Source organism: Arsukibacterium sp. (genome assembly GCF_018402695.1).
In the GTDB taxonomy this organism is placed as follows: domain Bacteria; phylum Pseudomonadota; class Gammaproteobacteria; order Enterobacterales; family Alteromonadaceae; genus Alishewanella.
Window position 1 is genome coordinate 1 of sequence record NZ_JAGYIM010000013.1, and the last position, 57,506, is coordinate 57,506.

General features: G+C 47.5%; 56 protein-coding genes, 1 tRNA gene, 1 rRNA gene and 1 riboswitch (1 of these 59 running past the window's edge). Of the genes, 27 read left to right on the plus strand and 31 right to left on the minus strand.

Annotated features, from left to right (window positions below; genetic code table 11):
• The 5 genes from KG631_RS06590 to KG631_RS06610 all read right to left on the minus strand — a co-directional run.
• A 16S ribosomal RNA gene (locus KG631_RS06590) occupies positions 1–342 on the minus strand; the annotation flags it as partial.
• A gap of 332 nt (positions 343–674) precedes the next feature.
• Positions 675–2,657: an exodeoxyribonuclease V subunit alpha gene (gene recD, locus KG631_RS06595; RefSeq protein WP_301003659.1), complete on the minus strand. Its 1,983-nt coding sequence runs from the start codon at positions 2,655–2,657 to the stop codon at positions 675–677.
• Complete coding sequence (gene recB / locus KG631_RS06600; protein ID WP_213997026.1) at positions 2,647–6,354, minus strand: exodeoxyribonuclease V subunit beta; 3,708 nt, start codon at positions 6,352–6,354, stop codon at positions 2,647–2,649. Before recB ends, recD begins: the two co-directional genes overlap by 11 nt.
• Positions 6,351–9,842 (minus strand): exodeoxyribonuclease V subunit gamma, encoded by a 3,492-nt coding sequence (recC, locus tag KG631_RS06605; protein ID WP_213997031.1) that lies wholly within the window; start codon positions 9,840–9,842, stop codon positions 6,351–6,353. The genes recB and recC overlap by 4 nt, the downstream gene beginning before the upstream one ends.
• A 63-nt stretch (positions 9,843–9,905) precedes the next feature.
• Positions 9,906–10,631, minus strand: coding sequence for a DUF3581 family protein (locus KG631_RS06610; protein WP_365868327.1), 726 nt, complete (start codon positions 10,629–10,631; stop codon positions 9,906–9,908).
• 190 nt (positions 10,632–10,821) lie between these two features.
• Here KG631_RS06610 and KG631_RS06615 point away from each other — a divergent pair, with 190 nt between their 5' ends.
• Positions 10,822–11,295 (plus strand): SulA-like leucine-rich domain-containing protein, encoded by a 474-nt coding sequence (locus tag KG631_RS06615; protein ID WP_213997032.1) that lies wholly within the window; start codon positions 10,822–10,824, stop codon positions 11,293–11,295.
• Positions 11,296–11,459: 164 nt separating this feature from the next.
• Positions 11,460–11,867 carry a YchJ family metal-binding protein gene (locus tag KG631_RS06620; protein ID WP_301003661.1) on the plus strand — a complete coding sequence of 136 codons (408 nt, stop codon included), beginning with the start codon at positions 11,460–11,462 and terminating at the stop codon, positions 11,865–11,867.
• Positions 11,868–11,905: 38 nt separating this feature from the next.
• Here the strand turns inward: KG631_RS06620 and KG631_RS06625 are convergent, their stop codons facing one another.
• Positions 11,906–12,379: a VC2046/SO_2500 family protein gene (locus KG631_RS06625; RefSeq protein WP_213997034.1), complete on the minus strand. Its 474-nt coding sequence runs from the start codon at positions 12,377–12,379 to the stop codon at positions 11,906–11,908.
• A 105-nt stretch (positions 12,380–12,484) separates the two neighbouring features.
• Between KG631_RS06625 and KG631_RS06630 the strand changes: the two genes are divergently transcribed.
• Both KG631_RS06630 and KG631_RS06635 read left to right on the plus strand, forming a co-directional pair.
• Positions 12,485–12,569 (plus strand) — tRNA-Tyr (locus KG631_RS06630).
• A gap of 123 nt (positions 12,570–12,692) precedes the next feature.
• Positions 12,693–14,327: a response regulator gene (locus tag KG631_RS06635; protein WP_213997036.1), complete on the plus strand. Its 1,635-nt coding sequence runs from the start codon at positions 12,693–12,695 to the stop codon at positions 14,325–14,327.
• 22 nt (positions 14,328–14,349) lie between these two features.
• Here KG631_RS06635 and deoC read toward each other — a convergent pair whose 3' ends face one another.
• Entirely contained in the window at positions 14,350–15,090 is a 741-nt protein-coding gene (gene deoC / locus KG631_RS06640) for a deoxyribose-phosphate aldolase (RefSeq protein WP_213997039.1), read from the minus strand.
• Between the two features lie 263 nt (positions 15,091–15,353).
• Positions 15,354–16,064 carry a SprT family zinc-dependent metalloprotease gene (locus tag KG631_RS06645; RefSeq protein WP_213997041.1) on the minus strand — a complete coding sequence of 237 codons (711 nt, stop codon included), beginning with the start codon at positions 16,062–16,064 and terminating at the stop codon, positions 15,354–15,356.
• Positions 16,065–16,145: 81 nt separating this feature from the next.
• Here KG631_RS06645 and xthA point away from each other — a divergent pair, with 81 nt between their 5' ends.
• Complete coding sequence (gene xthA / locus KG631_RS06650; RefSeq protein WP_213997044.1) at positions 16,146–16,961, plus strand: exodeoxyribonuclease III; 816 nt, start codon at positions 16,146–16,148, stop codon at positions 16,959–16,961.
• A gap of 31 nt (positions 16,962–16,992) precedes the next feature.
• Here the strand turns inward: xthA and yfbV are convergent, their stop codons facing one another.
• Positions 16,993–17,433, minus strand: a complete 441-nt coding sequence (gene yfbV / locus KG631_RS06655) for a terminus macrodomain insulation protein YfbV (RefSeq protein WP_213997046.1) — start codon at positions 17,431–17,433, stop codon at positions 16,993–16,995.
• A 539-nt stretch (positions 17,434–17,972) separates the two neighbouring features.
• Between yfbV and KG631_RS06660 the strand changes: the two genes are divergently transcribed.
• From KG631_RS06660 to KG631_RS06675, 4 genes are read left to right on the plus strand one after another with little or no spacing between them, the layout of a single operon-like run.
• Positions 17,973–18,320, plus strand: a complete 348-nt coding sequence (locus tag KG631_RS06660; RefSeq protein ID WP_213997051.1) for an ArsC family reductase — start codon at positions 17,973–17,975, stop codon at positions 18,318–18,320.
• A gap of 1 nt (position 18,321) precedes the next feature.
• Complete coding sequence (gene dapE / locus KG631_RS06665) at positions 18,322–19,482, plus strand: succinyl-diaminopimelate desuccinylase (protein WP_213997057.1); 1,161 nt, start codon at positions 18,322–18,324, stop codon at positions 19,480–19,482.
• Positions 19,483–19,484: 2 nt separating this feature from the next.
• Positions 19,485–20,168 carry a M15 family metallopeptidase gene (locus KG631_RS06670; RefSeq protein ID WP_301003662.1) on the plus strand — a complete coding sequence of 228 codons (684 nt, stop codon included), beginning with the start codon at positions 19,485–19,487 and terminating at the stop codon, positions 20,166–20,168.
• A complete protein-coding gene (locus KG631_RS06675) occupies positions 20,168–20,365 on the plus strand; it encodes a DUF2897 family protein (protein ID WP_213997063.1) in 198 nt (65 codons plus the stop codon). The genes KG631_RS06670 and KG631_RS06675 overlap by 1 nt, the downstream gene beginning before the upstream one ends.
• Here the strand turns inward: KG631_RS06675 and yejK are convergent.
• Positions 20,319–21,362, minus strand: a complete 1,044-nt coding sequence (gene yejK, locus KG631_RS06680; RefSeq protein WP_213997066.1) for a nucleoid-associated protein YejK — start codon at positions 21,360–21,362, stop codon at positions 20,319–20,321. The two genes, KG631_RS06675 and yejK, sit on opposite strands and share 47 nt — an antisense overlap.
• 70 nt (positions 21,363–21,432) lie before the next feature.
• Here yejK and KG631_RS06685 point away from each other — a divergent pair, with 70 nt between their 5' ends.
• Both KG631_RS06685 and KG631_RS06690 read left to right on the plus strand, forming a co-directional pair.
• Entirely contained in the window at positions 21,433–21,657 is a 225-nt protein-coding gene (locus KG631_RS06685; protein ID WP_213997067.1) for a DUF1414 domain-containing protein, read from the plus strand.
• A 5-nt stretch (positions 21,658–21,662) separates the two neighbouring features.
• On the plus strand, positions 21,663–23,186 hold the full coding sequence (locus KG631_RS06690; RefSeq protein ID WP_213997072.1) for a DUF3413 domain-containing protein: 1,524 nt from the start codon (positions 21,663–21,665) through the stop codon (positions 23,184–23,186).
• Between the two features lie 6 nt (positions 23,187–23,192).
• On the opposite strand, the gene KG631_RS06695 is transcribed toward KG631_RS06690, so the two are convergent.
• Positions 23,193–23,528 (minus strand): hypothetical protein, encoded by a 336-nt coding sequence (locus KG631_RS06695; RefSeq protein WP_301003663.1) that lies wholly within the window; start codon positions 23,526–23,528, stop codon positions 23,193–23,195.
• Between the two features lie 103 nt (positions 23,529–23,631).
• On the opposite strand from KG631_RS06695, the gene KG631_RS06700 reads away from it, so the two are divergent.
• The 3 genes from KG631_RS06700 to KG631_RS06710 all read left to right on the plus strand — a co-directional run bounded on the left by KG631_RS06700 (position 23,632) and on the right by KG631_RS06710 (position 25,847).
• Complete coding sequence (locus tag KG631_RS06700; protein WP_213997075.1) at positions 23,632–23,850, plus strand: DUF2061 domain-containing protein; 219 nt, start codon at positions 23,632–23,634, stop codon at positions 23,848–23,850.
• 100 nt (positions 23,851–23,950) lie between these two features.
• The gene (locus KG631_RS06705; protein WP_213997076.1) at positions 23,951–24,784 is read left to right on the plus strand and encodes a S1-like domain-containing RNA-binding protein; all 834 of its coding nucleotides are present in this window, start codon (positions 23,951–23,953) and stop codon (positions 24,782–24,784) included.
• 19 nt (positions 24,785–24,803) lie between these two features.
• Positions 24,804–25,847 (plus strand): DUF5924 family protein, encoded by a 1,044-nt coding sequence (locus tag KG631_RS06710; RefSeq protein WP_213997087.1) that lies wholly within the window; start codon positions 24,804–24,806, stop codon positions 25,845–25,847.
• 53 nt (positions 25,848–25,900) lie between these two features.
• Here the strand turns inward: KG631_RS06710 and KG631_RS06715 are convergent, their stop codons facing one another.
• The 15 genes from KG631_RS06715 to dapA form a co-directional block, all read right to left on the minus strand.
• Positions 25,901–26,092 (minus strand): CsbD family protein, encoded by a 192-nt coding sequence (locus tag KG631_RS06715; RefSeq protein ID WP_213997088.1) that lies wholly within the window; start codon positions 26,090–26,092, stop codon positions 25,901–25,903.
• A 254-nt stretch (positions 26,093–26,346) separates the two neighbouring features.
• Positions 26,347–27,591, minus strand: coding sequence for a cyclopropane-fatty-acyl-phospholipid synthase family protein (locus KG631_RS06720; RefSeq protein ID WP_213997093.1), 1,245 nt, complete (start codon positions 27,589–27,591; stop codon positions 26,347–26,349).
• Between the two features lie 2 nt (positions 27,592–27,593).
• Positions 27,594–28,346, minus strand: a complete 753-nt coding sequence (locus tag KG631_RS06725; RefSeq protein ID WP_213997094.1) for a DUF1365 domain-containing protein — start codon at positions 28,344–28,346, stop codon at positions 27,594–27,596.
• On the minus strand, positions 28,346–29,602 hold the full coding sequence (locus KG631_RS06730; RefSeq protein ID WP_213997096.1) for an FAD-dependent oxidoreductase: 1,257 nt from the start codon (positions 29,600–29,602) through the stop codon (positions 28,346–28,348). Before KG631_RS06730 ends, KG631_RS06725 begins: the two co-directional genes overlap by 1 nt.
• A 14-nt stretch (positions 29,603–29,616) precedes the next feature.
• Entirely contained in the window at positions 29,617–30,057 is a 441-nt protein-coding gene (locus KG631_RS06735) for a nuclear transport factor 2 family protein (RefSeq protein ID WP_213997098.1), read from the minus strand.
• Entirely contained in the window at positions 30,050–31,498 is a 1,449-nt protein-coding gene (gene phrB / locus KG631_RS06740; protein ID WP_213997099.1) for a deoxyribodipyrimidine photo-lyase, read from the minus strand. The genes KG631_RS06735 and phrB overlap by 8 nt, the downstream gene beginning before the upstream one ends.
• A gap of 1 nt (position 31,499) precedes the next feature.
• Entirely contained in the window at positions 31,500–32,441 is a 942-nt protein-coding gene (locus KG631_RS06745) for a DUF523 and DUF1722 domain-containing protein (protein ID WP_213997101.1), read from the minus strand.
• Between the two features lie 282 nt (positions 32,442–32,723).
• A complete protein-coding gene (gene ihfA, locus KG631_RS06750; RefSeq protein WP_213997103.1) occupies positions 32,724–33,020 on the minus strand; it encodes an integration host factor subunit alpha in 297 nt (98 codons plus the stop codon).
• A 2-nt stretch (positions 33,021–33,022) separates the two neighbouring features.
• Positions 33,023–35,410: a phenylalanine--tRNA ligase subunit beta gene (gene pheT, locus KG631_RS06755; protein ID WP_213997107.1), complete on the minus strand. Its 2,388-nt coding sequence runs from the start codon at positions 35,408–35,410 to the stop codon at positions 33,023–33,025.
• A gap of 16 nt (positions 35,411–35,426) precedes the next feature.
• A complete protein-coding gene (pheS, locus tag KG631_RS06760) occupies positions 35,427–36,407 on the minus strand; it encodes a phenylalanine--tRNA ligase subunit alpha (RefSeq protein ID WP_213997110.1) in 981 nt (326 codons plus the stop codon).
• A gap of 119 nt (positions 36,408–36,526) precedes the next feature.
• Positions 36,527–37,222: a DnaA regulatory inactivator Hda gene (gene hda, locus KG631_RS06765; protein WP_213997114.1), complete on the minus strand. Its 696-nt coding sequence runs from the start codon at positions 37,220–37,222 to the stop codon at positions 36,527–36,529.
• A complete protein-coding gene (locus tag KG631_RS06770) occupies positions 37,223–38,332 on the minus strand; it encodes a DUF2066 domain-containing protein (protein WP_301003668.1) in 1,110 nt (369 codons plus the stop codon). It abuts the gene before it with no gap.
• A gap of 97 nt (positions 38,333–38,429) precedes the next feature.
• Positions 38,430–39,146: a phosphoribosylaminoimidazolesuccinocarboxamide synthase gene (purC, locus tag KG631_RS06775; protein ID WP_301003664.1), complete on the minus strand. Its 717-nt coding sequence runs from the start codon at positions 39,144–39,146 to the stop codon at positions 38,430–38,432.
• Positions 39,147–39,232: 86 nt separating this feature from the next.
• The gene (gene bamC, locus KG631_RS06780; protein WP_365868347.1) at positions 39,233–40,297 is read right to left on the minus strand and encodes an outer membrane protein assembly factor BamC; all 1,065 of its coding nucleotides are present in this window, start codon (positions 40,295–40,297) and stop codon (positions 39,233–39,235) included.
• Positions 40,298–40,376: 79 nt separating this feature from the next.
• Positions 40,377–41,258 carry a 4-hydroxy-tetrahydrodipicolinate synthase gene (gene dapA, locus KG631_RS06785; protein ID WP_213997257.1) on the minus strand — a complete coding sequence of 294 codons (882 nt, stop codon included), beginning with the start codon at positions 41,256–41,258 and terminating at the stop codon, positions 40,377–40,379.
• Positions 41,259–41,442: 184 nt separating this feature from the next.
• On the opposite strand from dapA, the gene KG631_RS06790 reads away from it, so the two are divergent.
• The 4 genes from KG631_RS06790 (at position 41,443) to KG631_RS06805 (ending at position 45,747) form a co-directional block, all read left to right on the plus strand.
• Positions 41,443–41,964, plus strand: coding sequence for an ACT domain-containing protein (locus KG631_RS06790; RefSeq protein ID WP_213997119.1), 522 nt, complete (start codon positions 41,443–41,445; stop codon positions 41,962–41,964).
• Positions 41,965–42,009: 45 nt separating this feature from the next.
• Entirely contained in the window at positions 42,010–42,480 is a 471-nt protein-coding gene (gene bcp, locus KG631_RS06795) for a thioredoxin-dependent thiol peroxidase (RefSeq protein ID WP_213997122.1), read from the plus strand.
• Between the two features lie 106 nt (positions 42,481–42,586).
• Positions 42,587–43,711, plus strand: coding sequence for a PQQ-dependent sugar dehydrogenase (locus KG631_RS06800; RefSeq protein WP_213997124.1), 1,125 nt, complete (start codon positions 42,587–42,589; stop codon positions 43,709–43,711).
• Positions 43,712–43,725: 14 nt separating this feature from the next.
• Complete coding sequence (locus tag KG631_RS06805) at positions 43,726–45,747, plus strand: TonB-dependent receptor (protein WP_213997126.1); 2,022 nt, start codon at positions 43,726–43,728, stop codon at positions 45,745–45,747.
• A gap of 84 nt (positions 45,748–45,831) precedes the next feature.
• Here KG631_RS06805 and KG631_RS06810 read toward each other — a convergent pair whose 3' ends face one another.
• Positions 45,832–46,923, minus strand: coding sequence for an AI-2E family transporter (locus KG631_RS06810; protein WP_213997133.1), 1,092 nt, complete (start codon positions 46,921–46,923; stop codon positions 45,832–45,834).
• A gap of 255 nt (positions 46,924–47,178) precedes the next feature.
• On the opposite strand from KG631_RS06810, the gene KG631_RS06815 reads away from it, so the two are divergent.
• The 4 genes from KG631_RS06815 to KG631_RS06830 are packed head-to-tail and all read left to right on the plus strand — an operon-like array spanning position 47,179 to position 50,059.
• The gene (locus tag KG631_RS06815; RefSeq protein ID WP_213997135.1) at positions 47,179–48,627 is read left to right on the plus strand and encodes a M48 family metalloprotease; all 1,449 of its coding nucleotides are present in this window, start codon (positions 47,179–47,181) and stop codon (positions 48,625–48,627) included.
• Positions 48,628–48,687: 60 nt separating this feature from the next.
• Positions 48,688–49,035: an arsenate reductase (glutaredoxin) gene (arsC, locus tag KG631_RS06820; RefSeq protein ID WP_213997136.1), complete on the plus strand. Its 348-nt coding sequence runs from the start codon at positions 48,688–48,690 to the stop codon at positions 49,033–49,035.
• A complete protein-coding gene (gene wrbA / locus KG631_RS06825; protein WP_213997137.1) occupies positions 49,035–49,622 on the plus strand; it encodes an NAD(P)H:quinone oxidoreductase in 588 nt (195 codons plus the stop codon). Before arsC ends, wrbA begins: the two co-directional genes overlap by 1 nt.
• Positions 49,619–50,059, plus strand: a complete 441-nt coding sequence (locus tag KG631_RS06830; RefSeq protein ID WP_213997138.1) for a DUF2069 domain-containing protein — start codon at positions 49,619–49,621, stop codon at positions 50,057–50,059. The genes wrbA and KG631_RS06830 overlap by 4 nt, the downstream gene beginning before the upstream one ends.
• Before the next feature lie 17 nt (positions 50,060–50,076).
• Here the strand turns inward: KG631_RS06830 and KG631_RS06835 are convergent, their stop codons facing one another.
• The gene (locus KG631_RS06835; RefSeq protein ID WP_213997139.1) at positions 50,077–50,844 is read right to left on the minus strand and encodes a transporter substrate-binding domain-containing protein; all 768 of its coding nucleotides are present in this window, start codon (positions 50,842–50,844) and stop codon (positions 50,077–50,079) included.
• 170 nt (positions 50,845–51,014) lie between these two features.
• On the opposite strand from KG631_RS06835, the gene KG631_RS06840 reads away from it, so the two are divergent.
• A complete protein-coding gene (locus KG631_RS06840; RefSeq protein ID WP_213997141.1) occupies positions 51,015–51,596 on the plus strand; it encodes an LON peptidase substrate-binding domain-containing protein in 582 nt (193 codons plus the stop codon).
• Between the two features lie 36 nt (positions 51,597–51,632).
• Here the strand turns inward: KG631_RS06840 and queE are convergent, their stop codons facing one another.
• Entirely contained in the window at positions 51,633–52,301 is a 669-nt protein-coding gene (gene queE / locus KG631_RS06845) for a 7-carboxy-7-deazaguanine synthase QueE (RefSeq protein WP_213997145.1), read from the minus strand.
• Positions 52,302–52,397: 96 nt separating this feature from the next.
• On the opposite strand from queE, the gene queC reads away from it, so the two are divergent.
• Positions 52,398–53,054: a 7-cyano-7-deazaguanine synthase QueC gene (queC, locus tag KG631_RS06850; RefSeq protein WP_213997151.1), complete on the plus strand. Its 657-nt coding sequence runs from the start codon at positions 52,398–52,400 to the stop codon at positions 53,052–53,054.
• A 144-nt stretch (positions 53,055–53,198) separates the two neighbouring features.
• Positions 53,199–54,449, plus strand: a complete 1,251-nt coding sequence (locus KG631_RS06855; RefSeq protein ID WP_213997153.1) for a dicarboxylate/amino acid:cation symporter — start codon at positions 53,199–53,201, stop codon at positions 54,447–54,449.
• A 68-nt stretch (positions 54,450–54,517) separates the two neighbouring features.
• Here KG631_RS06855 and lysC read toward each other — a convergent pair whose 3' ends face one another.
• Positions 54,518–55,867, minus strand: a complete 1,350-nt coding sequence (gene lysC / locus KG631_RS06860; protein ID WP_213997155.1) for a lysine-sensitive aspartokinase 3 — start codon at positions 55,865–55,867, stop codon at positions 54,518–54,520.
• A gap of 94 nt (positions 55,868–55,961) precedes the next feature.
• A riboswitch (Lysine riboswitch) is annotated at positions 55,962–56,135 on the minus strand.
• A gap of 163 nt (positions 56,136–56,298) precedes the next feature.
• Positions 56,299–56,571: a DUF3081 family protein gene (locus KG631_RS06865; protein WP_213997157.1), complete on the minus strand. Its 273-nt coding sequence runs from the start codon at positions 56,569–56,571 to the stop codon at positions 56,299–56,301.
• Positions 56,572–56,690: 119 nt separating this feature from the next.
• Between KG631_RS06865 and KG631_RS06870 the strand changes: the two genes are divergently transcribed.
• Together KG631_RS06870 and KG631_RS06875 are read left to right on the plus strand one after the other, a co-directional pair.
• Positions 56,691–57,287: a hypothetical protein gene (locus KG631_RS06870; protein ID WP_213997158.1), complete on the plus strand. Its 597-nt coding sequence runs from the start codon at positions 56,691–56,693 to the stop codon at positions 57,285–57,287.
• Positions 57,288–57,340: 53 nt separating this feature from the next.
• Positions 57,341–57,506 carry the 5' portion of a M28 family metallopeptidase gene (locus KG631_RS06875; RefSeq protein ID WP_213997160.1) on the plus strand. The gene runs 1,532 nt beyond the window's last position, so the window shows 166 of its 1,698 coding nt (coding positions 1–166); it begins with the start codon at positions 57,341–57,343; the stop codon falls past the right edge of the window.

Sequence of the window (57,506 nt, forward strand, 5' to 3'; positions counted from 1 at the left end):
CTCCCGTAGGAGTCTGGGCCGTGTCTCAGTCCCAGTGTGGCTGATCATCCTCTCAAACCAGCTAGGGATCGTCGCCTTGGTGCGCCATTACCACACCAACTAGCTAATCCCATATAGGCGCATCCGATAGCATATGGCCCGAAGGTCCCATACTTTGGTCCGTAGACATTATGCGGTATTAGCCACCGTTTCCAGTGGTTATCCCCCTCTATCGGGCAGCTTCCTATACTTTACTCACCCGTCCGCCGCTCGTCATCACCCGAAGGCATGTTACCGCTCGACTTGCATGTGTTAGGCCTGCCGCCAGCGTTCAATCTGAGCCATGATCAAACTCTTCAATTAAAGTTTTTTCGAGACTTTCGTCTCAGCTCAGCATTACTGACTAAATCTTTATAACTTGGTCACTCATACTGATTTGTTTCGTTTAAACGAACATCATTATAAGTGCCCACACAGATAATTGATTGCTAATTGTTAAAGAGCGTGCTTCAAACCAATCTCTTGGTAATGAAGCGAGAACCGCTTGCGCCATTCTCAGAAGTCTTTCTCAGTCGTTTGCTGCGTTACCGCTGCCCCGTCTGTGGATGCGCATTATAGGGAGTTTAAAATAGTCTGCAAGCGCTATTTAACGAAAATAAACCGTTTGCCTAAAAAACAATCAAGTCTCTCAGGAACTAATCTGCCAGTGCTAATGACAATCCACCGGCCCGCAATGTTTGGCGTTGCACTGCCTTCTCTAATTGCCTCGGCTCGGCACAGATAAGACTAAAACGAGCCGAAGCCCGGGTAATGGCGGTGTAAAATAACTCCCGGTTCAACATGCCTGTATCATGACCAGATACTGCCAGTACAGTATGACTGAATTCTGAACCCTGTGATTTATGCACTGTCATGGCAAACACGGTTTCCACCGCATTTAAGCGGGCCGGGATTACCCATTTGATACCATCAGAAACAACGAATGCTACTCTAAGGGTACTGACCACACTACCATCTGCCTGAACTATCAATTTTGGCAGACAAATACCAATATCGCCATTCATCAGCCCAAGCTGATAATCATTGCGGGTAATCATCACCGGCCGTCCAGCGTACCACTGATGCTCTGGTACGATTAAACCAGCCTTTGCCAGAATATGCTGAATTTGCAAATTTAGCTGCTCCACACCCAACTCACCTTTGCGGGTAGCAGCCAACACCTGAAAGCTGCTATAAGCACTGAGGATTTGTTGGGCCCAGAGATCCTGTTGGTCGGGTTGCAACGGAGCATCGCTAATTAAAGATAAGTAATGCTGATAGCCATAGCCATTTGCTAAATTGCTACCGTTTAACACTAATTGTTGAAAACCAGCACTGGACGTACCAGCTTCTTTTAATAACAACAATTCGGCGGGATACTCCTGCCAGATAGCAGAGTTAAGTTGCCCCTTATTGACCATTGCCGCCAACTGGCCAATGCCACTATCCTGGCCAAAACGATGGCTATGACGCAGCATTACAATATGCTGTGACAATAAACTGCCATCTTTACTAATAAGCTCATCAGGAATGTGCTGGCCGGTTTGCTCGGCTAACCAAGCCACTGTTGCCGGAAGATAATCCCCTGCGCTGGCCTTTTTACAAAGCTCCGCTAATAAAGCCCCTGCCTCGACTGAGGACAGCTGGTCTTTGTCGCCCAATAAAATAATCCGGGCTGTTACCGGTAAAGCCTGTAATAACGCCGCCATCATTTCTACATCAACCATCGACGCTTCATCCAGCACCAGAATATCCAATGGTAGGGGCTGGTAACGATTAAATTGCAGTTTTTTGCTGCCAGGGCGCACGCCGAGCAGGCGGTGAAGTGTACTGACCGTTGTGGGAATAGCCTGCTCAATCTGCTTAAAGCCATTGATATCAAGCGCGGCCAGCCGGTTAACGGCACCACTAATACTGTCTTTTAAGCGGGCAGCTGCTTTGCCGGTAGGCGCTGCCAAACGGATCTCCAGCAACGGCGCCTGCTGACGCAGCTGCAATAACTGCAGTAATGCCAGTAACCGCACTACTGTGGTGGTTTTACCTGTACCCGGCCCACCGGTAATCACTGTAAAAGCCGTGCGGCATGCCAGCGCACAGGCAAGTTGCTGCCAGTCTGGCTGTACACTGGTTTGTGACGTTGCATTCTGTTGAAATAACTGACCAATTAATGGCAACAATACCCCGTCAGGCAGCTGTGCTGTAAGCAATTCATGTTGAAGCAGCCGCTGATTAATCTGGCTGGCAATATCCTGCTCATATTGCCAGTAACGACGCAAGTATAAGCGTTTACCTGACAGCACCAGCGGATTATGTCCGATGCCTATATCCACTACTTCTGACTGGCTGAGCGCGTGCAGCCACTGGTTTAAACTGACAGCAATAAGTTGTTGCTGCACCTCGGCATGCTGACTGGCGGCAAGTTCGCCACCAAGCCCCAGAGTTAGCAGCGGATCAGAGTGTAATTTCGTCAGATCCAGACAAACATGGCCCTGTTTCAACTGATAGCTACAAAGTGCCGCCGCCAACCAGACCAAGGGTTGTGCCGGCTCATAGCGGGCGATAAAGCTGGCAAAAGCCAGATCCAGCGGCCGTAGCCAGCCCTGCGTTTGCCATTGTTCCAGCATTTGCTCAGCTTGCATCAATGGCCTCCCCGCGAAACAGCTGATCGAGCGCATTAATTAATTCAAGTGATGGTTTCAGCCAGACCATGCCGGAGTGTGGCGCAGCTATACCTCTGATAAACCAATGCATAGCACCACCGATATCCCGCATATAATCATAATCAGCAACCCGGCTACGCAATAACCGATGCAAAGCCAGACAATATAAAACCGCCTGCAGGTCATAGCGCTTTTGCAACATGAGCTGTTGCAAGGCGTTGTCGTTGTAAGCACTGGCACATTGTCCAGCAAGGTTAGATTTGTAATCACACACGACATAGCGCTGCTGCTGACAAAAAACTAAATCGATAAAACCTTTGAGCATACCATTGAGCTGGCCCGCTAATAACGCTGGCCGGGCTTCGCCAGGCCAGATATGCTGTTGCAACAGCATATCTAAACGTTCGATATCAATCTGTTGGCAAGGTAACCAAAACTCCAACTCAACCTGGTAGCTGCTGAGACTGGCCAGGGTTGTCGGCTGTGCTGTAGCAATATCTGGCAGCACAAAACGTTGGTGCAGTAGCTGCAATAGCCACTGCTGTAATTCGATGCAGTCTGTCTGCCAACCTCGCAACTGGCATCGCCGGGTTAACTCCGCTGTCAGAAGTTCAGGTTGCTGGCTGACAACAGCAAAACCCTGTTGTCCCATCCACTCCAGCATGCCGTGTAAAAAAGTACCGGCTTGCGGGCCAGCAACAAACTGGTATTGGATGGCAGGATCCTGCTTATGCTCTGCTGCTGGATCTGTGCTTAGCTCATAATAAAGTTCGTCAACAAGCTCCGGCAATAATTTATCACTGGCCCGCTCTGGCCCGCTTTGTGACAAACTACTGTTATCCCCCAGCTGTCTGGTTAACGCGCTGTAACTGGCAATCCACCATATTTGACGAAATCTATGGGTCATTTGACGGGCAACGGCCGTTAGTCTGCGTTGTCTGGCTGCCTGGTAAACATCCCGGCTAGCCGCTGGTAAACGTTCCAGCTTGATTGCCGGACAGCCTGCCCAGGCTGCTTGTACCTGAGTGACAAATGCTGCGGGCTCAACGCTTGATGTAGCCAGTAAATAGCTGATAGCACTTGTTTCTGCCAGTGGCGCTAAACCTAACCAGCAGGCAAATTTAGCCCGCGTTAGCGCGACATAACATTTACGAATATCTTCAGCCAGTCGCTCGTTCTCTGCGCTGGCTAAAACCTGCTCATCAGGCTGATAACTAAAGCAACGTCTACCGTGTGCATCGTGATAACTGATTGGTAATTGTTTGACATTCACTGGCCGGGCGGCACAAATGAATGGCAGAAATACCAGTGGATACTCAAGCCCTTTTGACTTGTGAATAGTTACAACCTGAACCAGCTCTGCATCGCTTTCCAGCCGCACTTTTTGCTGTTCATTGTCGCCACTGGTTTGCTGCTCAATATGCTCAACTAAAAAACGCAAAAGAGCCTGTTCGCCATCCAATTGCTGAGAAGCCTGTTGTAACAACTCGGCCAGGTGCAATAAATCTGTCAGCGCTCTGTCACCCTCGGTGCTCAGACGCAAGCGGGCTGGTACCGAAAAATCAAATAGCAGGCTACGCAGCATCGGTAATACCCCATAGCGGCGCCACTGCTGCTGGTAATTTCTAAACTGCAGACACAGCTGTTCCCACTTTAGTTCCTGTTGCTGCAGCTGATCAAGCTCGCTGAGACTAAGCCCAAGAGTACGACAACCGACCGCCGAACGCAGTAAACTATCTTGATCCGGTTCAGCGCAGGCTCGAAGGATAAGCTGTAAATCAGTTGCCGTGGCAGAGCTGAATACCGACTCCCGATCGGATAAATAAACACTGCGTACCTGACGCTGAGCGAGCTGTTCCCGGATAGCCTGTGCTTCACTCTGGTTATTTACTAAAATAGCAATATCAGAAGGTTTAAGCTGACGCTTTTCACCGTCATCGTTGATGAAGTAAGCTGCACCACTGGCAGCTTGTTGCAAAATGTCTGTGATATAACTGGCACAGCCACTGGCATACCGATCCAGATAAGCCTGACGACTAAGCGCTTTGTCGATTTCGAAATCTGGCAACCAGCCAGTCAGCGCTGCCACAGGTTGCTGCGCAATATGCAGCTGCCAACTGTTGCCCTTCGCATTAACCGGATGAAATGGCAGTGGGTTCTGACTATGGGCACCGTCATTCTGCCGAAACAGAAATGCACCGCCGGCACGCGTTTCTGCCTCGCCAAAAATGTAATTGACCGCGTTGACCAGCATGGCCCCTGAACGAAAATTAGTATTAAGCGTGTAATGGCGACCTGTTGTTGCAAGCTTAGCCTTCAGGTAGGTATAAATATCCGCGCCACGAAACGCATATATCGCCTGTTTGGGATCGCCGATCAATAACAAGGCATGTCCCGTGGCAGTCTCCGACAGCGAATCAGCATCTGAGGCATTGTTAAGATAAATAGCAGAAAATATCTGATACTGGATGGGATCGGTATCCTGAAACTCATCAATTAATGCCACGGGATACTGCTTACGTATCAACGCCGCCAACGCGTTACCCTGCTCGCTATGTAGAGCCTGGTGCAACCTAAGTAGCATATCGTCAAAGCCCATTAATGCCTGTTGGCTTAATCCGGTCTGTATTCGCTGCGCCAACCAGCAGCCAGCATGCTGCATTAATAACTGACGTGGCTCTGCCAGGTTCTGCAGCGCTGTTTGCAATTGCACTATGCCGGCAAACGCGGGATGATCTGGTACTGGTCCCTCCTTCCAACACTCTGCTATGCCCTCTGGCGAAAGCCGGTACCAGCCAGTGCCCAAATCAAGGTTGGAATCAGGTGCTTGCAACCAGGCTTGCAGTTTCTGCAGCCAGTTATCCAGATAACGTTGCTGTAATTGTCTGCCATTTACCGCTTTTGCTGTTATGGCTTGATAAAGTAGTTCTGTGAGTTCAGGCAACCACTGCTGCCATTGTGCTGTCAGCTGTTGCAGCTGAGCTTGCCGTTCTGCCTGGCTTTGCGCAATAGCCATTTTCGGTTCCGCATAACCAAAACTTTCAGTGGCTATTCGTTCCAGATAATAACTAGTCAGTTTAGCCACGCTTTGCCATAACTGCTCTGGCGTCTGCCAATAATCAAGACACTCTGCCAGGGCACTTTCTGACAGGTCATAATAAAAACTACGCCAATAGTCACGTGCAGCCTGCAATTTCAGGGCGCTAAGATCAGTACTTAGTTGCTGGGTAAACAAACTGCCGCTGGCAAAAGCATGCTCTGCCAGCATCCGGTTACACCAACCATGAATAGTCGAAATTGCTGCTTCATCCATCCACTGTGCCGCTAACTCAAGGCGTCGGGCACAGTAGGCATATTCTGCTTCAGCATAATCAGCCAGTAACGCTGCCAGCACAGCATCATTAGTTTTACCATCACGGAATGCCTGAGCCGCCTCGGTTAGGCGTAACCGAACTCGGTCACGCAACTCTTGCGTAGCCGCCTCGGTGAAGGTTACCACCAGTATCTCAGGCGGAGTCAGCGGTCTTTGGTAGGCATTTGCCTTACCATGACCCAGCACCAGTCGTAAATATAGCGCGGCGATGGTAAACGTTTTACCTGTTCCGGCACTGGCCTCAATCAAGCGGTTACCTTGAAGAGGCAAGGTCAACAGGTCAAGTGCTACCGGCGGCTTCATTCTGCCCCCTCTGACTGGATCACTGCAGCCAACAACGGCCGATATAACTGTTCAGCCAGACGGACAAAGTCACCGTTGCCTGCAAGCAGTCTGAAACTGGGAAACAACCGGTGCAAGTATGGGTTACTCTGGACAATACCCTGATTATAACTATCACCCTGGTAACGCTTTTCACATTGTTGCAGAATTTGTTCACTGCTGAGTTTGCCTGTATCCGCTTGCTGCAGATACAACATGGCACACTCCATTTCCAGCGGCCAGGGTGACTGATGCGCCTGCAGGTAATAGCCCAGTAATTGGTTAAGCTGGTCGGTAGCGCTCTGCGCTGTTAGTTCAGGAAAGGTGATTTCACCTGCCTGGCTCAGTACGACTGTTTGACAAGGGTTAAGCGTGTTGGCCAATAAATGATTTAACCAGGGCAACACCAGATGGCGCCATTGATACTGCCGCTGTTTTACAATGGCGCTGGCGCTTAACAATAGCTGACATTGCTGACCGCTGGTGTTATGTCTGAGTTGCGTAAGCCAGTCTTGTAGCTCAATTACCTGATATTGCACCCGCACTGGCCGGGCTTTTTGGCAAATTGGATAGGCTTGTTGTAATTGTTGCAACTGACCGGCTAAGGCCAGTACGGGTTCAGCTAATTGTTCCGCATGCAGCTTGGTCGCCGCACCCACGCCAAGCTCACCGCGGCGTTGCATTTGTGCCAGGCAAGTGCTGACCGCAGTTTCTAAGGGCTGATTGTCCACCAGGGCCTGCTGCACACGGGATAGCAGCTGTTGCTGCAACTGCCATCGGCTGAGGCCATTTAAGGCAAATGCTTCGTCGTTTTCGCCGGCAACATCAGGTTGATCAAGCCAGATTGCCAGTCGTTGGGTAAAAAAACTTTTCACCGGGTCCCGAATAAAGCCACTTAGCTGGCGCAAACTGACTGGCTCGGTGGGATGCCAGTCGCTTAACATGTTGCCATGGTTTGCCGGGACGCTGTCAGCCAGCCATTCATGCTGGTAGCTGAATAACCCGGGCTCCGCCTGGTTGAAATAACGCAAACTGAAAGGCTGCAGCGGGTGTGCAGTGGTCAATTGGGCTAACAGAGACTGTTCATCATTAAGCTTTGCCGCTGGCTCGCCGACAACCCGCCAGCAATAGGCAAGATGATCGCGTAACTGTCCTATCAACATTGATGGTGCTCTTTCACTATTATCATGGATACTACGCCCTACCCAGCTGATATACAGCCGATCGCGCGCTGACAGTAACGCTTCCAGCAATAAGTAACGGTCGTCCTCACGGCGCGAGCGATCGCCGGGCCGCATATCTGTTTGCATTAAGTCAAAATCCTGCCGTGGCTGTTGGCGGGGAAAGGCTCCGTCATTCATACCCAGTAAACAGATATGCCGGAAGGGAATAGCCCGCATTGGCAGTAAGGTAGCAAAGGTTACTCCGCCAGATAAAAACCGCTGCTGCACGCCGGGTTGCGTTACTAAGCTTAACCAGCTTGCCGCAACAATGGACGCAGGTAATTCAGTCGTCAATGTCGCTTGCTGACAATGGCTATACCACTCGTCCAGAGCTTCATTAAGTTGTGCCAGCAGTGCCTGTTCTTCAGTATGTTGGGGGAGTAAGAAATCCTGTAGCATTTGGTTGATCAACTGCTGCCATTGCACCGGACTATGTGGCTGTTGCAATAATTGCCAGTAGTGTTTCAACTTTGCTAACAATTGATATAAAGGGCCTATCAAAGCGGCTTCTAAACCACTGATCTCTGTGTAAGGTTCAATGCCATGCCAACCTTCGCCCCGCAGATCGTTATCAGACACGGGCCCGGAGGCAAAACCCAGTAACATCCGATCGAGGGCAAACTGCCAGCTGTACTGATGCAGGCCTTCAGGTAAGTCAAGACTTTGTCGTTGCGTCGCGTCAATCCCCCAGCGGGCACCTGCAGCTTGCAACCACTGATGTAACAAGGGCAGTGCAGATTCATCAATAGCAAAACATTGGCGCACCGCAGGGACTTCAAGTAAATCCAGTATATCGCTCAGTTGAAAACGACTTTGTGCTAACCCGATCAATTGCTCTACTGCTTTGAACATAGGAAGCTCTGCGCCAGGTGGCAAATCAGCAATGGTAAAAGGAATGTAGCGTGGATCTTCGGGCTTTATTGATGCGAAAACGGCTTGAATAAGCGGTGCATAACTGGCGATATCAGGCACCATTACCATTATATCGCGCGGCGTCAGACTGTGATCCTGTTCAAAAGCAGCCAACAACTGGTCATGCAAGATTTCCACTTCACGCATCGCACTATGCGCCACGTGAAACTGAATCGATTGATCAGCCTGTGATATGGCTGGCCATTTTTGCTGACTATCGTGCACAGGTCTTAAGTCATAAATATCGTGCTGCAACATGCCCAGCAGATGGTGGGCAGCAGGTGGCTGAAACAGGTCAATACGCTGATTAACAAAAAGGCTTTTGTATTGCGCTGTTTCATCAAACTCGTCCAGTAACCTGATGTAATCACGCCCCTGTCGTCCCCACGATGCCAGCAGAGGCTGAGCATGCACATGCAGCTGATCTTCGCTGATATCAGCTGGCATTCCCACTTTGTATGGCTGACGATGCCGCTCTGCCCTTAGCAGCTCCTTTTCGCTTATAATATCTGCCCAGTAATGCTGACAAGGGTTGTGTACTGCCAGCAGGATCTGGCAAAAAGGCGCTATTGCCGCCAGCACCTGCAAACTTTGCTGAGGCATCGCCGAAATACCAAAAATAATTAAGCGTCTGGGAATTAATCGGGCCGCCTCAGTTGCCGATAAAACTGCTAATTTATTGATAAAACTCTGATGTACTTCGGCACGGCTGTCACCAAGCTGTTGCTCACTGATCTTGCTGTGCAGTATCCGCCACAATGCACTTTGCCAACGTTGTTCTGGTTTCAGGCTTGTCAGCTGGCCCCGCGCATTAACCAGTAGGTCCTGCCCTTGTTGCCACAAATTGAGCCAGTCAGCCCGGTACACCTGGTATTGATCGTAAAGCGCAGCCAGTTGCTCTGCCAATTGGTAGGTTTTCAGTAATGTCGGATCGTCAGCATAAAAATGTCTGAGCGGCTCGAAGCAAGGATTATCAGGTAATTCAGGCAATAAACGCAGTAGCTGCCACCGCAACAGCTCCCTGCTATAAGGTGAATGCTCCTTAATACTCTGCTGGCCCAATACCTTACGATACAATTGCCAGATAAAACGGGCAGGTAACTGAACGTCGATAGCAGAGGCGATTCCACAACCTGGCTCTGGCCCATCAGGTTCGCTGGCCAGCGCCAGTTTCAGCCATTGCGCAATACCATTACTTTGCACCAGAATATATTCTGATTCCAGCGGCATAAGTGGATAGCGTTGCAACCAATTGACCACTAACGCACGCAATTGTTCTGGTGCGTTGGCATGAACCACCAGAAAACCAGGTTGTATTGAGCTCGCCTGCAACATAAAAAGCCTTTACGGACAACAGGCTGCCACTATAGCTGATTTTAGCTGGCGATTAAAAGCGGCTTAGCATTGCACTCTGCTGAGGTTTTTACGCCGATCATACTCTGCAATCATCAGTTGCATCTGCTGTTCATCATAGGCTTGCAAATTACTTAAGATCATTCGTTTTTCACCACGACCAATCTGCTGCCCCTGCTGCGTCAGTACAAACTGTAACAGAACATTTCCGCGCTTGCCCTCGACCTGGAGCGAAGATGCCGCAAGACTGAGCTCCACTCGTGCCGTCGGCATGGTATCAAACGATAACGCCATGCTTTCATAAATGACCAAAGGCCGGCCGGGATGGATCATGACATTATGCTGCTGCATCAAAGGCTGCAGAATATGCGGGAAGTTTTGTCCGGAAAACTGCACGTAGTCGCGAATTAATGGCTCTATTACGGTCAAATCATGGCTTGACTCACCCTGTTGCTGTAAAGACAAGTATACCTTACCCTGCGCATCACAAATTCTCAGCTCTGTACCATGCTGTTCGCAGTGCAACAAGACATCGGCACTTACCATGCCGGCAAAGGTACAGCTCAGCTCTTTACTAAGACCATAATGACTTAGTAAATAAGCAAACAGTAAATCACCAGGCACACAAAATCGTTTGGCGTCGACATCATGGATGGGATTAAAATCGGTCGCTATTTGCTTAGCAAAACTGCAGGATTGCAACCGGCTGAAACTAAAACCTTCGGCAGAACGGGTTACAAAATCGTCTAACAACATCAATAAGGCACTCACTTTTCAGACTTTAGCCGGCAATTCTAACCTAAATTAGCCAGTAAATGGTCTAGCCAGTAATAAATAAGCACTGTTTAGCCAGTACTGCAGACTCAATCGACCAGCAAATCATTAAAAAAGCCTTGCATTTTGTCCAGACAGTAACTACTGTATATACATACACTGTATAAATACACAGCTGGAGCAAAGTATGTTAGCAACTGCACTTTTACCTAACCCTATTTCAGACACTACTGGCTTACCGGTTAAACGAGGTACCGGACGCTTACAACGATTAACAGCCGCGGTGGCATCGGCCAAACCGTTTTATCAAGAATTAACCACTGCTTCAGCGACAAGTGCAGAGCAATTGCTCGTTAAATTGTTGCAGCGACATTGCAATGAAAGCGGGTGGATTGTACTAGTAGCCCCAAAACAGCTGCCATCAAAGGCGCTGGCCAACTATTTAGGTCTTCCGGTAGATAAAATACTGATTATTCATTCTGATGCAATAAAAGATCCTGCAAAGACCCTGCACAAATTATTGCATACCAGCCGTTGTCGGGTTGTGATTAATTTTGGTCAGCCTGGCTCAGAACAGCTGACCTCGCAACTCAGCCAGTGTGCAGCCAGCCAGCAACGTTGGTTTTATCAGGTTAATCAGGTGACAACCCAGACTCATTAAGGCAGCTGCATTGGTATTGCTATTTAAGCTATACTGCCGACAAAATGCTTGTAAGGTTATTTGAGGTACTTTTGAACTGTTATTGTTGCTCCGGCCTGCTTTTCAGCAAATGTTGCAGGCCATTGCTGCAGGGCACTGCTACGGCACAGAGCTGTCTGCAGCTTATGCGCTCGCGCTATAGTGCATATTGCCTTAAAGATACTGAGTATCTGTTTCAAACCTGTCATCCCGAGCAACGTGGCGCTAATTCTAAATTTCAGATATCAGAGTTTGCCAACGCTGTACACTTTGTTGGTTTAACGATTACTGACTGGTCAGAGAGCCGGGATACACGATCAGGTAATTGCGGTTCGGTAAGCTTTGTTGCCCGGTACATTAGCGGCACTAAGCTGGAAACCCTGACAGAAAAGTCACGTTTTGTATTAAAAGTTTGCTGGTATTATTGTGACGGTGAGATTACAGCTACGCCAACGCTAAATGTTGGCCGAAATGAGCGCTGCCCCTGCGGTAGTGGCAAAAAGTTTAAGCAATGCTCTGTGCATTTGCTCTCCGGCGCCGCCCCTGCTGGCTAATGCCAAAGATGAAATTAAGCAATTAAACAAAACCAGAATTACGCAGCCCTACTCTGTATCTGTTGCAAAATTTCATACAGTGCAGTTGGATCGGCTTCTGCCCGCTTGACCTCACTACCCTCGCGTCGGCGCTTGCTGTGTGCATCTAAATTCTGAACCACGTCTGGCGCCAGTTTAGCTTTGTCATCAGCCAGCACCAGAGGCCCTTCAGCCAGATATTGCTGCAATTTAAGTTGTCTCAAGCCACCCTTATTAAGGGCTTCACTATGCCGGGCCAAGATCGCGATATCATGCTCTTGCCAGCCATAACTTCTTGGCTCCAAAAGCGAAAATCTGGCGTATAAATCTTTTTTAACCGGTGCGGACTCTGCTTGCGGCGTTTGAAACTCAGCCATTTCATCAATAGCGGGCGACAAGAATGCCAGCCACAATGCAAAATCTGCTCTGTGCTGATGGTTAATAGCTTTATTGAGCCGGCAATCGAGTTGCCATTCATTGATAATAGTAGTCATAGCAGCTTAATAAACAAGAGATGCCTGGTTTATCGGCAGTTGGCCAAAAAAGTTAAGTAAAATGCTTTACATCAAAAGACAGTTTGGTAATATGCGCGCACTCGTGGAGGGGTTCCCGAGTGGCCAAAGGGATCAGACTGTAAATCTGCCGGCACTGCCTTCGAAGGTTCGAATCCTTCCCCCTCCACCATTTCCTCACCGATAACTCTCTCTTTTGTTAATCTTATTCTGAAATACTAATTAAATTAATTTGCTTGCTAAACTGCACTATATTTCCGACACTTAGCCTATTCAGGTCAGGGTTAAGGCGCTAATGCAAAATAAGACTTTGGAAAATCAACGAGTGTTAATCGTTGATGACCAACGCGCATTCCAGTTAATGTTTAAAGGTGTGCTTTATTCAATGGGCGCAACTAACGTTGCGTTTGCGCCAACGGGCGAGCAAGCGCTGGCTAAATGCAGTAATATTGATTACGACATATTATTTGTCGATTATCATTTGGGCATAGGCAAGAATGGCAAACAGCTGCTGGAAGACTTACGAGAAAAGAAACTGCTGAAACCGCATAGTATCTTTATGCTGGTTACCGGTGAAAACTCGGTGCCGGTAGTTGTAAGTGCGGTTGAACTTGAGCCTGATGACTATCTGGTAAAACCCTTTTCGCAAAGTGTGCTGCGAAGCCGGATAATTCGAATTCAAAAGAAAAAAGCGCAGCTGGCTGAATTATTTCAGGCGCTGTATGACAATCACGCTGAACAGGTGATTGAGCTTTGTCAGCAGGAAATTTCTGAAGGCGGTCGTTATCAACAATTCTGCAAAAGAGTTCTTGCTGAAAACTTAATAAAATTAAAACGTTATAGTGAAGCCGAGCAGGTACTACATGGCTGTCTGGAGCAAAGACGCAACGGTTGGGCCTTATTGTTAATGGCCAGGGTATGCTTTGAACAACAGCGTTTTTCAGAAAGCCAGGCGTTGTGCGATGAAGCCTTGGAAGAGAACCGCTTGTTCGCTGAAGCTTTCGATATTAAAGCACGTAGTTATCTGGCTGAAGACGACCCTGAACAAGCCTTCGGCTGCATTCAGGCAGCAACCGACATCGCTCCGTATTCAATGCAGCGCCAGTACTTATATATGGATATTGCTCATGCACTGGAAGACACCAATGCCAAAGTGTTGGCAAGCAAACAACTCTATGAAATTACCCGCCGCTCAATACGGCAGGATGTTGTTCACTTACTGAATTATATTCGCAGTATTATTGCAGCAGCGACGCTGAGCGAAGAGCCACAGCAGCGCAACCGCTATTCTCAGGAAGTGGCTATTGCTTTGCAACGGGCACGTCGGGATGACAACCTGATCCGGGATATCGACTTTGATCTGTTTGAAATTTTATGTCAGGCCAGGCTTGACTCAGTAAGTGGCCAGCAATTCCAGGCTAAGAAAGCTTATGCCGCCGTTGCCGAACATGCAGAAACGCAACAACAAGTTCTGCCTGACACCGTATTATTACTGAACCAGATTGGTGAATTTGAGCAAGCAGACAGACTGGCCTCCCTTATCGACCCTGGTCTTAAAGCAGATCCGGTACTGCAACGTCTTTTGTCTGAACAGCAACGCCAAAATCAGTCGCAACAACAGCATTTTGCCCAATTGAACAAAGACGGCATCCGCCAATATAAAGAGGGCCAGCATATGGCTGCACTTGCTTTATTTGAGCAAGCACTGGAGTTAGCGCCAATGAACACAGGTTGTGCCCTAAACGTTATTCAGACCAGCTTACAATTGCTTAAATCACAGAGCCATGGACCTACTGGCACCATGCTCGAACGCTGTAAAAAAGCCTTCAGAATTGTCGACAATATGCCATTACCAGAGCATCACCGTAAGCGCTATCAGGAACTATTTAACCAATTTACTCAACTAAAACCAGAAAAGCGCCGGAAATAAACTCAGCGCTCTAGCATGATAATCAATCTGTTACAGTATTCAGGTGCTCTGCCAGCTCGGTTACCAAGGCACTCGCGCCGATACGCATGGTAGTACTGGTGGCCGTAACGCCGGTGATGTGTTCATATAAATCGACTAATTGTAACGCCTGAGCAATAGTACGCACGCCACCCGACGCTTTGAAGCCGACAGGCCGACCGGCAGCAGCAATTATTGTAAGCATAATTCTTGCTGCTTCCTCAGTGATACCAACAGCAACTTTACCGGTAGACGATTTAACGAAATCAGCACCACAATCAATTGCTATTTCAGTAGCTTTGGCTACTTGCTGAGCAGTAATAAGTTCACCGGACTCAATAATAACTTTCAGACAAGCATGACCGCAGCAACGCCGGACTTCCGTTAAAAAGTCACTGACATACTGATGTTCGCCTCGCAACAGAGCCTGATAAGGCATAACACAATCTATTTCAGTAGCACCAGCCGCAAGCGCAGTACTAATTTGCTGACAGACAACTGCCAGCGGCATTTCACCTTCTGGAAAATTAACTACTGTAGCTAAAGCAAAGGCCCGCTCGCTGTCAACGCCAAATTTCGCTAGCTGGCCCAGATAATCCGGATACACACAATAAGCCGCTATCGGCACGGGCAGCCTGGGTTGCTGCTTTAACCACTCAGCCATCTGTTTTGCATCATCGTTATCATCTAAGCGGGTCACATCAAGCAATTTAATTAGTTGCAATAAGCGTAGTCGGTTAGTCATTGTTAAGCTTCCGTATTTCATTTACCAGCCAGGCCATTACCGCAATGTTAGCCCTGCTAAATTTGATTGGCAGAGTAAACCAGAACAGAATAGAAATGCAAAAAGTGAAAAAAAATATTTTTTAATGGAATTTTTTAAAAGCCGACCAGTCAGAGTTAATAGTTGTAATGTTGTGTTTACTTCTCTCCCTGAAATTTAGTTGTCCTTAGTTTATCGCCGGTTTTATCCGGCGCTTTTTTTCTGCGATAGTCAATAAACAGTTCCTATTCTACTAACTGCTGTTGAAAGTGGCTTAACCAGGCCTGAGCCTGCTGGTAATCTGGTACATAACACCTTACTGTTTGCCAGAAACGCGGTGAATGGTCCATAACGACTCTGTGTGCCAGCTCATGCACCATCACATAGTCAGTCACCCAGGCTGGTGCCATTACCAGCCGCCAATTAAGGCCTATAACACCAATACTGTCGCAGTACCCCCAACGCCGTTGCCATTGGCCAAGCTTCAATTCGCGATAATCAACAGCCATGGCGTCTGCCCACGTTGACAACCGCTGATTGAACCTCACTATAGCCTGCGCCTTTAACCAATCATTCAATAATTTATCGTGCCAGGCAGCCAGTTTAGCACTGGCAACGCGTTCATTGACCGCAATGAACAGCTTATCATTATCTAGCAAGACTTCGCTCTTAGTCGCTCTGCAAAAAACAACCTTTCGCAACCTACCATCAATCAGTATTGCAGCACGTTGTTGCCAGTTAACTGCAGGCGTCAGGGCCTGTTGCCGCAATAAATGCCGCTGAATCCAGGGCTGCTTAGCGGCTATTAATTGCCGGATCTGTTTAATATCGCACCCTGCCGGCGCCCGAACTGTCACTTGCCCCTTACTAACAACAATTGCCAGGGTTTTGCGGCGGCTGTAGACAATCTGATAGTCCGGCTGTTGCTGATAATCAGCTGGCATTATCGTCGACATCTTGCCCCCTGCACACTTACCGCCTGCTCAATTCGCATGTTATGATGCAAGCCAGTTCCAGCTTGAGGCAAATAAGACAACATGAAAATAATCTCTTTTAATATTAATGGTATTCGCGCCAGACTGCACCAGTTGCGGGCACTTATTGATAAACATCAACCGGATATCATTGGCTTGCAGGAAATCAAAGTACACGATGATGAGTTTCCGATGACCCAGGTGATGGCCATGGGATACCATGTGTACCATTTTGGGCAGAAAGGCCATTATGGCGTAGCTATTTTAAGTAAACAAGCCGCGATAAACATGCAATACGGATTCCCGGGTGATACTGACGATGCGCAGCGCAGAATGCTTATTGGCCAGTATGCGTTGGCAAACGGCAAAACCCTGACAGTTCTCAACGGCTACTTTCCTCAGGGTGAGAACCGAAGCCATCCGACAAAATTTCCGGCAAAAGAAAAGTTTTATGCCGATTTACAACACTACATAGAACAACATCATAGTGTGGACGATTATCTGACAGTTATTGGTGATATTAATATTTCCCCTCTCGACTACGATATTGGTATTGGCGAAGCCAATGCTAAGCGCTGGTTACGCGAAGGAAAAACCTCTTTCCTGCCAGAAGAACGGGCATGGCTGCAGCGCCTGAAAGATTGGGGCTTAATTGATACGTATCGTCAGCTTTACCCTGACGACATCAGCCGTTTCAGCTGGTTTGATTACCGGTCTAAGGGATTTGATGACAACAGAGGCCTGCGCATAGATGTAGTGATGGCTACTCAGCCACTGGCTGAGCGTTGTACTGAAGCCGGCATTGACTACGAATTACGGGGTATTGAACGACCGTCAGATCATGCACCGGTCTGGTCCGTCTTTAATCTTGAAGAATAGCAATTACTTGCTGCCGGATGCCTTATGCGGCTTACAACCACGGCCGCATAAAGGTTTTATCCAACTGCTTGTAAGCGATAGCCAATGTGTTAGCGAGGTCTGAATAATTACGCGGCTCGTTAACGGCTTGTGTTTCCACGCCTTGCTCCCGCATTTGCTGGCGAATTTGTCGACACCAACTGACCAGCGTGGGCGGCAAGCGGGTGGATGACCGGACACCCAGCCAGTACCAACCTTGCAGTGGCAACGATAAAATAAATAACATCATCGCCAGTATCTGACCAGTAAAACCACTGCCTAGTAAAGTTAATTGGAAAAACGCAGTCAATACTGCGAGCCCCGGCAGATAACGAAAGCCCAGGCTGGTTAACTGAACAATCTTGTTTTCAGGAAACAGCGAATTAAGCTCAGGCTTTACCGGCCATACCAGACTATACCGGCGCCCTTCCTGCAACAGCGTAAATAATTTCATTGACATAGCCTCTATTCATTACAACGGCCAGACTTAACTTTAGCATAGTTACTATACGATGCGCAGGCTTAGTTGTATCAGTACCAAAGCAACAACAGCAGAAACGCTTGCGGCGTTTTTTTCAGCATTGGTTAACTCCTCCTTTTGACTTAAATTCCATCAAAATGGCCCAGATATGAATTATACAATTTTCGGGCCAAATTATATTTCCATAAAAATTAATCATTTAGAACAAAGCCACCCTGTTACCAACAATCTTACCCACAGAAGCTGTGGACAAGTTTTATCGCGCAAAGGTGACAATATCGACTGCTGTCAGCATTTTTATCAACTAAAAGAGCTGTTTCACTGAATATTCAACATTAAGTCATCGTTCTGTCATGTTTAGTTGGTAAGCCCTGGCTTACTCCTTTGTATTTCGCCAATTAGCTGCAACTAACTGCGGAAAAAAATCTCATATTACGTTAGTATTGCAGACAATTTTTTTCAGGCGGTCATCAGGCCCGATGGCTGTCAACTGACTGGTGGAATGCTTTGCTATGATCAAAATGTTTGGTATTAAAAACTGTGACACCATTAAAAAAGCGAGAAAATGGCTGGAGCAACACCAGGTTGATTATCAGTTTATCGATTACCGGCAGGACGGTCTTAGCGCTGAATTACTGGCCACATTTAGTGAAAAACTAGGCTGGCAAAATCTGCTCAATACCCGTGGTACTACATACCGGGGGCTAGCGGCTGAAATAAAAACCAATCTTACTGAAAAAATCGCACTTGAGCTGATGCTGCAACAGCCAGCCATGATCAAGCGGCCGCTGCTACAACGTAACGACACTTATATTCTTGGCTTTAATACTGAAACTTATCAACAACTTCTGGAACAATAGAATGAGCTGGCTTGATCCTCAACAAAACCCGGTATTGGCCCTGGCGATGGACTTGATATCTCGTGCATCAGTGACCCCCGAAGATGCAGGTTGTCAGCCTTTGATGGCCAGACGCTTAGCAGCGGTTGGTTTTAATATTGAAATGCTTGAATTTGCAGACACCCTGAATATGTGGGCCAGACATGGTAGTGGCAAACCGTTGTTTTGCTTTGCCGGCCATACCGACGTTGTGCCAACCGGGCCCCTGACACAGTGGCATACTCCACCTTTCACGCCTACCCTCATCGGTGATAATTTATTCGGCCGTGGCGCGGCAGATATGAAAGGCAGTCTGGCGGCAATGATAGTGGCCACCGAACGTTTTCTGGCGCAGTTTCCTGAGCCAGCGTTCAATATTGCCTATTTGATCACCAGCGATGAAGAAGGCCCTTTTATCAATGGTACCGTCCGGGTAATTGAAACACTTGAAGCCAGAAACGAAAAAATAAACTGGTGTTTAGTAGGTGAGCCATCAAGTGGTCAGAAACTGGCAGATGTTATCAAAAACGGCCGTCGTGGCTCATTAACTGGCCACTTAACCGTAAAAGGCGTTCAGGGTCACGTTGCCTATCCGCATTTAGCTGACAACCCTGTACATAAAGCTGCGCCGGCGCTGGCCGAGCTGGCTGCTGAACAATGGGACAATGGCAATGCTTTTTTCCCGGCAACCAGCTTTCAGATTGCCAATATCAATGCTGGTACCGGCGCATCTAACATCGTACCTGGCGAACTGAAAGTTATGTTTAACTTTCGCTACAGCACTGAAGTCACAGCGGAACAATTACAGCAACGGGTCTATGCGATGCTGGATAAGTATGGTCTTAATTATCAGTTGGACTGGATATTGAACGGCTTACCCTTTCTTACGGACAGTGGCAGTTTAGTTGAATCCGTTGTGGCGGCCGTAGAACAAGTACAGGGGTTTACCCCAAGACTTGAAACAACCGGTGGGACTTCCGATGGCCGCTTTATTGCACCAACCGGCGCACAGGTTGTGGAACTTGGCCCATGCAACGCAACTATTCACAAAGTTAACGAATGTGTGTCAATCCATGATCTGACAATACTGGCTGATATTTATCAGGCGTTATTGCAGCAATTACAGCAAAAACTCACAGCATGAACATGACAACCCCAGCTGCTGAGATGCTAACAGGCTGGAGCCAGGATCATCTGATAACATTAGCAGGTGGCCATCTAATCCACTGCAAGATGCAGATGGCCTGGCAACAACTGCAGCAGGCTGCTGCTGCAGATGATATAGAATTAAAAATTGTTTCAGCATTCAGAAGCTTTCAACGCCAGGCTGCAATCTGGCAGGCAAAATGCGAAGGTTCCCGACCGGTTTATAATCTGGCTCAACAGCAAGTACCTATCTCATCACTAAGTGGTTTGGCGAAACTAGAGGCTATTATGCTGTACTCAGCCATACCCGGTGCCAGCAGACATCATTGGGGTACCGAACTGGATATCTATGATGCTGCAGCAGTGCCAAAAAATTACCAGCCACAATTAATACCTAATGAATATCAGGACGCAGGTCCCTTTGCTAAATTAAGCCAATGGCTTAATAGCGAGGCCAGCAAATACGGTTTTTTCAGACCTTATCAGTTTTACCGTGGCGGCGTAGCAGCCGAACCGTGGCATCTGAGCTACGCCCCTATTGCGAATTCCTGCATGCGTGCACTATCTCTTGATACACTGCATCAATGTCTGCTACAACATCCTATAGCTGAGCAGCAAACTGTACTGGCTAATTTAAAGCAACTGTATCAGTGTTACGTTATCAATATATGTGAGGACACCTGATGAACTGGCCGTTATTCTGGGCATTACTTTTTGGTTTTGGCATGATCATCGGCAATATTATGCTGGTAAAACATTCGGCCAAAATTAAAATGCCCAGCCTGAAAGATGCTAAGGAAACTCATCCAAGATCAGCTGGCGACAGCAGTGATGTTACTCGTCGTCGCGCTGCCGCTGAAAAGCCGAATAGCCCTGAGTAAAACGTTGCAACTGGTCGCGCAGGTTTGGTGGTGTACCTTTGATAATTAAGGTATCCGTTCCAACATCGTATTGTACCCGCTCACCCAGTAATTTCTCATCAAAACTTAACGACAAACCTCCTCCGGCACCATTAAATTTGACCATCTTTTTCAGCTCTTTTACTTCAACCGGAAATTGCTCTGCCACTTCAAGTTGTTGTTCAGCACAATAATGCAAAAAACCATTTTCCTGCTCAGGATCAACCACCGCGGAGAGCTCAGCTAACACTACATCCTGGCCCGCCTTTACCCGCTCTTCACAGTAATCAAACACCTGACGTCTGGCTGCAGTTTTTTCACCTTGTTCAAACTCAGCTGCCGCAAAATACTCTTCAACCGAAGACAGCACTTTCTGACTGTTTTGACGGGCATCTGTACCCTCAGCACAACCAAGGAAATCAAGAAAAAAATCAGCGACTTTTCTGCCCGCCCTGCCCCGGATAAAGCTAATGTAGTTCCCGCCGTCAGCATTTACTTTATATTCTGTCAGATCTAACCTGGCTGCTAACTGCATTCTGGCAATATCGAGATGGCGCGAAGTTGATAAATCCAGCTGCTCAGTAAGCGCAAAGTGATCTTTGCTGCCAAGCAAACACACTAACAGAAACTCACTGGCCAAATAACGATAATGGCCCAGCAATAAATAGCCGGTTTCCGGCAGCTGATGGCTACTTAACTGCGTAATTAAGTTGTCGGTCATTGCTTTGGCAAACCCCAGGTAATCTGTATCGCCTGCCTGCCAGCTGGCGATTGCCTGAGGTGTTTTCGGGTCTTTATCTGCGGTAAAACTGGCATAGCCTTTAGCTGGTTTGCCATTATATGCCAGGTGCAGTTGCTCCAGCAGAGTGGATACCGACCCATCAGAGCCGATTAATTGCTCCCGGTAATGAGCACTGTGTTCACCACTGGCTGACAGGTCAATATAATTAATAGCTAAATGAAGTACATCCACGGACATAATTTTTCCTGTTTTTACTGAAATCTGATACTATTCTCTAGTCTGAGTATCATCTTAATCTGAGTGACGCATGCCCATTGTATCAAAGTATTCCACCACACAAATTGAAAATCTGGTAAATCAGTTACTGGATACCTTTCACAACAACAATGCAACGACGGAACTCAGCCTGATGTGTTTAGGTAATGCGGTCAGTCATGTGATTAACAGCAGCGTGCCGGCATCACAACGCGCTGCTGTTGCCAACCACTTTAGCCAGGCATTAGCCGACGCTATCAACAGTAAAAGCAATTAACCCCAATGGTTATTGAACAAAACTTATCGCTGGTTAAAAAGGTGAATCGGCTGCTAAGTTGGGGTCATTGGTTCAGTTTCTTTAATGTTTTGCTGGCGTTGGCAGTTACCAGTGTTTACTGGTTATCAGAGCCCTCTCCGGAAACGGTGCTGGGCTGGATATATTTGTTGTGTTACTGGCTGGGACACACCGCATTTCTTTGTTTTATGTTTTTTATCGTTACCGTATTCCCGCTCTCGCTTATCTTTCCTTATCAGAAACATGTACGGGGGCTTGCGGCGCTACTGGCCACAGTTGGCATGGTAGTGCTGATTTTTGATGCGTATGTTTACGCTAACCTCGGTTATCATATTGGCAGTACATCATATCATCAGACCATAGAGCTGTTACGACAGCAGGTCGTCACTAACCTGCGCAATTTCGTGCTGATTGTCAGCTGTGTTGCAGCAATCCTGATAGCCATTGAACTAGTGATCAGTAATTACTGTTGGAAAAAAAATGCCAGGCTCAAGCAAAGCAATATCAGCCGCCCGTTGCTGGTGGTGTTTATTGGCAGCTTTATGTTAAGCCACGTCATCCATATTTATGCTGATGCCCGTTTAAAATGGGACGTAACCAGGCTTGATAATGTCTTACCGTTTTCCTACCCGGCTACAGCGAAAAGCTTTCTGGCAAGATACCAGTTGGTTGACTTGGCTCAGCGGGCACAGCGCCAGGCAGATCGGCTGAGTATTTCCAGTCCGGAACTTAGCTTGCGTCAGTTACAATGCTCGGCAACCCAAACAGATCCGATTCTGGTCTTAATTACCAACCAAATTTCCAATGAAACAGCTGATTTTATGCGTCAGCAAGGATTACGCTGGCACGAACAGCACTTTGCACCGAACAACAATGCAGAGGCATTATTGCACTTGCTGTATGGCCAGTTCCTTCTGACTGCAGACAGCCAGCAGCAACTACAGCAATCGCCTGCATTTATTGACCAGTTACCTGCCAACACGCTGTCTATCGACAGTAAATCTGCCAGTATAACTGCAATGCTACCCTGGCTTCCTCAAGGACCACAAATTGAAGAAGCAGTAGCCACTATTATTTTTGATGACTCACCGGTAGATAACTGGACAGCGTATCAGGGTTTTCAGCATATCGTGGTATTACCGCTTATCAGTAAACAGCCAACTTTTGTATTAGCACCGGTGGCCGCAATGGTTCGGTGGCCAAAACTGCATGAAAATTTAGAACAGCATGGTTCACAACATCTGGATTTATTACCCACCTTACTGAGCTCTGCTGGTTGCCGTGCCGAAGAAAGCTGGTTGGGAGATAACCTGCTACGACGACCTGCTCTACCCAAGCTCAGTATCAGCATGCAAGATATTGTCAGTATTCGCAAAGATAAAATGGTTGTGCTACGCCAGGATGGCAGCTATGGGGTATGGTCAGCCGGCACACTGCTACCATTGAATGAGAAGCTTGATACCCCTATGTTGACAGATGCTTTAAAAAGGCTTGAACCAGCAGAGAAATAATTTTGACTACTGCAGGGTTTTTGGCACTTTGATCTTCGGCCTTTTCCCTGCCAGCTCTAACTCTGCAAGATGAAACAAGTTAGTAAATACAATTGGCGGAGCTGGCTCACTAAAGCGCTCGATAAAAGCTATCTGTGCATCTTTAACCATCTGCAAACACAATTGGTCATACTGGCTGTAGCCGTCGTAAGAGTAAGGCTCATCTAATTCAGCTAAACCCGTCTCCTGCTGTTTACGCATAAACCAATTCAACAAGAATTCATATTGCTTTATATCTAACCATTGTCGGCAGTCCATCGGCTTTCCTATATTTACTGCGATAACTCGGCTGAACCGTTTCAAGCCATTCTATCATCTATATTCTAGATTACATTAAGCAGTTTTATTCACTATATATACTAATGAGAATCGTTATTATCTAACAAGATCATTAGGAGTTTGAATCATGCTTAAAACAATCACTTTCGCTGTAATGCATTTTACTATCGCTTTTGCAGTCACTTACGCAATAACTGGCGATCTGGTTCTGGGTGGCCTGGTCGCAGTAATAGAGCCCGCCGCTAACACCGTTGCGTATTTTTTTCACGAAAAAATTTGGCAGCAACTACAGCGAGAAAAACACGTCAGACATCCGGTGCAAAAACTTAGTCGCACCTTAGGGTAAGTGTAGCTGCATTCCAGGCGGCAGCTGCACCAAATAAGCTCTGCAGCAAGCTGTAAAAGCAGTTACAATACGCTATTAGTAAGATGAACCTGGATAAACAATGATTGCACTGGGCACCCTGAATACCTTAACTGTAAAAAAGCAGGTTAAGTTTGGTTTTTACCTCGACGGCTTAAGTTGGGGAGAAATACTATTGCCAAATAATGTGGCACCAGCAGGCCTTCAGATAGATCAGGACCTGCAGGTTTTTCTCTATCTTGACTCAGAAGATCAGCTCATTGCCACTACTGAAAAGCCAGCGATCATGGTCGGTCAGGTTGCGATGTTACCCGTTGTTGCCGTGACAAAAGTTGGCGCCTTTTTAAACTGGGGCCTGAAAAAAGATTTACTGGTACCTTTTAGTGAACAACAAATTCCTTTAAAGGAAGGCCAAAAATATTTGGTTTACTGCTATGTCGATCTCAGTAACCGGATTGTCGCTTCGACAAAATTAGACCGCCATCTGCATAAAACCGAACCACGTTACAACCCCGGTGATAAAGTCGATATAATTGTCAGCGAGCAAACCGATATTGGTTATAAAGCCGTGGTAAACCACCAGCACTGGGGGGTGCTTTATAAAAATGAAGTCTTTAAACCCTTGCGTCGTGGTGACAAACATACGGCCTACATTGTTAAAGTAAGAGACGATGGCAAGATAGATTTGCGCCTAACCGCCACAACCTATAAACAAGCGTTAGAGCTTACAGAGCAAATCATGACGAAGTTAAAGCAGAATGGCGGCAAGCTTGCATTAACCGATAAAAGCTCACCAGAACTTATCTATGAAGCGTTTGGCGTAAGTAAAAAAGCTTATAAACAAGCTATTGGCACGCTTTATAAAGATAAAAAAATTGTAATTTTAGACGCAGGCATCATGTTAGTTGGCAGCTAAACCCCCTTTAACGACCAGAATGGCAAAAATTCAGCCTGTAATAAACTGGCTGCTTGATCTGTTTCAGCGCCATTCCGGACTGATGGCTGTATTGGCGTTTGTCTCTGGAATTGCCAGTTATGTCCTGGTTGATCGAAAAGAATCAATTGCCCAGTTTATTGCCGCTTTTATGTTATTCAGCTGGGTTTTACTGGTCGCTGATAATTGGCTGAGGGCCAGTTTGGAACGCCGGTTTGGCTGGAATTTATCGCCGATAGTTATACGATTTCTGACCCAGTTGGTGCATCAGGAGAGTTTATTTTTCGCCTTACCTTTTTTTCTGGCGGTAACCAGTTGGGACCATGGTCAGGCAGTATTCACAAGTTTGTTATTGGTTTGTGCGCTAGTTTCAATCATTGACCCGCTCTATTATAAATATCTGGCCACACGCTATGCCCTTTTTGTCGCTTTCCATACCCTGGCATTATTTGTCGTAATGCTGGTAGTGCTGCCACTACTGTTACAGCTCACTACCCAGCAAAGCCTTATTGCAGCAATTATTGCCGCTATGCTGTTCAGCCTGCCAAGTATGATTAGGGTGTTACCGCCTGGCCGCTGGTGGCGGCTGCCGATGTTAATGGGTATGCTCTGCCTGATGGCTGTGACGCTATGGCAACTGCGCAGTTGGGTCCCCCCTGCCGGCATAAGGCTAACCGATATTGCTATCTCGCATCAGGTTGACGAAGCACAACGTAAGGCTGGCGCCAATATCAAGCAGTTAACCGTAGCAGATCTAGAGAATGGCCTGTATGCCTGGACTGCAGTACGAGCCCCAAGGGGGCTAAGAGAGAAAGTTCATCATGTCTGGTTACTCAATGGCCGGGAAGTTGATCGGATTGTACTGGATATCCGAGGGGGTCGGGAGGCCGGCTATCGGGCCTGGAGTCACAAGCTAGTGTTTCCCCCCTATCCTGCTGGCAACTGGCAAGTTCAGGTAGTAACTGAGTCTGGCCGTTTGATTGGGCTGACCCGTTTTAAAGTGACAAAAAAACCAATCAAGCCAGTAAAAACAACGATCGATTAGCGTTGCAGAAAATAGAAAAGGGCCGGTAGGCCCTTTTCTATGCTTCAATATTTTTAATCTTTGAGGCGATTAAATTCCTGCTCTGCCTGGTCACGGCTCATGCCGTAACGCTCCTGCATTTTGCCACAGAATTTTTCAAAACTACCGTCAACTTGCTGTATATCGTCATCAGTCAATTTGCCCCATTTTTCTTTAACCGAGCCTTTCATTTGACGCCATTTACCTTCTGCGATATCACTATTCATAATCATTCTCCATTGGATTACAGAACAAAAGCCATGCTGTAGAGAGTGTGCACAGACGCAAACTACGGCAACAACACTATTAATTCTGCAATGCCCATACCAACTAAAAATTAATTATAAACCATTGAATATATTCAATTTAAAAAACATTTCAATTTTAGCGTTAACTTAATTTTAAAAAATAAAGTACAATTTACCGACCAGTCTGAAAAAAATGCAGGCTGCTGGCTTCTCTGCCAGGCTAATTCTGCTAGTTAACAGACGCTACGGTTGTCCGGCTTCGACAGTACCATGTGCACAGCACTGGTAGCGCGCTCCATAAAGCCACCTTCGCAATAACATAAGTAAAAATGCCACAGCCGGATAAAATTGTCGTCATATCCTAGCTGATGCACCGCATCTCGCTGATGCATGAAGTTATCACACCATAATTTCAACGTTTTTGCGTAATCAAAGCCAATGTCCTGCACATGGCGGATAACTAAGTCCGTTTTCCGACTTACCGCAGTAGCCATCCGGCTAAGGGAAGGCAGGCATCCACCCGGGAAAACATATCTTTTGATAAAATCCACTTCCCGTACGTATTGCTGATATCGTTGATCAACTATGGTAATAGCTTGCAGTAACATTAAGCCATCCGGTTTCAGTAAACTGGCGCACTTCTGAAAATACTCGTCCAGATAATTATCACCGACAGCTTCAATCATCTCAATGGACACTAATTTATCGAACTGGCCAGTTAAGTCACGATAATCCTCAAACAATAACGTTATCCTATCCTGTAGACCTAAGGCTTCAACCTTGGCTTTTGCATATGCCAGTTGTTCAGCTGAAATGGTAGTAGTGGTTACTTTACAGCCATAATGCTGTGCAGCATAAATGGCTAGGCCTCCCCAGCCGGTACCTATCTCAATTAAATGATCAGTAGGGCTTAATTGCAATTTGTCACAGATCTGTTTCAGTTTATACTGCTGAGCCGTTGCCAAATCGGCCGTCTCGGTTGGAAAAACTGCACTGGAATACATCATGCTGTCATCTAGAAACAGTTGGTACATTTCATTGCCAAGATCATAATGCGCAGCAATATTTTTCCTAGCCTGTGCTTTGGAATTACTGTTACGCCAATTCAATGCTTTAAGAAACGGCCTGCTTAATCTGGACCAGGTAGAATCCATTTTATCTAAAAGGGGCAAGTTACGACCAAAAATTCGCACCAGGGCGGTGAGGTTGTCACAGCGCCAGTACCCTTCAATATAGGCTTCTCCCCCGCCAACAGAACCGGCCAGCACCAGTTTCTGATAAAAGCCAGGGTCCAGCACGGTTAATGTGACTTTTAAGTCACTGCCCACCTCTCCCAGCTGAAATCGTTGTTCTCCTTCAATCAGGGTTATCTCGCCCTGCTTAAGTTGCCCCAAAAAAGTCAGGGTAAATTTGCGGCACAGCCGGTCAAACCAACCCAAATTTGCAAACACCGCTTGATCGGTAAGCGATAAACTCATAACTACTGTTCCCTGGATTTTGGATGTTGATGCAGCGGCACACCCTTTAAATAAAGTTTTAATGCCTGCCAGTATATGCGCCACATTACCTGTACGTTTTGCCATGGATGGCGGATCAGGATCCGCCGACGGTTAGCTTTAGTCAAATCGAAGCGTTTTAACTTAATCCAGGCACTGAATACTGCCTGCTGCTGTTTAAGGTTCGTGATGCTGCAGTACAGCTGGTTTGTTGGCTCAGGTATTTGCCAGCGATACTGCATGTCAATTGGATTAAATGGCGACACGTGAAAGGCCTTATCATGCTGATAAAAGCCGGCTTGGTCACTATCTGAATAAATGGTTTGAAGGTAGTAATGACGTTCATTCCACGGTGTGTTACTGACTTCCGCCAGTAAATAGCAGAATGCGCCATGCTCATCATAGCAGTAGTAAAGTGTAATAGGACTGAAGTAATAACCCCAGTTAGCCAGTGGCGTCAGCAGAAAAACCTTGGCAAGCTGCTTTTCACCGCCTAACTCACGCACTTTATCCTGCACAGCCCGCACTAGAACTTTATTGCCTGCCAGATAGTCATTGCGCCGATAGCTTAGCGCGGCAAAGCCTTCGTGTTTTATCCCAACCTCGGATAAACTTTCTGGTGTCAACTGGTCACAATCAAGCCAGAAGGCATTAAGGGAATAATTGAAACCATGCGCCTTTGGCACAAAACGTTTGTGACCGACATCACCACAATACACTGCATGTCCGGCTTGCATTAATACTTTATCCCAAACATTGCCGCAACATCCACTGCACTTCGGGCACCGTCTTCATGAAAACCGTTATACCAGTATGCGCCACAGAAATAACTATGATTTTTACCATTAATTACGTTCCGCTGTAGTTGCGCTGCCATTGTCATCATATTGTAAACCGGGTGCGCATAACGGTAGGTTCCAAGTATTTTGTCGCTGGCAATAGCGCTAGTGTTATTTAAGGTCACGCAAAACGTTACTGGTGCGTCCAGACGTTGCAGTATATTCATATTATAAGTCAAGGTTGCACGGCTGCGATCAGTCGCATCCAGGTTATAATTCCATGACGCCCAGGCCGCACGACGTTTCGGCAGCAAGCTGGTATCAGTGTGCAAAACCACTTCGTTCTGTTGATAAGCGATAGCACCTAATATTGACTGCTCATCAGTTGTTGCATCGTCTCCCAGCAACGCCAATGCCTGGTCGCTATGACAGGAAAAAATTACTTTATCGAATTGCTCGGTTTTACCATTGGCAAAATTTAAACTGACGCCGTATTCATTCCGGGTCACCGATGAGATGTTTTGCGACAACCTGAGGTTAGTAGTACCCAGACGGCTTAACAACGCGTCTACATAACGTTTTGAGCCCCCCTTTATCACAGCCCATTGTGGTCGATCGGTAATATTGAGCAGGCCATGATTATTGAAAAAACGCAAAAAAAACCGGACCGGGAACGATGGCATCTCGGTTAAACCAGCAGACCAGATAGCGGCGCCCATGGGCAACAGATAATTATCCCGCATGGCATTACCAAACTTATACTTTTGCAGGAACTCACCCAGCTTTAAATCCAGGTCCGGGTGCTCTTGTGCAACTAACTGTTTGCCTAATTTATTAAAACGAACAATATCAGCCAGCATCCGCCAGAATGAAGGTCGCAACAGGTTACGTTTCTGAGCAAATAAGCTGGCGAGGGTATTACCGTTATACTCCAGATCATGTCGTGAATTTTTGACCGAAAAACTCATTTCTGTATCAAGTTTTTCTACCGCTAAATCGGCGATAAACTTGTTAAATACCGGATAGGTCCAGTCATTAAATACAATAAAACCGGTATCAATTGCATATTTCTCACCTGCTACTTCAACCTCAACAGTAGCGGTGTGTCCTCCCAGATAATCATTTGCTTCGAATAAAGTGACATCATGTTCCTGCTGTAATAAATACCAGCTGAGCATGCCAGAGATGCCCCCGCCAATTACTGCTATACGCATTCACGTTTCCTTAATCAGGCCTTTGCCATTCTATGTTTTACTTGAGTTGTTGCCCAACCGAGTACTGGTAAATGCTGGTAAACCAACTCTGTCAGATCATAAAAATCCCGGTGATAATAAATGCGCTGGCCACGCCAACGCAGCTCGGTACAGCCGTGAACTTCAATTGGTTTGCCTTTAGCTATTGCCGGATGGGATAAGGTCATAATCCAGCTGATAAAACTAAGCTGTTCCCCGTCAGTCTGGCTCACCGGATGAAATTGACAATATGTCAGACGCTGATAGGCATGAGCAAAATAGCTGGTAAGATTATCCCGGCCATTTATCTGATGCACCGGATCAATAAACGTAACGTCCTCGGTATAAATGTCTGCAAGTTTGTCTAAGCCATCATGCGCCAACGCATTATAAAACTGCAAAAAACCTGCTAATTTATTTTCAGCATATTCATTCATCTGACTTTTTAACCTCAGTAAACAACGCCAGGGTAATTTTACGTGCTTCATTGTGGTCAACTATCGGTGGCCAGTACTTTGCTGGTGTGGACTTTTTATGGGGCCAGTGGATTTCTTTATTGTCTAATTGGGCTAACTCGGGCAGATAACGGCGGATAAAGGTGCCCTCAGGGTCAAAGCGCTCACTTTGGGTTACCGGATTAAAGATCCTGAAATAAGGTGCGGCATCTGTTCCGGTTGACGCCGCCCATTGCCAGCCACCATTATTTGCGGCGAATTCACCATCAATCAATTTAGTCATGAAATATTGCTCACCCCATCGCCAATCAACGTGTAAGTCTTTAACCAGGAAACTGGCAGTAATCATCCTGAGCCTGTTGTGCATCCAGCCGGTCTGATTTAACTGACGCATTGCCGCATCAACAATCGGGTAACCGGTTTTACCATTGCACCAGGCAGTGAACAATGACTTATTATTGTGCCAACGAATTGCAGCAGTATCTGCCTGAAAAGGCTTATGTTTAATCAGTTGAGGATAGGCCACCAGAATATGTTTATAGAACTCCCGCCAGATCAGCTCAGACAACCAGACACTGGCGCCGCTTTTTTCCTGTTCCAGAGCTGGCCCGGCTTCAATAAGCAAACGACTTACACACTGTTGGGCCGATAACACCCCACAAGCAAGATACACAGACAAACCTGACGTGCCGCTAACCGCTGGGAAGTCGCGGCCGTCGTTATAATCTGCGACACGTTGCTGACAAAACTCGCGCATATTTTCCAGCACGTGTTTTTCTGCGACTGGCCAATTAACAGAACTGTCATCGCCTTGGTTCATTGCCGCAAAGCCGAGCTGCTGTGCCAGGTCCTTAACCTCAAAAAGCGCTGAGCTGTTTGCTTTTGGAAAACAATGCACCTGCTGCTCCTGCAAACGAGCTAACCAGTTCCGTTTAAAGGGAGTAAACACTTTATAGGTGTCACCACTATGGGTACGAATACTGCCGGGTGGCATGATACACAGCCTGTCATACCAATTAACTGCGACCCCGGCCTGCTGTAGTTGCTGACTGATTATTTTATCGCGGTGCTGTTCGCGCAGTTCATACTCAGTCTGGCCGTACAGGGCAACCATTCCAGCATCGGTTAGTTTGCTGAAGATGCCTTTGCAAGCTTGATAGCTATCTGCTTCAACGGTTAGCAAGGCGATGTTCTGATTATTTAGCTCCGTTTTCATCTGGCAGATACGACGCCGGATAAAATCTTGTTTTATCGGTGCCATATGATGTTGTTGCCAGGTCTCTGGCGTGGCAATAAATAGCGCGATGACAGCTCCAGCCGGGTCTTTGCTGGCTGCCGCTGCTGCATAATAAAGCGCGGCGTTATCGTATGAACGTAAATCATTACGTAACCAGACGACATGCAGTGAAGATGAGTTTGCCATATCAGGCTCGTAATCCAAGTTGTTCCGGATAAGGGTTGAAGTATCGTTGTGCTGCGACATATTGATTTGGATAGTGACGCAAATGATGAGCAAGTAAAGTCAGAGGCGACATCAGCGGCAAAAATCCCTGACGGTAGCGCTCAATTAAATCAGCCAACTCATGTTTCTCGGCCTGACTTAGCGACTTTTTCAAAAAACCCTGTAAGTGTTGTAATACATTTGCATGCTGCTTGCGGCTCGCAATATTTTTCAGCGCTTGCATTAAATCAGTAAGGTACCTGAGAGATAACTCTGCAGCATCAAACAATTTAGCACTGGCTACCAGCCGGCCAAGCTCCCGGTAAGCAACCGGGCTATGCGCCATCACCAGAAACTTATAACGACTATGAAACTTTACCAGCTTGGCCGTACTAAAACCGTCCTGCATCTGCTGTTGATAATCATGGCAGGCATATATCCGGGTAATAAAGTTTTCACGTAAAGCAGGATCAAGTAACCGACCATCCTCTTCAACTGGCAACCAAGGGTAACGCTGCATTAATTGCTTTGTAAAGACACCCACACCTACTTTGCCAAGCTGTTGTCCGCCGTCATCATACAACCGGACCCGTTCCATCCCACAACTGGGTGATTTAGCGCACACCACGTATCCGCTCAGCTCTGCCAGTTTAGGGAGTAATTGTTCAGTGTAAGCTAACATTTCTGACGTATGGTCAACCGCAGGATCACGACTTTGCACCAGTCTGATATTAAGTTGTCTGTCACGCTGCAAACGTATCGCTGGCCTTGGCACACCAAGACCAATAGCCTGCTCCGGACAAACTGCAACAAATTGCACCAGCGGTTTTAATTGCTGCAGGCAAAAACTCGATGCTTTGTGACCGCCATCAAACCGCACCGGCTCGCCTAGAACACAAGCGCTGATCCCAATTCTGATTGTCATACCCTGAAAACTCTGCCCATTGATTAATTAACCCTGATTCAAAGTTAAGTTGCGAATATTATTTTATAACGGTAGTGAACCCTTTTCTTTACAGATAAAGCCAGGCCACGGATCAGTTTACAGCTGAAATTTTGCAACGATAATACCGCCAAAAAAAAACGATAGTTACCCGCATAGTAACTATCGTTTTTTTAGTTATTCAGGTTGAAAAGCCATCAACCCAGCTCACCACCACACTTATAATCTCATCGATTATTCCGCAAGCCGCTACATAGCAGTAAATCAGGCTTTACTGGTGCCGGTTTCAACCCTGGACTTTAACTTCTGGCCTGGCCGGAAGGTAACTACACAGCGGGCGGAAATCGGAATATCTTCCCCCGTTTTCGGGTTCCGGCCGGGTCGTTCATTTTTCACCCGTAAGTCAAAGTTACCAAAGCCAGATAACTTTACTTGTTCACCCGCTTCCAGCGCGGTACGAATTTCTTCAAAAAAAGCTTCTACTATCAATTTAGCATCACGTTTGCTAACGCCAAACTTGGTAAACAAACGTTCTGCTAAATCAGCTTTGGTAAGCGCCATTCTTAATCCCTCAACGTTGCGTCGAATTCGTCTTTAAGCACGTTAACCACCTGATTTACAACAATTTGGATATCTTTATCCTCAAGGGTACGTGTTTTATCCTGCAAGGTCAGAGCAATAGCAAGTGACTTGTAACCGTCTGCTACACCCTGTCCGGTATATACGTCAAACAATTTTAGGTCAACCAATTGATTTACGCCAACTTTTTTTATACTAGCAGCAATATCAGCAAAACGCACATCCGATTTCACTACAACTGCCAGATCCCGACGGTTAGCCGGATATTTTGATAATTCCGCAGCTTCAACAATAGCACGCTGCCCAAGCGCTGCCAGTTCCAGCTCAAATAAATACGCTTTACCTTTAATTCCAAGTTTACGTTCGGCTTCCGGATGCAAGGCACCAACATAGCCTACAACCTTGCCAGTACGGATAACCTGGGCGGTCTGCCCGGGATGTAATGCACTATGTTCAGCATGGCGGAAAGTAAATTCTGCAGTTGCCGAGGTAATACTCAGCAATGCCTCAACATCACCTTTTACGTCATAAAAGTCAGTTGGCCGCTCAGCAATCGCCCAGTGCTCGTTGCTTAAGGAACCAACAACCAGACCACCTATTACCTCTACCTGCCGCACCCCACCCTCTGCTGACGCGTCCGGAATAAACTTGAGACCATACTCAAAAAAACGTAATCGTAATTGTTGCCGGTTCTGATTGTGCTGTGCGGCCTGAATCAGGCCTGGCCATAGGTTTAACCGCATTGCCGACATATCTGCAGAAATAGGGTTAGGCAAAATCAGGGCGGACTGGTCCGGAAACAGGATCTGCTGTACTTTTGGATCAACAAAACTGTATGTGATGGCCTCCTGATAGCCACGGTCAACGAGCAAATCTCGCATCCGCTGTACACGCAATTCCGCTTCGCTGAACTTGCGCATACTCAGGGCCGCTTGTGGCGCCACGTTCGGTATGTTGTTATAACCATATACCCGGGCAATCTCTTCAATCAGATCTTCACTGATCTGAATATCAAACCGGTAACCAGGGACAGTCACCACCCAACCATCGCGGGTGTCTGTCACTGTTAAACCTAACCGGGTCAGAATATCGCTTACTTCTGCTTTTGCTATCGGATGACCCAGTAACCGCAGCAGTTTTGCTTCAGTCAGGCTAATCTCAGCAATTTTAGGTAAGTGCTCAGCTGCAACGGCTTCCACTACCGGGCCCGCTTCGCCACCAACTATTTGCAACAGTAACGCTGTTGCACGCTCAATAGCAGTTCGTTGCAACTCGGGGTCGACACCACGTTCATAGCGGTGTGACGCATCAGTATGCAGACCATATTGGCGGGCTTTGCCAGCGATCGCTAACGGTGAGAAAAAAGCACTTTCCAAAAAGATATGTTTAGTTTTGCCAGTAACCCCGCTTTGCAGACCGCCAAAAATACCGGCCATTGCCAGCGGTTTCTCACTATCGGCAATTAACAGGGTATTGGCTTTTAATTCAACTTCAGTTTCATCCAGCAAGACTAACTTTTCGCCAGCACGGGCAAAGCGAACATCGATATCCCCTGCCAGCTCGTCTAAATCAAAGGCATGCATTGGATGACCTAACTCGAGCAACACATAGTTTGTCACATCCACCACAGGGTCGATACTGCGCACGCCACAGCGGCGTAATTTTTCTGTTAACCACAGGGGGCTGCTCTGACTAAGATCAACATTTTTAATAACCCGGCCCAGATAGCGAGGACAGGCTGCTGCCGCTGACAATGTAATCGCTTTTTGTTCAGTAATTGTTGGGGCAACAGCAGCGATCTCTGGCTGACAAACACTCAGTTTGTTTAACACCCCTACTTCGCGGGCTAAACCTTTAATGCCCAGGCAGTCGGCCCGGTTGGGGGTCAGGTCCACTTCAATGGTGTTATCATCAAGCTGTAAATACTGTCGCAGATCGGTGCCTATCGGCGCATCTGCTGGTAGCTCCATAATACCGTCTGAGTCTTCTGCCATGCCAAGCTCAGAAAAGGAGCACAACATGCCGTTTGATGGCTGGCCACGTAACTTCGCCTTTTTAATCACGAACTCACCCGGCAGCACTGCGCCGACTTTGGCCACTGCAACTTTTAAACCGAGGCGGCAGTTCTTGGCGCCACAGACTATATCCAGCAGTTCCGGCTGACCAATATTTACCTGGGTAACTTGTAGTTTGTCAGCATCAGGATGCGGACCGCAGGCGACAACTTCACCCACTACCACGCCGGTAAATACGCCAGCAACCGGCTCAATACCATCAACTTCCAAACCAGCCATCGATAGTTGTTCAGATAAGGTTGCAGTATCAATCGCCGGATTAACCCACTGCCGTAACCATGCTTCACTAAATTTCATACTTAGAATACTCCGCTTATCTGAACTGCTTTAAAAAGCGTAAATCATTTTCGAAAAAGGACCTGAGATCAGTCACGCCATAGCGCAGCATGGTCAGCCGTTCCACCCCCATGCCAAACGCAAAACCACTGTACACCTCGGGGTCAATCCCAACGGAGCGCAACACATTTGGGTGCACCATGCCACAGCCTAACACTTCCAGCCATTTGCCGTTCTTGCCCATCACATCAACTTCTGCTGATGGCTCGGTAAACGGGAAAAATGATGGCCGGAAACGCACCTGCAAGTCTTCTTCAAAGAAATTCTGCAAAAAGTCATGCAAAATGCCTTTTAACTCGGTGAAGCTGACATTCTTGTCTACCATTAACCCCTCTACCTGATGAAACATCGGGGTGTGAGTTTGATCGTAGTCGTTGCGATACACCCGGCCTGGAGAAATAATTCGCAGTGGCGGTTGTTGTTGCTCCATGGTCCGGATTTGCACACCAGAGGTCTGGGTGCGCAGCATCAGCTTGGGGTTAAAGTAAAAGGTATCGTGATCAGCCCGCGCCGGGTGATGCTCAGGAATATTTAATGCATCAAAATTGTGAAAATCATCTTCAATTTCCGGGCCGTGCTTTACAACAAAACCTAATTCGGTAAAAAAGCTCTCAATCCGGGCAATGGTGCGGGTAACCGGATGCAGGCCACCGTCATCCAGTTTGCGACCTGGCAGCGTTACATCAATCTGCTCCTGCGCCAATTTGGCAGCCAACTGAGCCTGCTGCAATTGATCCCGCTTTTGATTTAGCGCGTCCTGCACTTGCTGTTTAAGTTCATTAATTTGCTGGCCGGCAATTTTGCGCTGTTCAGGATCCATCGCCCCTAATGATTTCAGCAGTTCAGTTATACTGCCTTTTTTACCCATAAAGGTTACGCGAACCTCTTCCAATGCCGCTATGTCTGGTGCAGCAGCAACAGCTTGCAGTGCATTGTCTAATATTGCAGTCAGATTCATCTTTGTCCTCAAAGCAGCCAAGATAGTCAGTCAGATTAAAACCGCTAATGATACACCAAAATGGCCGGTAAAACGCAGTAGCTAAGTGGCTTTTTTCAGCAAAAATAACGCTTAAGTGGTTAAAGAAGAATAGATTTAATAAAAGGAATGGTTAACTTACGTTGGTGGACGATAGAGGCTTTATCGAGCTCATCTAATATCGCAACCAAAGAGCGGATGTCGCGCTGATAGCGATTTAACAAAAAGCGGGCAACATCGTCTCCCAGCTCCATGCCGCGCTGATGGGCTTTTTGTTGTAACAGTTTCTGTTTATCGTCGTCTGTTAGTAAACGTAGTTGCAGACTCTGACAGGCATGCAGTCTGGAGACCAGATCAGCTAATGTAAAACCCAGTTGCGCCGGTGCCTGATTAGCAACGATAACCAATGCTTTGCCCTGTTCAACCATCCGGTTGTACAGATCAAATACTGCTATCTGCCAGCTGAGATCATCTGCTATTGCCTGAATATTGTCGAGGCAAACAACATCCAGTTGTTCCAGATTATCGAGCAGTCGCGGGCTTAATTGCTGATAATCCTGCAACGCCAGCAGTTGACTGGTTAAGCCCTGCTCCTGCGCAAAAATGCACGAAGCATAAAGCAGATGTGACTTGCCGCTGCCACTGGCACCAAACAGATAGAGGGGTGGCTGGCCGGCCGGATGTTGCAGGTAGCGCTTAACCATACTAACTGCCTCGGTCTGACCTGCCGCATAAAAACTATCCAGTGTTTCATCGTCTGGCAGCGTGACCGCCAGCGTATATTGCAATGGTTGCATCTAACGTCTGATAAACACATATCTGGCATCGCTTTGCGACACCAGGTTCAGTTCAACTGCAGGGTCAAATCGTTCAGTTATTGTGGTTGTTACGTCTGATTGAGTTGCTGTATCAGCCAACGATAAAGCTGGCTCCCATTGCAGTATGCGGGTCAGTTGGGCCAGTTCGATCTGCGAATCAACAGCAAAACGCGCTTCGTTTTCTGTAAACTCACTGAGGGTTACTGCGGCCACGCCTAGTATCCGACTTAATAATCGCTCTACTGTCACCACATCAGCCAGACTGTGTATATCTTCAACGGTCACCTGAAAGGTCTGATGTTCAGAACTTAATAGCACAGCTTGCTCTGCGGCCAACTCGCGGGTTAATGCCAAACTGAACGCATTGACCAGCTCTGTAACGTCTGCGGCAGTAACATCGTTGCGGACTATTCTGCTCTGATTAGTTCCCTGTGCCGGACTTTGCCGCTGCCAACTAAGACGTAGCAGAGTTGCACCGTCCTGAGTCACTTCGTCCAATGCCAAAGTCATGATCATATCTGGCCGGTAGCGAATGCTCGCCTGTTCGATAGGTTGCCAGAAACCCGCCCAGACATCGGTTTCCGACAATTGCATTAAATCATCAATATCGTAAAGGGGCAGTGTTGCCGGAATACCATTCTCACTGAGGCTTTGCAGTAACAACTTAACCACATCATTTTCTGACTGGCGTAAAAAAACCCGTTCCGATGCTTGTTGCTGTACTATCCATAACAGAATTTCAGGGCGATGTGCCCCCCAGATAGCGATATTCTGTTGTTGTAATAAATCGTTAATCAACCTGGCGTCAAGCAACACTTTTAAACGGCTGGAACCGTTCTGGCGCAACGACTCAAACTGCTTTACATATTTGCTGGCGTTTTTCAGCTCACTGGCAATTGCCGGATACTCTGTGAGTTCAGAGATACCGGTTAATCGGGTAATAACCTGCCCCAGCGCATTGCTCTGCCATTGGCGTTGATTTTGGTCGGCGCTGACATCAGCAACATAGAGGTTATCAACCTCAATAGCCCACACCAGACTGTTAAATAACAGTAGTAAGCTTGCCAGCAACAGCTTAAAGGGTTGCATTTGTTGCACTATTTGAACTCCTCATTTATCTGCGTAGCATAGTCAGACAGGTGTATATAACATAACAAAGCCACCTGGCGGTGGCTTTAGTGTGGGCTTAATTCAGGTTCACGCCAAGCCGGCTGGCCACTTCTTCGTACGCCTCTACGACCCCGCCCAGTCCTTGACGAAACCGATCCTTGTCCAGTTTTTTACGGGTGGTTTTATCCCATAACCGGCAGCCATCCGGTGAAAATTCATCCCCCAGTACGATCTGACCGTTAAACAAACCGAACTCAAGTTTAAAGTCAACTAACAGCATACCAGCATCATCGAAAAGTGCCTTCAACACGTCATTTGCTTTAAAAGTTAACCGTTTCATTTCTGCTAATTGTTCAGCAGTTGCCCAGCCAAACGACTCAGCTAAAGATTCGTTTACCATTGGGTCATGTAATGCGTCGTTCTTTAGAAATAACTCAAATGTCGCCGGGCTAAGTTCAATTCCTTCAGTAACACCCAGTCGGCGAACCAGTGAACCAGCTGCATAGTTCCGCACGACACATTCTACCGGAATCATTGTCAGTTTTTTAACCAGCACTTCATCGTCAGCAAGTAGGGCTTCAACCTGAGTAGGAATACCTGCCTGTTCCAGCTTTTGCATGATAAAGAAATTAAATTTATTGTTTATCATACCTTTGCGATCTAGCTGCTCAATACGCTCGCCGTCAAACGCAGAGGTATCATTGCGAAAGTGAAGAACAAGTAAGTTTTCATCAGTCGTGTTGTATACTGTTTTAGCCTTACCGCGGTACAATTCTGTCGTTTTTTGAACCATTATTCACTCCGTTCGCCTGGCGAAAAAATCAGGCGAAAGTATAAAGATCTTTATGCCATTGGCAAATGACTTTTTCGGGCTTATGGCTAAAGTTCTACTTTAGCTGCTCTAATTGCTGCAACAAAAGAATCATATGCCGCGACAATAGTATCAGCGGCTAACGGCTCACCGTCTTTGCTTAACAAATTGATCACTGTACCCGCTGCACTGCGTTGCAGCACAATCTGATAATCAGTTTCGGCAATCGGCAGCACCGGTGGCGGCTCCCGGCCCATCAAAGTTGACCACATCCCCCGACTTGGCTTGCTATAGCTTACATAATAGGTAAAGGCCGAACGATCAATATCGTTAACGGTAATATTAAGCTGCTCAAACACAGGTTCTAACTGCGACCAGGTAACATCAATAGCCTGTTGGGTAACAAATGCCGGCTCTCCTGCGCTGTTTAAACCAGGTTCAAGACCCACGTCGGGTACCCTATCCCGGTTTGCAATGGCAGTTTCAATTTCGGCTACTGCTACCTGGTTAATTAGCCCATTTAATAATGTTACTTCATTATCCCGGGCGGCGGCTTTGCTCAGCTGGGCCTGCTTATCAAAATACCGATGTTCCAACAACGTTACCGTCACAGTTGCCGTTCTGCCATGTGGACGCGGCTCTATATTGATAGTGTAGCGGGCTTCATCCAATTGTTGCTCATCTTGCCAAAACCAAAAGCCTTCAGTGCGGTAACGTTTAATCCAGCCTGTTTCAAAATTCAGGTTGTCGTTGTCTGTGGCTGTAATGTCAATATTCTCAGCCGCAAAGTAATTAGTAATTTGTGTCTTTAGAAATGGTAACAAATCGCCTGTCAGATCATTTCTTTCAAACATTACCCGGGCCAGTTTTTCAGCTTCATCAGTGATCCGGCTGCTAGACGCTGTTGCCAGCACCAGTACCGGCGACTTATCGGCTATCTCGCCCGCTACGCCCTCGCTTTCCGGAATATCATACTTGCCTGGTTGACGAGGAGCCGCCAGCTCGGCAGGAATATCCAGGTTAACTTGCTGACGTTGCGCACGGCTGCCGGGTTCATCCTTAAATACCGAGCAACCGCTTAGTAAAACGGTCGCCAGCGACAATGTGATACAACTCTTTTTCCAATAATGCACCTGTACTACTCCTGAGAAAATCGTTCTGAATGCCTGGCAACAAATGCCAGCTAAAATTAGTCAATATAAAATCCGGCCCCTAAGCCAGCACGCCAGCCTGTTGTAGTGCCTGTTCGATTATCCCATAGTGAATTGGTTCCAGCTGGGTCAGTGGCAAACGCATAAAATCTGAGTTAATTAACCCCATTCGCTGCAACGCCCACTTGGTTGGAATGGGATTTGATTCTATAAAAAGCTGATGATGCAAGCCTTGTAACTGGTCGTCTAACACTTTGGCTGCTGTCGTTTGCTTCGCCAGGGCCAATTTACACAACCGGGCCATTTGCCCCGGCACCACATTTGCCGTAACTGAAATTACACCATGACCGCCTGCTTGCATAAAAGCAAGACTCGAGGCGTCATCACCGCTTAATAACGCAAACTGCGCCGGGCAACCCTGCTGCAATTCGCTCAGCCGGGCCAGCGAACCGGTCGCTTCTTTAATTCCCACGATATTGTCGGTCATCGCCAGCTCTGCTACCGTTTCAGGTAGCAGGTCAACGCCTGTGCGCCCTGGTACGTTATACAACAACAGCGGTTTAGCCGTAGCGGCAGCTACTTGCTGAAAATGCGCCAGCAAGCCTTTTTGCATTGGCTTATTGTAAAATGGGGTAACCGTCAGAAAGCCATCTATTGCCAGTTTATCAAGTTCACGGGTGCGGGCTATGCCTTCACTGGTTGCATTAGTGCCATTACCCGCCAACACCGGGATCTGGCCGCTAACCTGACTCACTACCCGCTCGATAATATTAAGCTGCTCGGCAAAGCTGATGGTCGCAGCTTCCGCTGTTGTACCCATAATAACCAAGCCATCAGTGCCTTGCTGCAAATGAAAATCAACCAGATGATCCAGACCTTTAAAATCGATCGTGCCGTCGGGCAGCATAGGGGTTACTAGGGCAACAAAACTTCCACTAAACATCACAGACACGGGCTCCACCATAAACTCGGGCGATAATTATAAGGCGGCCTATGTTAAAGAGTGCAGCAGACAAACACAAGACGCGAAAACGATAATGCTAATAGTTAGCCTAAGCTGCTTATGGTAAGCTTAGCAGCTTGTTCAGTATCACTTTTTTATTTCAACATGTTTGGGTTGGAGTGTTATGTCTCAACAACTGGTAATTACTGCTATTGGTACTGACCGAACAGGTATCGTCAGTAAGCTGGCCCGGCTGGTTACAGATTACAATGCCAATATTATCGACAGCCGGATGGCCGTATTTGGCAATGAATTTACATTTATCATGCTAATTCAGGGTGATCAGGCGGCAATTAGTAAAATTGAATACCTGATCCCAGCGCTCGGATTGGAACTTGATCTGACAACCATGACCAAACGTACCAGTGCCCGACCCAGAACCCAGGTTGCTGCCCATTACGTGCTGGATTACTCAGGACCCGACCGGGTCGGTACCATGGGCGCAATAACCGGCTTACTGGCCAGTCAGAATATTTATATCGGTTCACTACAGTCGGCGACATCGGTTAATGACGACAATAGCGTTTATATGCACTGCCAGATGACCCTGGAAATTCCGGATGGTGTGCAGCCAGCGCTAATTGAACATGATGTTATGGCGCTTCTGGCAGAACTGAATCTTTCGGGTACCTTTACTGTCCGTTAGGTACCAGCCATTATTGAGATAAATGTTGAGGTTTAAGGAACTACTATGCAAACATTAACAGCCGGCCAGCAAGCGCCAGACTTTACCCTTCCCGATCAGCACAACCAAGCGGTTAGTTTAAGCGGTTTACTTAAAGACAGCAGAGTACTGGTGTATTTTTACCCCAAAGCTATGACACCGGGATGTACAGTTCAGGCATGCAGCCTGCGGGACAGCCAGGCGCAGTTCGCTGAGTATGGTGTTAAAATTGTCGGTATCAGCACTGACACTCAGGCAAGGCTGGCAAAGTTTGCCGAACGCGACCAACTTAATTTCACCCTGCTTGGTGATGAAGATCATCAGGTCGCCGAACAGTTTGGCGTGTGGGGTAGTAAGAAATTTATGGGTAAAACCTATGATGGTTTGCATCGGCTAAGCTTTCTGGTAAACCAGGACGGCAGTATTGCTCACGTATTTGATAAATTTAAAACCAAAGACCATCATCAGGTGGTACTGGACTACCTGCAACATCATTAAGCGCGTTGGTAACCGACATTTGTCGTGCCGGCTGGCTATTCTGACTTGTCTTTATTCCAAATGCCGGCAAAACGACTAGGATAAACAAAACCTTACAGGAGATGTTATGAATATTCTGACCAAAATGCTGGTCGGTTCTGCGGTATTGCTTGCATTTAGCAGCGGCCTGCATGCCCAACAAACCACTGAAATTAAATCCGAAAAAGCCACTTTGCAGTTAGACGTTGTCAGTGAAGGACTCGAACACCCATGGGGCCTGGCATTTCTGGCCGATGGAAAAATGCTGGTAACCGAGCGGGCCGGCCGGATGCGCTATGTCAACGCCGATGGCAGCCTCAGTAAACCGATCTCGGGATTACCGGACATCACAGTCGCTGGTCAGGGTGGTTTACTGGATATTGTGCTGCACCCGCAGTTTAATCAAAATAATCAGATTTTTTTCAGTTATAACGAACCCGGCGCCAGCGGCAGCAGCACTGCAGTGGCCCGTGCTACTCTTAAAGATAACGCGCTGAGCAATTTACAGGTTATTTTCAGTGCCCAGCCTAAATTTGAGAGCCGGCATCACTTTGGCGGCCGTTTAGTCTTTGCAGACAATGGTGACTTATTTATAACACTTGGTGACCGTGGCCAGCGCCGTGACGATGCCCAGACGCTAGACACTCACCATGGTAAAGTGGTCAGAGTAACAACCGACGGTAGTCCAGCGGATGCAAACCCTTACCTTGAACAGAATAATGCCCTTGCCGATGTCTGGTCATATGGGCATCGTAATATTCAGGGCGCGGCGTTGCACCCACAAACTAAGCAGCTCTGGACCCATGAACATGGCCCGCAAGGTGGTGACGAAATTAACATCGCCCGCGCTGATCACAACTATGGCTGGCCAGAAATTACTTATGGTGAAGAATATGGTGGCGGTAAAATTGGTAAAACCAAGCAAGATGGAATGGAACAACCGTTGCATTATTGGGTACCGTCAATCGCACCAAGTGGTATGACATTTTACACGGGTGAGCTGTTTAAACCCTGGCAGCAGAACCTGCTGGTGGGCTCACTAAAATTTGGTCAGTTGGTGCGGCTGGAATTAAACGGCGAGAACGTCAGCCACGAAGAGCGGATAATGATTGGCCAGCGTATTCGTGATGTCCGGCAAGGGCCGGATGGCGCGGTATACTTATTAACTGATCGCAAAGATGGTCAGATCTTACGATTAACGCCAAAAAAATAACAGGATAATGCCTTTTGCTTCGTTTTAAGCCACTTGTTACCGCCAGTTCGCTGGCGGTACTTTTTATTACGCCAGCTATCAATGCTGAAGAGCCAGTAGAGATCATCGTCGTCAGCGCTACCAATAGTGCGCAAAACTGGCTGCAAAGTCCCGCCAGTGTCGATATATCCTGGCCAGAGCAATCAGGCTTATTATTCGACAGCGCCCAGTTATTGCAAGGTATCGCCGGCTTGCAAGCAGACAGCAGGGCCAATTTTGCCCAGGATACCCGCTTAAGTGTCCGGGGCTTTGGCAGTCGTAGCCCTTTTGGAATAAGGGGCATATACCTGCAACAAGATGACATTCCGCTTAGCGCACCGGATGGCCAGGGCCAGTTGGCCAGTGTGCTGCTTGATAATATACAAAGTATAGAAGTGCTGCGGGGGCCTCTGGCGGTGCTGTATGGTAATGGCGCGGGGGCGGTAATTTCACTCAATAGCCGGCAACCCAGGCAGAGCGAACTGACCGCCAGTGCAGCACTAAGCGAACAACATCAACAGCAGCAGCTTAATCTTGCTTTGGTTAATGATCAGCAAAGCCTGCAACTGGCAGCAAAGCAATTTAAAACTGACGGTTACCGGCCACATTCGCGGGCAGCAAAAGACCAGATGCAACTTAGCTGGCAGCGGCAGTTAACTGACAGCCTGCAGCTGAACCTGCGTTATGACTGGGCATATGATCCCTACTTACAGGACCCGCTGAGTTTAAGCCCGGAGCAGTGGCGGGAAAACCCACGCCAGAGTGTAGCAGCCGCCCGGACCTTCGATACCGAGAAAACGGTAAAGCAACGGCAAACCAGTATCAGTTTATCCGATGACAGTACTAACCCCTTTCAGCTTGCGCTGTGGCAGGGCGAACGCGATATCAGTCAGCGGCTGGCCTTTCCCGGTTCAGCTATTACTTCAGCAGGCGGTGAAGTACTGCTAAACAGGCAGTATCATGGCCTAAAAGGCCAGTATCAGCTGATACTGCATAACAATGTTAATGCAGTTATTGGCGGCAGTGCCGTGCAGACCGACGATCGGCGCTTTGGCTTTATCAATGATTTTGGACAGCGCGGGGAGCTGCGTCGGGATGAAGAAAACCAGGCCAGTAACTTAGATGGATTTATCCGGGTGAATTATCAGGCCAATGCTGATATTAACTGGCATGGCGGCTGGCGTTACACCGATTTAGCCTACCAGATAACTGATTATTTCATTCAGGGTGATAACCCGGACGATAGCGGCCGGCGAAACTACTATCAGCAAGCTTTTGCGCTTGGCGTTAACTGGCAGTTAAGCTCACAACTGGCCTGGTTTGCCAGCGCCGGAAAAGGCTTTGAAACCCCGACTCTGGCAGAACTGGCATACCGCCCTGATGGCGGAGGAATTAACCTGCAACTAGACGCCAGTACCAACCGGCAGCTGGAAACAGGCCTTAAATGGCAAAATAACCAGCAGCGCGCCAGTTTCAGCCTGTTTACGATCGCAACGGACAATGAAATTATCGCCCAAAGCAGTGATGGTGGACGCACCAGTTTTGCCAACGCCAGCAAAACATCCCGATTTGGTCTTGAGTTTCAGTGGCATTATCAATTATCAGCTCAATGGCGCTCTGAGCTAGCCGGTCATATCTTGCAGGCAGAATTTGATGATGGCGTACGCGCAGGCATGCAGTTACCCGGAGTGGCTGGCAGTGAGCTCAACTGGCAGTGGCACTTTACACCCCTATCAACCTTACCCTTACACGTTACGTTGCAAGGCCATTATCGTAGTAAAGTCTATACCGATGATGCCAATAGTGATGCCGCCCCCGCCGCTATCTACTTCAATGCCAGCATCAACAGTCAGCAGCGCTATCAGCAATGGCAATTTAGCCAATGGCTTAGCCTGAATAACATTACGGATAAAGCCTATGTCGGTGCAGTCGTCGTTAACCAGGCCAATGGCAGATCATTTGAACCTGCCGCAGGCCGTGAATTTGCAGCCGGCATTAGCGCAACTTATCGTTGGTAATTGTGGCCTGGCACCGCTGACCTGGTAACTTTTATCAGGAAACTATTACCTGAAAACCTTGGCCCGCTGACCTTGGTATTTCAGTTAGGGTTCGACCGGGCCATTTACGGCAGTTTCATGCTGTGGGTGGACCCTGCTCGACCAGGCTTTTATTGTCGCTTTAACCAGCGATGCCAGCGGTATAGCAAAGAAAATCCCCCAGAAACCAAACAGCCCCCCGAAAAACAGCACGGCGATAATAATAAACACCGGGTTTAAGTCGACGACTTCAGAAAATAGTAGAGGTACCAGCACATTGCCGTCTAACGCCTGAATAATACCGTAAGCCAGCATCAGATAACCAAACTCTGCCGTAAGCCCCCACTGAAACAGCGCTACCAGGGCTATAGGCAGCGTTGCTAATGCAGCGCCAATATAAGGGACCAGCACTGAAAATCCGACACATACCGCCAGTAATAACGCATAATTCAAACCAAACAGGGTGAAGACGACAAAACTGACCGCACCAACAATCAGGATCTCGAGAATTTTGCCACGGATATAATTCATAATCTGGCCATTCATTTCATGCCAGACCTGACTTATCAGCTTGCGCTCAGTTGGCAGCAAGCCAACAAAGCTGGTGCTTAACGACTCTTTGTCTTTCAACATAAAAAACACCATTACCGGTACCAGAACCAGATAGATCAACACTGCGACTAAATCAAAAATTGAGGCCAGTGACAGTGATAAAATTTCCCGGCTGAACGTCATAAGCCGTTCATCGGCGGTTTGAATCATCAGGTAGATTTGTTCAGCACTTACCACCCCCGGAAACATTTCGGGCAGCTCAAGCAAATAGGTTTTGCCTGATTCAATCATGCTGGGTAAATCACGCGCCAGATTACGTCCCTGGGCCCAGGCCGCAGGAATAATGGACATAACGATAAGTGTAATGACGGAGATAAAGGTCACGACCACGACGCTGGTACTGATGGTACGGCTAAAACCCAACCGGGTTAACCGGGTGACGGGCCATTCCAGTAAATAAGCAAATGCAATGGCAACTAGTACCGGCCCTAGCATGCCGCTAAGCCAGTAAATAGCCAGAAAACCCAATAACAGCGTTAAAAATAAGGTGACAACCTGCGGGTCTGAAAACTTATTGGTATACCACTTTTTTAACCAGTCCAGCATAATGCCGCTCCAACCCTTTGCCTTTACTAATAACTTATTGGTTTAGTATAACTAACTTACAACAAATTTTGTGGCTAATCTGTCAGAGCAACGGCAGATTATGCTAAATTAACTGCCCTTTTTGCAGAATAGTCTGATTGCTTAACTTCAGCGAATAGCGCTGCGGGTTTTACCCGCTTGCTACTGAACTAAAACGCCAGATTGCAGACCAATAGTCCAGTTAATGCCAACATCTGACACTAATATCGGGGCAGTATGTCATATAAAGCAGCACAGCAGTTTTTAATTGGTTGCCTGGCCAGTTTCAGTATTTTGAGCAGCCCGGCGATGGCTCAGTCTGGCTTGCCTGATATTGGTGGCAACGCCTTCTCGACTATAACACCTGAAAAAGAGAAACAACTGGGCGATGTGTTGATGCGCCAGACCCGGGGGAATTTGCCCATGGTCTACGATCCATTGCTTGACGAGTATATCAATGACCTGGGTAACCGCTTAGTTGCCCGGGCTAATGATGTTAAATTTCCTTTTAAGTTTTACTGGGTTAACAATAAAAATATTAACGCTTTTGCGACCCTGGGCGGTAATATTGCTTCGCATACCGGCACTCTGGCCATCTCCGATTCTGAGAGCGAATTTGCCTCAGTTATAGCGCATGAAATAGCCCATGTAACCCAACGTCATATTGCCCGCTTTGTCGAAGCCCAGAATCAACGTGCTCCTATGTCGTTAGCCGCAATACTGGGGGCCGTTGTACTGGCAACCGTCAACCCTGATGCCGGTATGGCTGCAATGATGGCAACCCAGGGTGCAGCACAGCAAAGTGCCATTAACTTTACCCGGGGTAACGAGCAGGAAGCCGATCGAATTGGGATGAAAGTACTGGCTGAGTCGGGTTTCGACCCTTATGCAGTGCCCGAATTTTTTTATAAACTGACGCAGCAAAATCGTTTTGTAAATCAGCAATTGGCGTTTTTGCAAACCCACCCGCTGTCTCAGGCCAGGGTAAGTGACACCCGGCTTCGGGCCGAGCAATTTCCAAAGCGTTACGTGCCCGATAGCAAGGATTACATTTTAAGCAAAGCCCGGGTGTTAGCACGTTATCAATACCCGACTAAAGAAACGATAGAGATATTTCAGCAAAGGTTGAGCCAGCCGGGTGGTAACACTAAAGCCAACCTTTACGGTCTGGCCCTGGCTAAACTTGACAATAGTAAGTTTGTTGAAGCCCAGGAGATTATTGAAGAATTACTGCAACAAGACCCACACAATTTGTATTATGTAGATGCCTACACAGATATTTTACTGGGCCAGAATCAATTTGAAAAAGCGCTGGAAATGCTGGAGCAGGAGTACCTGATCAGACCCAATAACCAGGTTGTTACCCTGAACTATGCTAATGCGGCGGTTAAAGCGGGCAGTTATCGCCTGGCAATCCACCTGCTGCGCAACTTACTCTATTATAAGAGCGACAATATCCTTGCTTACGACTTACTGTCTGATGCCTACAAGCAACTTGAAGATTATCCGAAATATTATGAAGCCCGGGCAGATTTATACTATCAACTGGCGAACTACCCGAAAGCCATTGATGATCTGAACGAAGCGTTAAATCATATTGGAGAAAACTCCCGCCTGGAAAACAGGCGGGTCGAAGCAAAAAAACAACAGCTCCAGGCTGAGTTTGACCGGCTTAAACAAATGTAACCAAGGTTATTTTATCAGCTTCTTACAGCTAACCAGACACTGAACGTTAACGGACACACTATGATTACGATTTACCACAACCCTCGTTGCTCAAAAAGCCGCGATGCCCTGGCGTTGCTGCAACAACATGACAGTGATAATTTAACTGTTATCGACTATATGAAAACCCCACCAACCTGTGCTGAATTAACCGTCATTCTTGCCAGACTTAACCTTTCTGCCCGCAGCTTACTGCGCAGTAAAGAGGCAGAATATAGCGCGTTGCAACTTGACAACCCGGCCCTTAGCGAACAACAACTGATTAAAGCAATGACAGAAAATCCGAAGCTGATTGAGCGGCCTATTGTTATTAATGGTGATCGGGCAGCCATTGGCCGGCCATTAAGTAATATAAGCGCAATTCTCTGATGAGCGCTCAGGTTTTGGTACTTTATTACTCCAGGCATGGCAGCGTGGCAGCACTGGCCGAGAAAATTGCCATTGGTATTACCCAGGCCGGTGCCATAGCGGTTGTTCGCAGTATTGCCGGTTTTGAGCAAGAGCACCCCTGCCGTCATCCCGCTGTCAGCAATTCGGATCTGCGCCTGTGTGATGGTCTGGCATTTGGCAGCCCGGTGCGTTTTGGTAACATGGCGGCTGAGGCCAAAGCCTTCTGGGACAATACCAGTAGTGTCTGGCTAAAAGGTGAACTGATCAACAAAGCCGCCGGTGTGTTTACCTCCTCTGGCAGTATGCATGGGGGCAATGAAGCTAATTTATTGAGTATGATGTTACCCTTACTCCACCACGGCATGGTATTAATGGGCATTCCCTATGCTGAGCCGGAATTACACAATACCCAAACTGGTGGCACGCCCTATGGCCCGACTCATGTCAGTGGTCTAAAAGGTGATACCAAATTAAGTGTGGATGAGCAACGCCTGGCTGTCGCTTTTGGTAAGCGACTTGCTCAACTGAGTATGTCCCTTAAATCTGCAGGTTTTGACAAACAATGAATAACGACACTGAAGTGGCAATGGCACCTAAAACCAGATTGTATCTGAGAATAGCCCGAACCGGATACTGGGGATTATGGTTGCTAATCCCATTGTGGTTGTTATGGTTAGCCCCGGCAAGCTATGGTGGCGCCAGTGAGGTAACAGGCAATAAATTAATCAGCACTGGCCTGTTGTGGTTGCCGCTATGGTTGCCAATGTACGGCATTATTACCGGCAAAGCCTATACCTTTGCCTGGGCTAATTTTATTGTGATGATTTACTTTTTGCATAGTTTAACCAACCTATGGGTCAGTTCAGGTTTATATCAGTTGCTGGCAGGCGTTGAGCTGGTATTAGCTTCAGCAATGTTTATTGGCTGCACTTACTATGCAAGGCATCGGGGGATAGAGCTCGGGTTAAAAATCCCCAGGCTGAAAGACGATCCACGACAGTAACCATCGACCAGTGTGATTTAGTCGGCTTGTTCGCCTTTGTAGCGGCGCAGTTGGCGGGCAATGAACTTATTATCTACCAGTGTATTCAGCCCTCTGATTAAACGTGAGGCCAACTGGGAATTATGACGACTGATTGCACAGTAAACCGAAGGGGGTGCTGACCAGATAGGATCAGCACCAAAATTTCCTACCCCCCCATTATTCATAAAAAAATAATAAGACAAGTCGACACTCATCACCACATCAAGCCGCCCTTGCTCAAGTCGTTTTAAGTTACTTTGTAACGAATGAGCATCGTCGCGAATAACATCGCCCAGCGCAAACACTTGCTCCAGCTCAGGGTAAGTAAAGCCCCGGGTTGTGCCTACCCGTTTGCCGGCTAAATCAGGTAACGCATTAATGGGTGGGCTATCAGCCCGACGGATAAATAATTGCTGGGTAGCAAATAATGGCGGGCTCCAGAAATACTGACTCGGCTCTGCCACCCAATCCGGATTGAGAAAACAGGCAATATCTGCCTGTCCTGACTCCAGCCAGCTTTCTATCCGCGCCCTGGGTAAATCCAGATACTGAATATCAAGCTGACTCACCAGTGCTAATGCATCCAGAATATCTTTACTTAAACCGGCGCTCAGTCTGCCAGAGTCATCAAAAATGGCATAGGGAGGCGTATTGCTGTCACTAACCACAGCCCGTAAAGCGCCTCTTTCGCTGGCAGCAGCAGTGAAGCTTGCTAACCCTATCAGCAATAAGAGCCTGACACCCTGGCGCAGGATAAACAGCATTAAAACCTCTTCGCATTCCACACCGTTATGGTTTACTAAATTAATTTAACATGCTTTATTAAAATAGCCAGTTTAGCGACACTCAGAAATATCAGGCAGACTCCGATCTGATACCCCCCAACAGCCGTAACCTTAATATGTTCGGCAACTGAATCGCAGTGAATTGAAGTATGAGTAAACAACTGGCGTTATTTCCATTAAGCAGCTTTATTTTACCCGGCGGTAAAATGCGCTTACGTGTGTTTGAAAAACGTTATATCAGGCTGGTAAAAGAGGCTGGACTGGGAAAGCGCAGCTTCGCGATGGCTTTACTAAACCCTTTTGTCACCCAGCAACATAAAGATCGGATCCTACCACTGGCAACCGAGGTCGTTATTGACGATTTTGAACAACTTCCAGATGGCCTGTTAGGTATCACCGTCCGGGGGATTTCCCGGGTAGAAATTACCCGGCGCTGGCAGGAGGAAGACGGTCTGAATGTCGCACAGGTTAATGAGTTAAGCAGCTGGCCTGCAACACGACTGAGTCAGCGCTATACCGACCTTGCCAGCTCACTGCTCCACCTGCTGGCAGAATACCCTCAATTACAGCAACTCTATCCTGAGCCTGAGCTTGATAACGCCAGCTGGCTGGCATCGCGCTGGCTGGAATTAATGCCAATGCAACCCGGGTTGAAACAAAAGCTGTCAGCTGAGCATGACCCACTAACCTGCCTGGAAAGTTTGCAAAACTGGCTTGAACATAATACTTGAACAATGTGAGCTTAATACCGTTTACCTAACACTTGCCTATTCTATTCCCAAATATTTATGCACCTGAACACTTAGCCGCCAGTTATGTTTTTTACAGTAAGCAATGGCCAGGGCGGTTGCTTTAGCTTGCTGGCTAATCGGCTGCAGATAAATTAGCTTAGTGCTGATGTCAGTTTGCTCTAACAATTGTAAAAGCTGCGCTATATGTTTATCCATGGCCACCGGATGCTTTATTTCATCCGCCCGGTCCAGCGCGCTTTGCAACACGTTATAGCCACCTTTCATATTTATCTTTGGCGATACGGTAACCCAGCTCTTTGCCGGTACCCGAATCTCAAAGGTGCCGCTGGTTTCAATTTGGGTTTGATAACCAGCGTCTTGCAAAGTGTTACAAAGCGGATTGAGATCATACATGCAAGGCTCACCGCCGGTAATTACCACGTGTCGTGCCTGGTAACCTTCATTTTTAAACAGGGTCAGTATTTGTTCAGCAGATACAGAAGTCCACTGCTCCGTATCACCGGCTTTGGCCATCATCTTGTCCAGCTTAACTTCAAGCTCAGGATTAACCAGCCAGGTATGCTTGGTATCACACCAGGCGCAACCCACCGGGCAACCTTGCAGCCGGATAAATATCGCAGGCACCCCGGTAAAACTGCCTTCGCCCTGGATGGTTTCGAAAATTTCATTAACCTTATACAACAAGCCGCGGTTTCCTTTATGACAAGCAGGTGATCTGACCGCGATGTTCAAGTACAATGCGCGGCCAATTTGTCCGGTATTATACAGAGAGAGGCACTGATGAGCCAAAAAGTTGTGGTTATTTATTCTGGTGGTATGGATTCTTTTACCATATTGCACAAAGCAGTAGCCGCCGGCCACGACGTTTATGCGTTATCATTTAACTATGGCCAGCGTCATGTTAAAGAGCTGATATGTGCCGCCAATGTTTGTAAAGAACTGAATATAAACCATAAAATTGTTGATATTTCAGCAATTAACCAGCTGATAAGTGGCTCATCCCTGACCAGTGACATCGATGTGCCAGAGGGCCATTATGCCGCCGATAATATGAAATCGACAGTGGTGCCCAACCGCAACATGATATTGCTGTCGTTAGCCGTGGGCTATGCCGACTCAATCGGTGCCCGGGCGGTTTATTATGGCGCGCATTCCGGTGACCACTTTATTTATCCGGATTGCCGGCCAGAGTTTGTCCAGAAAATGAATGATGTTTGTCAGATTGCCAACTACCAGCCGGTTGATATTGTCAGCCCTTATCTTTATCAGACTAAAATTGAAATATTAGCAGACGGCCTGGCAATGAACCTTGATTACAGCAAGACCTGGACCTGTTATAACGGCCGTGAAAAAGCCTGCGGTAAATGTGGTTCCTGTCAGGAGCGTTTAGAAGCCTTTGCCCTGAATAACGCTACTGATCCGCTTCCCTACGAATAACATGTCGTTGCAACTGATCCAGAACCACTCCTTCTAACATATTGGTTATAACATATAGAGAAGCGGCCTTGTTGCTGCTTTTGTTGTCTCTATAATGGCGCAACTTTTTATTTTAGCGATAGTTTTACGCTCAGGTGGTAACGTATGTTGGCGTTCTGGTTTGCAATCCCCTTCTGGCAACGGGTACTAGGTGCCTTGGTTCTTGGCATCATAGCCGGCCTGGTGTTAGGTGAAGCCGCCACCGTGTTAAAACCGCTGGGCACCCTGTTTATTAATGCCATTAAGATGCTGGTTGTGCCGTTAGTGTTATTTGCCCTGATCACCAGTATTACCTCGCTGGCTGATAACCAGAAAATGGGCCGACTGGCCGGTAAAACTATTGGCTTATTCTTGTTCACTGCTTTTATTGCCAGTTTAATTGGCTTAACCATAGGTAGCTTAATGAACTGGGGCGATGCCCTGCAACTTACCGCCAGTGAGGTGCGTGAACGCACTATCCCACCGGTAGCCGATGTTATTACCGGTTTAATTCCTACCAATCCGGTTGCCGCGCTGGTTAATGGCAATGTGCTGCAAATAATCATCTTTGCCAGTCTGGTCGGGATTGCTATAAATGTCGTTGGCGAAAAAGCGGAGCCAATGAAAAAAGTAATCCATGCGGGCGCGGAAATAATGTATCAGATCACCCGAATGGTTATGCAGTTAACACCTCTGGGCGTATTTGGTCTGATGGCCTGGGCCATCGGCAGCTTCGGGTTAGCCACCCTGCTGCCACTGAGCAAATTTATTATTGCGATCTATATCGCCTGCTTTATTCATATCATTGTTGTGTACGGTGGCTTGGTAAAACTGTTTGGCGGTATCGGCATCCGGGCCTTTTTCAAGGCAGTATTACCCGCCCAGCTAGTGGCTTACAGCAGTGCCAGCAGCTACGGCACCCTGCCGGTCAGCTACAAAGTAGTTACTGAAGATCTTAAGGTTGCAAAAAGTTATGCCAGCTTTGTGCTACCGCTGGGTGCCACCATTAATATGGATGGCTGCGGCGGAATTTTCCCGGCGATAGCGGCTATTTTTATTGCCCATATATATGGCATACCGCTGGATACCCTGGATTACCTGCTTATCGCTGGCACGGCAACGCTGGCTTCAGTTGGCACTGCCGGCGTGCCCGGCACGGCGATGGTAATGTTAACGGTTACTCTAAGTGTGGTTGGCTTACCCCTGGAAGGTATTGCCTTTATCGCGGCAGTCGACCGGATCATCGATATGATGCGCACCGCCACCAATGTTACCGGCGATACCATGGTAGCTTTGGTGATAGGCCGCTCAGAAGGCTTAGTAAATGAAGCCGCCCAGCCAGATATGCCAGATACTGCTGCCGCGGTTACGCGCTAGCATTCAGACTACCAGCGTCTGATTGCAGCCCCAGCCCGGTGCGCCAAAGCTGGGGTTGTTAACTTAAATCAGGCGCTGAACAGGTTTGAATGCAACTGTTTCACCACGGCCGGCGCATCCGCATCCTGCACTAAGAAGCACAGGTTATGTTTTGAAGCACCATGGCAAATCAGCCGCATATTAATCCGCTCCAGCGTTTGAAAAAGCTCACCGGTAATGCCTTTGCTGCTATGCAAATGGTTTCCAATAACCGCCACCAGGCTTAACCCCTGCTCGACTACCACCTCACAAAACGCCCGCAGTTCCGCCAGTGCCGGCTCTACGGCATGACTAAAAGCACTGGTCATGCCGCCTTCATCCAGTGTGAGAGCAACGCTGATTTCCGACGTAGTGACCAAATCGACTGAAATCTGATGCCGGCTTAAAATATCAAACACCCGGGCTAAGAAACCGGCAGCATGCAGCATATCAGGGCTTTTTACCGTGATTAAGGTTTGTGATTTACGCAGGGCAATAGCACGGTATGGTGGCCGTTGCTGTACTTCCCTGGCAATCCAGGTGCCACCGGCTTCCGGCTCACGACTGGAGCCAACAAACACGCCGATATTACGCCGCATGGCCGGAATAAGCGTGGCCGGGTGCAGTACTTTGGCGCCAAAGGTGGCCATTTCTGCCGCTTCATCAAAGCTAATTTCAGCAATACAGCGTGCCTGATCCGTCAACCTTGGGTCGGTAGTAAAAATGCCGACCACATCCGTCCAGATTTGCACCGTATCAGCCTGCAGTGCTTCAGCCAGCAAGGCGGCGCTATAGTCAGAGCCGCCGCGGCCAAGGGTGGTGGTTTGCTCAAACTCATCCTGGCCAATAAAACCCTGGGTTACAATTCGTTGCTCTGCAATAAGTGGCTTTAAATGTACTTCAGACAGTTCAGCAATGAGTTTAACCTGCGGCTCAGCGCGGCCAAAGCGGCTGTCAGTGCGCATTATCCGGCGAATATCAAAACATTGTGCCTGAGCGCCCCGCTCGCGCAATACCTGACTGAACAGCGCAGAACTTAGGCGTTCACCAAATGACTGAATAAGATCCTTGTGCGCGCTGCTATATACCGCGCCGCCGTTTTCAATTAACGCTTTGAGCTCTGTCAGCAGTAATTCGATAGCCTGTGCCACCTGCTCTGGCTGAGCAAGGCGGTTTAGTACTGCAAGGGTAATGGTTTCGATGCCGGCATAAGCATCATAGCGCTCGGTAACATTCGTAGTTTTGGTAATTTCAACTAACAAATTGGTTACACCAGAGCTGGCGCTGACCACGACGACCCGTATTGCTTCATTGGCCAGAATAATATCGGCACAGCGGGACATCGCATCAAAATCAGCAACACTGGTGCCGCCGAATTTTGCAATAATAAGATTGGACAAGGGTGTCTCTCCTTACAAAATAAAATAAGCAGAGCATGGCTTTTGCTAATTGCAGCAAAACGGGAATGGTTACAGACCGTTGCTATCGATAACAAAGGCCAGAAGCTCTCCACCAAACAAACAGGTGACAGTCGGCAGGATTCAGCCTGCCCGACCGAAAGTACTCTCACTATACAGAGTGCTCTCTCGGCGTTAATCCCCCTGGCCCGCGCTGCGAAGTATAGTCTTCTGTCACGGGTTACCTGGTTAACGCGCCTCTTCTGGTCTATCAGATATGATTGACGGCGGCCACTTTACCCTGTCAGCCGCCAGATAGCAATAGCCTTTTAGCCGTCTATCAGCTTAGCGCACGTCTACCGATTACTATCGGTTATTTTGCGCCGCATCATAGCAGTATTAACTGAATACTGCCTTAGCAAGAATAACTTTAATTAACTGTAATGGTTGTTAATATGCTTAATTAATTCAATGAACGCATCCATGTCTTTCTCATTCTGGGCATCACTGTGCCATTTATGATGAAACCCCAGGGTTAACTGTACTTTCGCTGACTGAAAATACACCTCATAACCATCAAAGCCCTGGCTGACCGTAAGGCCATCGAGCGTAAAACCGGCACCGTGGTCAGTCTCCACTGGCTTGCCATGTTTTTCTACCTTGGCATAGACATTTAAAAGTAATTTACCATCGAGTTCATTATGCATAATCGGTCCGTATTCGCTGCTGTAGTCAGGGTAGCTGTTTAGCATAGCAGCTAAAAGCCATTAGTTTGATGACTTTACGCAATGCGGGTATAGTACGGTTGTCTTAAAAGGAGAAAAAAATGCAAAAGACGCTTATTGCTGCCACCTTACTTATCAGCCTCGGTGCCGGCGCCAATATTGTCCAGGACGCCCCCTTAGTTTCCATCGATACCCATGATGCCTATTTTGATAAGCTAAAAGCGCTGTGCGGTAAAGCTTTTGCGGGTAAAATTGCCGTTGATAATCCACCGGCTCCCGGTTTTGAAGGTGCCCTGATTATGCATGTCAGAAAGTGCTCTGACAGCCAGCTGCAAATCCCGTTTCACGTCGGTGACAATCATTCACGCACCTGGATCATCACTAAAACCGGTTCTGGCTTAACCTTAAAGCACGACCATCGCAATGCCGATGGCAGCCATGATGATCAGACCATGTACGGCGGACAGACCCTGGATGCCGGTTGGGCAACAGCACAGTCTTTTCATGCCGACCAGTATTCTAAAGAGTTGTTTACCGCTCGCGGTATACCGCAATCAAATACCAATATCTGGCAAATGTTTATTTACCCGGAACAATTCAGTTACCGGTTAATCCGGGAAGGCCGGGAGTTTCGGGTGGATTTTGATCTGACCCAGGAGGTCGCGTTACCACCAGCGCCCTGGGGTTATGCAGACTAGCCGTAAAACGATAATAAACCATAAATAACAACCAAGTACACACTGGAGCCACTATGAAAACGTCACTAAAGTTTTCACCACTTTACCTCATTCTCGCCGGGGCATTGACCCTCAGCGCCTGTTCAAAAGAGCCTGAGGCACCAACTGCAAACACTCAACCTGAACCTGAGCAAACCGCTGAGCTGGTTGATACCGAATTTAATCCGCGTTTAGCTGAGT

Bases quoted from the DNA above. Each gene is read 5' to 3' on its own strand.
- recD (WP_301003659.1), bottom strand. From the start codon at position 2,657: ATGCAAGCTGAGCAAATGCTGGAACAATGGCAAACGCAGGGCTGGCTA.
- recB (WP_213997026.1), bottom strand. From the start codon at position 6,354: ATGAAGCCGCCGGTAGCACTTGACCTGTTGACCTTGCCTCTTCAAGGT.
- recC (WP_213997031.1), bottom strand. From the start codon at position 9,842: ATGTTGCAGGCGAGCTCAATACAACCTGGTTTTCTGGTGGTTCATGCC.
- KG631_RS06615 (WP_213997032.1), top strand. From the start codon at position 10,822: ATGTTAGCAACTGCACTTTTACCTAACCCTATTTCAGACACTACTGGC.
- KG631_RS06620 (WP_301003661.1), top strand. From the start codon at position 11,460: ATGCGCTCGCGCTATAGTGCATATTGCCTTAAAGATACTGAGTATCTG.
- KG631_RS06625 (WP_213997034.1), bottom strand. From the start codon at position 12,379: ATGACTACTATTATCAATGAATGGCAACTCGATTGCCGGCTCAATAAA.
- KG631_RS06635 (WP_213997036.1), top strand. From the start codon at position 12,693: ATGCAAAATAAGACTTTGGAAAATCAACGAGTGTTAATCGTTGATGAC.
- deoC (WP_213997039.1), bottom strand. From the start codon at position 15,090: ATGACTAACCGACTACGCTTATTGCAACTAATTAAATTGCTTGATGTG.
- KG631_RS06645 (WP_213997041.1), bottom strand. From the start codon at position 16,064: ATGTCGACGATAATGCCAGCTGATTATCAGCAACAGCCGGACTATCAG.
- xthA (WP_213997044.1), top strand. From the start codon at position 16,146: ATGAAAATAATCTCTTTTAATATTAATGGTATTCGCGCCAGACTGCAC.
- yfbV (WP_213997046.1), bottom strand. From the start codon at position 17,433: ATGAAATTATTTACGCTGTTGCAGGAAGGGCGCCGGTATAGTCTGGTA.
- KG631_RS06660 (WP_213997051.1), top strand. From the start codon at position 17,973: ATGATCAAAATGTTTGGTATTAAAAACTGTGACACCATTAAAAAAGCG.
- dapE (WP_213997057.1), top strand. From the start codon at position 18,322: ATGAGCTGGCTTGATCCTCAACAAAACCCGGTATTGGCCCTGGCGATG.
- KG631_RS06670 (WP_301003662.1), top strand. From the start codon at position 19,485: ATGACAACCCCAGCTGCTGAGATGCTAACAGGCTGGAGCCAGGATCAT.
- KG631_RS06675 (WP_213997063.1), top strand. From the start codon at position 20,168: ATGAACTGGCCGTTATTCTGGGCATTACTTTTTGGTTTTGGCATGATC.
- yejK (WP_213997066.1), bottom strand. From the start codon at position 21,362: ATGTCCGTGGATGTACTTCATTTAGCTATTAATTATATTGACCTGTCA.
- KG631_RS06685 (WP_213997067.1), top strand. From the start codon at position 21,433: ATGCCCATTGTATCAAAGTATTCCACCACACAAATTGAAAATCTGGTA.
- KG631_RS06690 (WP_213997072.1), top strand. From the start codon at position 21,663: ATGGTTATTGAACAAAACTTATCGCTGGTTAAAAAGGTGAATCGGCTG.
- KG631_RS06700 (WP_213997075.1), top strand. From the start codon at position 23,632: ATGCTTAAAACAATCACTTTCGCTGTAATGCATTTTACTATCGCTTTT.
- KG631_RS06705 (WP_213997076.1), top strand. From the start codon at position 23,951: ATGATTGCACTGGGCACCCTGAATACCTTAACTGTAAAAAAGCAGGTT.
- KG631_RS06710 (WP_213997087.1), top strand. From the start codon at position 24,804: ATGGCAAAAATTCAGCCTGTAATAAACTGGCTGCTTGATCTGTTTCAG.
- KG631_RS06715 (WP_213997088.1), bottom strand. From the start codon at position 26,092: ATGAATAGTGATATCGCAGAAGGTAAATGGCGTCAAATGAAAGGCTCG.
- KG631_RS06720 (WP_213997093.1), bottom strand. From the start codon at position 27,591: ATGAGTTTATCGCTTACCGATCAAGCGGTGTTTGCAAATTTGGGTTGG.
- KG631_RS06725 (WP_213997094.1), bottom strand. From the start codon at position 28,346: ATGCAAGCCGGACATGCAGTGTATTGTGGTGATGTCGGTCACAAACGT.
- KG631_RS06730 (WP_213997096.1), bottom strand. From the start codon at position 29,602: ATGCGTATAGCAGTAATTGGCGGGGGCATCTCTGGCATGCTCAGCTGG.
- KG631_RS06735 (WP_213997098.1), bottom strand. From the start codon at position 30,057: ATGAATGAATATGCTGAAAATAAATTAGCAGGTTTTTTGCAGTTTTAT.
- phrB (WP_213997099.1), bottom strand. From the start codon at position 31,498: ATGGCAAACTCATCTTCACTGCATGTCGTCTGGTTACGTAATGATTTA.
- KG631_RS06745 (WP_213997101.1), bottom strand. From the start codon at position 32,441: ATGACAATCAGAATTGGGATCAGCGCTTGTGTTCTAGGCGAGCCGGTG.
- ihfA (WP_213997103.1), bottom strand. From the start codon at position 33,020: ATGGCGCTTACCAAAGCTGATTTAGCAGAACGTTTGTTTACCAAGTTT.
- pheT (WP_213997107.1), bottom strand. From the start codon at position 35,410: ATGAAATTTAGTGAAGCATGGTTACGGCAGTGGGTTAATCCGGCGATT.
- pheS (WP_213997110.1), bottom strand. From the start codon at position 36,407: ATGAATCTGACTGCAATATTAGACAATGCACTGCAAGCTGTTGCTGCT.
- hda (WP_213997114.1), bottom strand. From the start codon at position 37,222: ATGCAACCATTGCAATATACGCTGGCGGTCACGCTGCCAGACGATGAA.
- KG631_RS06770 (WP_301003668.1), bottom strand. From the start codon at position 38,332: ATGCAACCCTTTAAGCTGTTGCTGGCAAGCTTACTACTGTTATTTAAC.
- purC (WP_301003664.1), bottom strand. From the start codon at position 39,146: ATGGTTCAAAAAACGACAGAATTGTACCGCGGTAAGGCTAAAACAGTA.
- dapA (WP_213997257.1), bottom strand. From the start codon at position 41,258: ATGTTTAGTGGAAGTTTTGTTGCCCTAGTAACCCCTATGCTGCCCGAC.
- KG631_RS06790 (WP_213997119.1), top strand. From the start codon at position 41,443: ATGTCTCAACAACTGGTAATTACTGCTATTGGTACTGACCGAACAGGT.
- bcp (WP_213997122.1), top strand. From the start codon at position 42,010: ATGCAAACATTAACAGCCGGCCAGCAAGCGCCAGACTTTACCCTTCCC.
- KG631_RS06800 (WP_213997124.1), top strand. From the start codon at position 42,587: ATGAATATTCTGACCAAAATGCTGGTCGGTTCTGCGGTATTGCTTGCA.
- KG631_RS06810 (WP_213997133.1), bottom strand. From the start codon at position 46,923: ATGCTGGACTGGTTAAAAAAGTGGTATACCAATAAGTTTTCAGACCCG.
- KG631_RS06815 (WP_213997135.1), top strand. From the start codon at position 47,179: ATGTCATATAAAGCAGCACAGCAGTTTTTAATTGGTTGCCTGGCCAGT.
- arsC (WP_213997136.1), top strand. From the start codon at position 48,688: ATGATTACGATTTACCACAACCCTCGTTGCTCAAAAAGCCGCGATGCC.
- wrbA (WP_213997137.1), top strand. From the start codon at position 49,035: ATGAGCGCTCAGGTTTTGGTACTTTATTACTCCAGGCATGGCAGCGTG.
- KG631_RS06830 (WP_213997138.1), top strand. From the start codon at position 49,619: ATGAATAACGACACTGAAGTGGCAATGGCACCTAAAACCAGATTGTAT.
- KG631_RS06835 (WP_213997139.1), bottom strand. From the start codon at position 50,844: ATGCTGTTTATCCTGCGCCAGGGTGTCAGGCTCTTATTGCTGATAGGG.
- KG631_RS06840 (WP_213997141.1), top strand. From the start codon at position 51,015: ATGAGTAAACAACTGGCGTTATTTCCATTAAGCAGCTTTATTTTACCC.
- queC (WP_213997151.1), top strand. From the start codon at position 52,398: ATGAGCCAAAAAGTTGTGGTTATTTATTCTGGTGGTATGGATTCTTTT.
- KG631_RS06855 (WP_213997153.1), top strand. From the start codon at position 53,199: ATGTTGGCGTTCTGGTTTGCAATCCCCTTCTGGCAACGGGTACTAGGT.
- KG631_RS06865 (WP_213997157.1), bottom strand. From the start codon at position 56,571: ATGCATAATGAACTCGATGGTAAATTACTTTTAAATGTCTATGCCAAG.
- KG631_RS06870 (WP_213997158.1), top strand. From the start codon at position 56,691: ATGCAAAAGACGCTTATTGCTGCCACCTTACTTATCAGCCTCGGTGCC.